Origin of the sequence: Flavobacterium sp. (assembly GCF_050696275.1) — a bacterium.
Lineage (GTDB): Bacteria > Bacteroidota > Bacteroidia > Flavobacteriales > Flavobacteriaceae > Flavobacterium.
This window is the reverse complement of record NZ_JBOGUT010000003.1, coordinates 173,015-213,450: the sequence shown is the minus strand read 5'-3', so window position 1 is coordinate 213,450 and position 40,436 is coordinate 173,015. Positions and strand designations below refer to the sequence as shown.

At 36.2% G+C, this 40,436-nt stretch carries 38 protein-coding genes and 1 pseudogene (1 of these 39 cut by a window edge); 26 read left to right on the top strand and 13 right to left on the bottom strand.

Annotated elements, in window-relative coordinates; all coding sequences use genetic code 11:
* A pseudogene (locus tag ACRDEC_RS03385) lies at positions 1–499 on the bottom strand (IS1 family transposase); the annotation flags it as partial.
* A gap of 365 nt (positions 500–864) precedes the next feature.
* Between ACRDEC_RS03385 and murQ the strand changes: the two are divergent.
* From murQ to ACRDEC_RS03360, 5 genes are all read left to right on the top strand, one after another.
* Complete coding sequence (murQ, locus tag ACRDEC_RS03380; protein WP_431496922.1) at positions 865–1,677, top strand: N-acetylmuramic acid 6-phosphate etherase; 813 nt, start codon at positions 865–867, stop codon at positions 1,675–1,677.
* Positions 1,677–1,904 (top strand): DUF6095 family protein, encoded by a 228-nt coding sequence (locus ACRDEC_RS03375; RefSeq protein WP_431496921.1) that lies wholly within the window; start codon positions 1,677–1,679, stop codon positions 1,902–1,904. Before murQ ends, ACRDEC_RS03375 begins: the two co-directional genes overlap by 1 nt.
* Entirely contained in the window at positions 1,891–2,466 is a 576-nt protein-coding gene (locus ACRDEC_RS03370; protein ID WP_431496920.1) for a DUF1572 family protein, read from the top strand. Before ACRDEC_RS03375 ends, ACRDEC_RS03370 begins: the two co-directional genes overlap by 14 nt.
* A 112-nt stretch (positions 2,467–2,578) precedes the next feature.
* On the top strand, positions 2,579–2,950 hold the full coding sequence (locus ACRDEC_RS03365) for a DNA topoisomerase IV (RefSeq protein WP_431496919.1): 372 nt from the start codon (positions 2,579–2,581) through the stop codon (positions 2,948–2,950).
* Between the two features lie 37 nt (positions 2,951–2,987).
* Positions 2,988–3,848: a TerC family protein gene (locus tag ACRDEC_RS03360; RefSeq protein WP_431496918.1), complete on the top strand. Its 861-nt coding sequence runs from the start codon at positions 2,988–2,990 to the stop codon at positions 3,846–3,848.
* A 146-nt stretch (positions 3,849–3,994) separates the two neighbouring features.
* On the opposite strand, the gene ACRDEC_RS03355 is transcribed toward ACRDEC_RS03360, so the two are convergent.
* Together ACRDEC_RS03355 and ACRDEC_RS03350 are read right to left on the bottom strand one after the other, a co-directional pair.
* A complete protein-coding gene (locus tag ACRDEC_RS03355; protein ID WP_431496917.1) occupies positions 3,995–6,712 on the bottom strand; it encodes a DNA gyrase/topoisomerase IV subunit A in 2,718 nt (905 codons plus the stop codon).
* 74 nt (positions 6,713–6,786) lie between these two features.
* Positions 6,787–8,643, bottom strand: coding sequence for a DNA topoisomerase IV subunit B (locus ACRDEC_RS03350; protein WP_431496916.1), 1,857 nt, complete (start codon positions 8,641–8,643; stop codon positions 6,787–6,789).
* Between the two features lie 351 nt (positions 8,644–8,994).
* Here ACRDEC_RS03350 and ACRDEC_RS03345 point away from each other — a divergent pair, with 351 nt between their 5' ends.
* Complete coding sequence (locus ACRDEC_RS03345) at positions 8,995–11,616, top strand: TonB-dependent receptor (RefSeq protein WP_431496915.1); 2,622 nt, start codon at positions 8,995–8,997, stop codon at positions 11,614–11,616.
* Positions 11,617–11,673: 57 nt separating this feature from the next.
* On the opposite strand, the gene ACRDEC_RS03340 is transcribed toward ACRDEC_RS03345, so the two are convergent.
* From ACRDEC_RS03340 to ychF, 4 genes are all read right to left on the bottom strand, one after another.
* Positions 11,674–12,357: a TIGR02117 family protein gene (locus ACRDEC_RS03340; protein WP_431496914.1), complete on the bottom strand. Its 684-nt coding sequence runs from the start codon at positions 12,355–12,357 to the stop codon at positions 11,674–11,676.
* Positions 12,354–13,019 carry a hypothetical protein gene (locus ACRDEC_RS03335; RefSeq protein ID WP_431496913.1) on the bottom strand — a complete coding sequence of 222 codons (666 nt, stop codon included), beginning with the start codon at positions 13,017–13,019 and terminating at the stop codon, positions 12,354–12,356. Before ACRDEC_RS03335 ends, ACRDEC_RS03340 begins: the two co-directional genes overlap by 4 nt.
* 49 nt (positions 13,020–13,068) lie before the next feature.
* Positions 13,069–13,596, bottom strand: a complete 528-nt coding sequence (locus ACRDEC_RS03330; protein WP_431496912.1) for an NADPH-dependent FMN reductase — start codon at positions 13,594–13,596, stop codon at positions 13,069–13,071.
* A gap of 81 nt (positions 13,597–13,677) precedes the next feature.
* Entirely contained in the window at positions 13,678–14,772 is a 1,095-nt protein-coding gene (ychF, locus tag ACRDEC_RS03325; RefSeq protein ID WP_431496911.1) for a redox-regulated ATPase YchF, read from the bottom strand.
* Positions 14,773–14,977: 205 nt separating this feature from the next.
* On the opposite strand from ychF, the gene ACRDEC_RS03320 reads away from it, so the two are divergent.
* The gene (locus ACRDEC_RS03320) at positions 14,978–15,514 is read left to right on the top strand and encodes a hypothetical protein (RefSeq protein WP_431496910.1); all 537 of its coding nucleotides are present in this window, start codon (positions 14,978–14,980) and stop codon (positions 15,512–15,514) included.
* A gap of 64 nt (positions 15,515–15,578) precedes the next feature.
* Here ACRDEC_RS03320 and ACRDEC_RS03315 read toward each other — a convergent pair whose 3' ends face one another.
* Positions 15,579–16,757, bottom strand: coding sequence for a hypothetical protein (locus tag ACRDEC_RS03315; RefSeq protein WP_431496909.1), 1,179 nt, complete (start codon positions 16,755–16,757; stop codon positions 15,579–15,581).
* Between the two features lie 62 nt (positions 16,758–16,819).
* Positions 16,820–17,170, bottom strand: a complete 351-nt coding sequence (locus ACRDEC_RS03310; protein WP_431496908.1) for a 4Fe-4S dicluster domain-containing protein — start codon at positions 17,168–17,170, stop codon at positions 16,820–16,822.
* A 125-nt stretch (positions 17,171–17,295) separates the two neighbouring features.
* Here ACRDEC_RS03310 and ACRDEC_RS03305 point away from each other — a divergent pair, with 125 nt between their 5' ends.
* The 6 genes from ACRDEC_RS03305 (at position 17,296) to ACRDEC_RS03280 (ending at position 22,131) form a co-directional block, all read left to right on the top strand.
* Complete coding sequence (locus ACRDEC_RS03305; RefSeq protein ID WP_431496907.1) at positions 17,296–18,354, top strand: acyl-CoA reductase; 1,059 nt, start codon at positions 17,296–17,298, stop codon at positions 18,352–18,354.
* 116 nt (positions 18,355–18,470) lie between these two features.
* Positions 18,471–19,544 carry a 3-phosphoserine/phosphohydroxythreonine transaminase gene (serC, locus tag ACRDEC_RS03300; protein ID WP_431496906.1) on the top strand — a complete coding sequence of 358 codons (1,074 nt, stop codon included), beginning with the start codon at positions 18,471–18,473 and terminating at the stop codon, positions 19,542–19,544.
* Between the two features lie 108 nt (positions 19,545–19,652).
* Positions 19,653–20,612, top strand: a complete 960-nt coding sequence (locus tag ACRDEC_RS03295; protein ID WP_431496905.1) for a D-2-hydroxyacid dehydrogenase — start codon at positions 19,653–19,655, stop codon at positions 20,610–20,612.
* Between the two features lie 45 nt (positions 20,613–20,657).
* A complete protein-coding gene (locus tag ACRDEC_RS03290) occupies positions 20,658–21,314 on the top strand; it encodes a DUF937 domain-containing protein (protein WP_431496904.1) in 657 nt (218 codons plus the stop codon).
* A 47-nt stretch (positions 21,315–21,361) separates the two neighbouring features.
* Positions 21,362–21,787, top strand: coding sequence for a DUF6146 family protein (locus tag ACRDEC_RS03285; RefSeq protein WP_431496903.1), 426 nt, complete (start codon positions 21,362–21,364; stop codon positions 21,785–21,787).
* Positions 21,788–21,816: 29 nt separating this feature from the next.
* Positions 21,817–22,131 carry a DUF6787 family protein gene (locus ACRDEC_RS03280; protein WP_431496902.1) on the top strand — a complete coding sequence of 105 codons (315 nt, stop codon included), beginning with the start codon at positions 21,817–21,819 and terminating at the stop codon, positions 22,129–22,131.
* A 31-nt stretch (positions 22,132–22,162) separates the two neighbouring features.
* Here ACRDEC_RS03280 and ACRDEC_RS03275 read toward each other — a convergent pair whose 3' ends face one another.
* Positions 22,163–22,471, bottom strand: coding sequence for a hypothetical protein (locus ACRDEC_RS03275; protein WP_431496901.1), 309 nt, complete (start codon positions 22,469–22,471; stop codon positions 22,163–22,165).
* A 51-nt stretch (positions 22,472–22,522) separates the two neighbouring features.
* Positions 22,523–23,170, bottom strand: coding sequence for a peptide-methionine (S)-S-oxide reductase MsrA (gene msrA / locus ACRDEC_RS03270; protein WP_431496900.1), 648 nt, complete (start codon positions 23,168–23,170; stop codon positions 22,523–22,525).
* 139 nt (positions 23,171–23,309) lie between these two features.
* Between msrA and ACRDEC_RS03265 the strand changes: the two genes are divergently transcribed.
* The 4 genes from ACRDEC_RS03265 (at position 23,310) to mnmE (ending at position 27,325) form a co-directional block, all read left to right on the top strand.
* Entirely contained in the window at positions 23,310–24,023 is a 714-nt protein-coding gene (locus tag ACRDEC_RS03265) for an ABC transporter ATP-binding protein (RefSeq protein ID WP_431496899.1), read from the top strand.
* Positions 24,024–24,025: 2 nt separating this feature from the next.
* Positions 24,026–24,790 carry a TIGR02757 family protein gene (locus ACRDEC_RS03260; protein WP_431496898.1) on the top strand — a complete coding sequence of 255 codons (765 nt, stop codon included), beginning with the start codon at positions 24,026–24,028 and terminating at the stop codon, positions 24,788–24,790.
* Between the two features lie 151 nt (positions 24,791–24,941).
* Positions 24,942–25,739 (top strand): hypothetical protein, encoded by a 798-nt coding sequence (locus ACRDEC_RS03255; RefSeq protein ID WP_431496897.1) that lies wholly within the window; start codon positions 24,942–24,944, stop codon positions 25,737–25,739.
* 188 nt (positions 25,740–25,927) lie between these two features.
* Entirely contained in the window at positions 25,928–27,325 is a 1,398-nt protein-coding gene (mnmE, locus tag ACRDEC_RS03250; RefSeq protein ID WP_431496896.1) for a tRNA uridine-5-carboxymethylaminomethyl(34) synthesis GTPase MnmE, read from the top strand.
* Positions 27,326–27,902: 577 nt separating this feature from the next.
* On the opposite strand, the gene ACRDEC_RS03245 is transcribed toward mnmE, so the two are convergent.
* Together ACRDEC_RS03245 and ACRDEC_RS03240 are read right to left on the bottom strand one after the other, a co-directional pair.
* Positions 27,903–31,544, bottom strand: coding sequence for a collagen-like protein (locus ACRDEC_RS03245; RefSeq protein ID WP_431496895.1), 3,642 nt, complete (start codon positions 31,542–31,544; stop codon positions 27,903–27,905).
* A complete protein-coding gene (locus ACRDEC_RS03240; protein WP_431496894.1) occupies positions 31,541–32,017 on the bottom strand; it encodes a T9SS type A sorting domain-containing protein in 477 nt (158 codons plus the stop codon). Before ACRDEC_RS03240 ends, ACRDEC_RS03245 begins: the two co-directional genes overlap by 4 nt.
* Before the next feature lie 607 nt (positions 32,018–32,624).
* Here ACRDEC_RS03240 and ACRDEC_RS03235 point away from each other — a divergent pair.
* The 9 genes from ACRDEC_RS03235 to vgrG form a co-directional block, all read left to right on the top strand.
* Positions 32,625–33,494, top strand: a complete 870-nt coding sequence (locus tag ACRDEC_RS03235; RefSeq protein ID WP_431496893.1) for a helix-turn-helix transcriptional regulator — start codon at positions 32,625–32,627, stop codon at positions 33,492–33,494.
* Positions 33,495–33,835: 341 nt separating this feature from the next.
* A complete protein-coding gene (locus ACRDEC_RS03230) occupies positions 33,836–34,405 on the top strand; it encodes a Pvc16 family protein (protein WP_431496892.1) in 570 nt (189 codons plus the stop codon).
* Between the two features lie 131 nt (positions 34,406–34,536).
* A complete protein-coding gene (locus ACRDEC_RS03225) occupies positions 34,537–35,235 on the top strand; it encodes a hypothetical protein (RefSeq protein WP_431496891.1) in 699 nt (232 codons plus the stop codon).
* A gap of 34 nt (positions 35,236–35,269) precedes the next feature.
* Entirely contained in the window at positions 35,270–36,847 is a 1,578-nt protein-coding gene (locus ACRDEC_RS03220; protein WP_431496890.1) for a phage tail sheath family protein, read from the top strand.
* 50 nt (positions 36,848–36,897) lie between these two features.
* On the top strand, positions 36,898–37,368 hold the full coding sequence (locus ACRDEC_RS03215) for a phage tail protein (protein WP_431496889.1): 471 nt from the start codon (positions 36,898–36,900) through the stop codon (positions 37,366–37,368).
* Complete coding sequence (locus tag ACRDEC_RS03210; protein ID WP_431496888.1) at positions 37,358–37,828, top strand: phage tail protein; 471 nt, start codon at positions 37,358–37,360, stop codon at positions 37,826–37,828. Before ACRDEC_RS03215 ends, ACRDEC_RS03210 begins: the two co-directional genes overlap by 11 nt.
* A gap of 2 nt (positions 37,829–37,830) precedes the next feature.
* Positions 37,831–38,001: a DUF5908 family protein gene (locus ACRDEC_RS03205; protein WP_431496887.1), complete on the top strand. Its 171-nt coding sequence runs from the start codon at positions 37,831–37,833 to the stop codon at positions 37,999–38,001.
* A 12-nt stretch (positions 38,002–38,013) separates the two neighbouring features.
* Positions 38,014–38,691 carry a hypothetical protein gene (locus ACRDEC_RS03200; protein WP_431496886.1) on the top strand — a complete coding sequence of 226 codons (678 nt, stop codon included), beginning with the start codon at positions 38,014–38,016 and terminating at the stop codon, positions 38,689–38,691.
* Positions 38,688–40,436, top strand: partial view of a type VI secretion system tip protein VgrG gene (vgrG, locus tag ACRDEC_RS03195; protein WP_431496885.1) — the 5' portion only. Its footprint extends 51 nt past the window's final position; 1,749 of the gene's 1,800 nt are visible here — the first part of the coding sequence; it begins with the start codon at positions 38,688–38,690; its stop codon lies off the right edge, out of view. Before ACRDEC_RS03200 ends, vgrG begins: the two co-directional genes overlap by 4 nt.

Genomic DNA, 40,436 nt, shown 5'->3' with positions numbered 1-40,436 from the left:
GAAGTATAAATAGTTTATCATATACAATAAATCACTATGCTTTTGTTTAAGCATTGCACAAAGTCGGGAGACTTTGCAGCAGCGGGGCTTAGATAACTTCACTGTTTTCAAAACTACATTTAAAGTAGTATTAGTTCTTCGACCAACACTTAAGCTGATTACTTTTCTTATTTCCCTTTCCAATGCATACACTATCCATATCAGTTTATCTTTTCTCTTTATATAAGTTCTCATTTCGTCCACTTCATAAATTTTGTTTATTGAAATGATGGGAGATTTTATGCTTTGAGCAGTCAAGACAATTCTTTTCAACAATGTATTAGTGGATATTCAATACTCTTGCGGTACTTCTAATGCCTAGTCCTTCTTTGGTAAACAGAATGATATTGTTGTCTATTTCTGGTTGATACGCATTATAAATATAATTTTCTACTATTGTTTTATGGCAACTTTTGCAAATATATCTTTGATTTCCTGACTTTGTTTTGCCATATTTTATTCTTCTGACACAACCACCAACACATCTGACCCGAGCTCAAAGAGCGAACAGAGCGTAGCTATACACGAACTCGATTCCAAAGCCATTTTATTCGATTTAAGAGTATATATAATAAAAAAACAACCTTCGGGTTGTTTTAATTTTCTCGTTGTAAAATTATAAATATCTGATTATTAGTAACGAAATTACTTAAAAATGTTCCTCCAACACATCTGATACATTACCCCGTAACCCCTATTAAATTTGACATTACTTCTCTTTTCTTTTCCTACTCACACCCGCGTATTTTTTGTTGCGATTGGCTCATCACTTCTGACTAATAATTCATAACTTTGAAACTTCGTCACTTTTCAACGTTACAAACAATGACTTTTACCAAAACTACAGAGCAATCCTCTAAATATGAACATCTGGAAAAGATGTCGGTGCAGGATTTACTGTCCAATATCAATAACGAAGATAAATCCGTACCACTGGCTGTCGAAAAAGCCTTACCGCAAATAGCAACCGTGGTTTCAAAAGTAGTAGCCCAAATGAAAAAAGGCGGACGCTTATTCTACATCGGAGCAGGAACCTCCGGCAGACTGGGCATCGTTGATGCTTCCGAATGCCCTCCTACTTTTGGCGTTCCTTTTGATTTGGTCATCGGTATAATTGCCGGTGGCGACACAGCCATCCGTAAAGCGGTTGAGTTTGCAGAAGATGACGCTGAACAAGCCTGGAAAGACTTATCGGAATGGGGCATCAATCAAAATGATATCGTCGTTGGAATTGCCGCTTCAGGAACAACTCCTTATGTTATCGGAGGATTACAGCAATGCAATGAAAACAATATCCCAACTGCCTGTATTACCTGCAATGAAGGCAGTCCGTTGTCACAAACGGCCCAATTCCCTATTGAAGTGGTCGTAGGACCGGAATTCGTTACCGGAAGTTCCCGTATGAAAGCCGGAACCGCACAAAAACTGGTACTGAATATGATTTCAACCGCATCCATGATTCAGCTGGGAAAGGTAAAAGGAAATAAAATGGTCGACATGCAATTGAGTAACGTAAAACTGATTGACCGTGGGGTAAAAATGATTATGAGCGAGATTAATGTAAGTTACGAAGAAGCAAAAGAATTATTGGAAAAATACGGTAACGTAAGAAACGCTATCGAAAATTATACTTCATAATGCATACCAACAAAGACATTTTAATGAAAGGAATCCGGTATGTTGCCTGGGCTTTACCTTTCTATTTTATTGGGCCTTCCGTAGTGTATAATGCCTTTATAAACAAACAGAACACCTGGCATTATCTGGTTCTGGCCATAGGAATAATTCTTTGTTTTCTAGCTATATTTCTCACCTTAAAAGGATTAAAAACCATCTTAAACAGTATGTTTCATGGAACTAAATAACACGTTTTTAGAAAGCATAAAAAGGCTTTTCCTCTACTATAAAACATTAGGAGAAAAAGCCATCGAACAATTGGAGCCGGAACAACTGTTTGTTTCAGTAAATGAAGACACAAATTCTATCGCAATTATTGTAAAACACCTTTCAGGGAACATGCTCTCACGATGGACTGATTTCTTGACCACGGATGGTGAGAAAGAATGGCGCAACCGTGATGGTGAATTTGAAGATACGATCAAAACTAAAGAAGAACTGATGGCAATCTGGAACAAAGGCTGGGATTGCTTGTTCAATACGATCAATGCATTGACTCCTGAACAGCTTTCACAGATTATTTATATCCGTAACGAAGGCCATACCGTTATGGACGCTATTAACAGACAGCTAGCGCATTATCCCTATCATATAGGACAAATTGTGTTTTACGCCAAAATGCTCAAGAAAAACGATTGGGACAGCCTTTCCATTCCCAAAAACAAATCCGGTGATTACAACGCCGATAAGTTTTCCAAAGAGAAGACAACCAAACATTTCACTGACGACGAACTAAACAAACTTAAATAGCCCTGATTGAGCCGATATCCTTTTAAATGAACACCACAGTCTCATGACTAAAAACGAAAGTTGTTTCATTTAAAAGATAAAGGCGAAAGCGGGAATAGCTCCTAAAAAGAAAATGAAAAAAATAATTATTCTTCTCCTGTTACCATTAATTTCTTCCTGTTATGATCAGGAGAGAAACTGTAAGGATTTCAAAACCGGAAAATTCGAGTTCATCCAGGAAATTAACGGAAAAAAGCTGGTTTCCACTTTCGAAAGGAATGATTCCATCCAAATTGAAACTTTTAACGGTAAAAAGGACTCTGCATCCGTACGCTGGGTAAGCGATTGTGAGTTTGTTCTGGAAAAACTGCACCCGAAGAACATGCAGGAAAAAAAAGCCATCAGCATGAAGATACTGACAACCAGCAAGAAAGGTTACACTTTTGAATATTCTTTTGTTGGTGATGGAAAAAAAGAGCGGGGAACTGTAACAAAAATCGATTAATTACGTAAAATCACTTTAATATAAACTTTTAAATCCTATGATGGAATTAATTTCAAATCCAAATGCTTGGGTAGCGCTTTTAACCTTAACTTTTTTAGAAATAATTTTAGGAATCGACAATATTGTCTTTCTTTCTATAGTTTCCGGCAAACTAGAAGAAAAAGACCAGCCGAAAGCCCGCAGAATAGGCTTATTGCTAGCCATGGCGTTCAGGATTATTTTATTGTTCGGGATCACATGGGTATTAAGTTTACAAGAGGTTCTTCTGCCTATTGATTTGGGCTTTTTTGAAGCACATATTACCGGACAGAGTTTGATTATTTTTGGTGGAGGGTTATTCCTTTTATATAAATCGGTTTCTGAAATTCACCACAAAATGGAAGGTGAAGAAGAAGGGACTTCAGGAAAAGCCGCTTCAAGCTTGTCAAAAGCAGTAATACAGATTGCATTGCTGAACATTGTTTTCTCATTCGACAGTATTTTAACAGCTATTGGGATGGTGAGTATGAAATCTCCAGCTGAAGGGGGCTTTGGAGCAGAAGGAGCTATCATTATCATGATTCTTTCTGTTATTATTTCAATTATAATCATGATGATTTTTGCAGGACCGGTTTCAAAATTCGTAAACGAGCATCCTACCATTCAAATTCTTGGCCTTTCCTTTTTAATACTAATTGGTGTTATGCTGTTAGCTGAAGGTTCTCATTTGGCGCATTTTAAATTCGGAGACGATACAGAGGTGGGCGTTATACCAAAAGGCTATTTGTACTTCGCTATTTTCTTCTCTCTTTTTGTAGAGTTCTTGAATATCAAAATGCGAAAAAACAGCAAACCGGTACAATTGCACAACAATACAATTGAAGATAATAAACTGGAAGATTCCGATATCACAAATTAATTTTAATTGAAATTCATTATAAATGACAAAGGCCCCGCTTCACGGGGCCTTTCTTTTATTCTAAATCACACTAGGCGAATTTAGTTTCTTAATTGCCTCTATACCTTGAAAAAAAAGTGCCTTTCAAATTCGAAAGGCACTTTTTTTTATTCTAAAGTCAGAGTGATCTGACCGTCTTCATCCAATTCGATATTAAAATCAGTGATTTCAGCCTCTTGGTTTACCTCGAGTTCTTCGGGAATAACTTCCACAGGCTCTTCAAAAGGTAATGATTCCAGTAGATTAACCTGCTTCAATTTATCTGTTGTCAGCTGGTTTCCTAATGCTTTGATTCCTTTTAAAACAATAAACTGTTCCATATCGATGGTCTGGTTTTCTTTTTGAACTCCTTTGGACTTGGCAAAAACAATCTCCGCCACAGGACGCCAATCCGTAGAAACAATTTCCAATTGTGATTTTTCATGCTCCGTAATAAAGATTTCTTCTTTATTTTCATTTTCAATCAGGAAGCGCTTAATAAAATAACGTTCCTTTTCTCCATCATAATAAATCGCGGAAACCGGTTTTTTAGGATGCCATTTCTCCAAAACAACCATATCTTCATCAAAATGCGTGGTCAGTTCCGGAATAATGGTTTTCAGTTTTCCGGATTGACTGATGATCAGCAAACGGTCATTAGGACGGAATTCGCCCAATAATTCCCCTCTTCCATCCACATTCAAACGCTGTACTGTATCGTCAAACCATATTTTTCTCGGTCTAAGAGTAGAAATCCCTTTTTCCTTCAGTTCGATTTTCTTAATAGGATATTTAGAAACCGTATTTCCTTTACTGGCACGGCCTTTGATGGCAATATCAGCAAAATCCAGATCCCACTTCAGTTTCTTCACACTTCCCACCTGGCGCAGTAAAATGGTAACCACCTCTGCTTCTCCATTTGGATTATGTGAAAAATACAATACTTGCGAACCTGCTTTCTCCTGAGTCAGATCGTATGCTTTATCACGAGTAACTCCCGAAACATTGAACCGTTTTATAAAGGAAGAACCTGATTTTCCATCGCGATAAATCATGTTGTATATGGTACGCTTGTCGTTTTTATCGAAGACTGCAATATGGATGATGTCTTTTCCTATAAATTTCTTATCATCAACCTTAGAAATCATCATTCTACCATCGCGAAGGAATACAATCACATCGTCAATATCTGAGCAATCAGCAACATATTCGTCTTTCTTTAAGCCCGTTCCAAAAAAACCTTCTTCTTTATTAACATACAGTTTTGTGTTACGTAAAACTACTTTTGTAGCTTCAATCGTATCAAAAGAACGCAATTCGGTTTGACGTTCGCGCCCTTTTCCGTACTTCTCTTTTAGTTTGGTGAAATAATCAATGGCAAAATCAATCAGGTTGTCCAGATGATGCTGTACTTCTTTCATTTCTTCTTCCAACTTAGCGATAAAATCATCCGCTTTATCAGAATCAAATCGGGTGATACGAATCATTGGAATTTGAGTCAATCTTTGCAAATCATCATCGATAATATCTCGTACAAATGACTTCTTAAAAGGCTCAAATCGCTTGTACATATAACCATAAAGTGATTCTCTGTCAGAATACAATTTAAAGTCGATGTACATTTCTTCCCGAATAAAAATCTTCTCCAGTGTAGAAAAGTGCCATTTCGCTTTTAATTCTTCCAATTGGATTTCCAATTCGGACTTCAGTAATTGAACCGTTCTGTTCGTTGAGATTTTCAACATATCAGAAACCCCGATAAACAATGGTTTGTTGTCCTGAATTACACAACCTAATGGTGCCACTGAAGTTTCACAGGCTGTGAAGGCATACAAGGCATCGATTGATTTATCTGGAGAAACACCAGGGAAAAGATGAATTAAGATTTCAACTTCAGCAGCGGTATTGTCTTCAATTTTCTTGATTTTGATTTTCCCTTTCTCATTGGCCTTCAAAATACTGTCAATTAACGTTGAAGTATTCGTTGAAAATGGAATTTGAGTAATCACTAAAGTTTGTTTGTCAAGCTGTGAAATTTTGGCACGCACACGCACACGACCACCACGCATTCCATCATTATAATTGGAAACGTCGGCAATTCCGGCAGTTTGGAAATCAGGAAAAATCGTGAAAGGTTTTCCTTTTAATATTTTTATCGAAGCATCGATTAATTCATTGAAATTATGAGGCAGCACTTTCGTGGAAAGTCCTACTGCAATACCTTCGGCACCAGAAGCCAATAATAAAGGAAACTTCACCGGAAGGTTATTCGGTTCTGCACGCCTTCCATCATAAGAGACACCCCAATCGGTGATTTTTGGAGAATATAAAACCTCCAAAGCAAACTTAGACAAACGAGCCTCAATATAACGGGAAGCTGCAGCACTATCACCTGTTAAGATATTTCCCCAGTTCCCCTGACAATCGATTAATAATTCTCTTTGACCAATTTGTACCATGGCATCACCAATACTCGCATCTCCGTGAGGGTGATACTGCATCGTGTGACCAACGACGTTGGCAACCTTATTGTAACGACCGTCATCCAATTCTTTTAATGAATGCATGATACGACGTTGTACCGGCTTAAAACCGTCTTCTATCGCAGGAACAGCTCTTTCCAGAATTACATAAGAAGCATAGTCCAAAAACCAGTCCTTGTACATTCCGGTAACTTTCGTAATGGTGTCTTCAGGGTTTTCGTCATGCTCATAAAAATGATCGCCTTCAAAGGATTTAGCATCAACATGGGTTATTTCTTCAGCATTTTCATCTGAATCATTTTCCTGTTGGTTATCGTCTGATTGGTCTTCCGGTAGTATGTTATCTTCTTCTTCGTCTTTCATTTATGCTGAATTTAATTTCTCTGAATTCATTTCAGAGTCTCAGTATCTTTTCAGTTAACAGCTTGTATTATTTTTTATGCTTCCTCCACTACGTCTAATTCCACCTTCAAGTTATTGATAATGAATTCTTGTCTGTCAGGCGTATTTTTACCCATATAGAATTCCAATAAAGTTTCAATCGAAGTAGCTTTGTCGAGCATCACAGGATCCAATCGAATGGTTTCTCCGATAAAGTTTTTAAACTCATCAGGAGAAATTTCTCCCAATCCTTTAAATCGAGTGATTTCCGGTTTTGGTTTTAATTTTTCCATCGCTGCTTTTCGCTCTTCTTCGGAATAACAATAAATGGTTTCTTTTTTATTTCGAATTCTAAAAAGAGGCGTTTGCAGAATATACAGATGCCCTTCTTTAATCATTTCAGGGAAAAACTGCAGAAAAAAAGTAATTAGCAATAAGCGAATGTGCATTCCGTCGACATCGGCATCAGTAGCAATTACGATATTATTATAACGTAGGTCTTCTATGCTCTCTTCAATGTCCAAAGCGGCTTGAAGCAAGTTGAATTCTTCGTTTTCGTATACGATTTTCTTCGACATTCCATAAGAATTCAAAGGCTTACCACGTAAACTGAAAACGGCTTGGGTATTCACATCACGCGACTTCGTGATGGAACCCGAAGCTGAATCTCCCTCAGTAATGAAAAGGGTGCTTTCTAAACTTCTTGGGTTTTTGGCATCGGTTAAATGCACACGGCAATCGCGCAGTTTTTTATTGTGAAGACTGGCTTTTTTAGCCCGGTCTTTAGCTAGCTTACGAATACCTGATAATTCCTTACGTTCGCGTTCGGCCTGAAGGATTTTTCGCAAAAGCGCATCGGCCACTTCAGGGTTTTTGTGCAGGAAATTATCTAATTTGGTTTTAATAAAATCATTAACAAACGTTCTCACTGATGGGGAATTCGGGCCCATATCAGTTGAACCTAATTTGGTTTTGGTCTGTGATTCAAATACCGGTTCTTCCACCTTTACGGAAATTGCAGAAACAATTGATTTACGGATATCCGAAGCTTCGAAAGGCTTGTTATAAAATTCCTTGATTGTTTTTACGATAGACTCGCGGAAAGCTCCTAAATGCGTTCCTCCCTGTGTTGTATTTTGTCCGTTTACGAAGGAATAATATTCTTCAGAATACTGTGTTTTACTGTGTGTTATGGCTACTTCGATATCATCACCTAAAAGATGGATGATTGGATATACCATGTCTTCATCCGAAATCGTTTCTTCCAATAAATCCTTTAAACCATTGTCAGAATAATACTTTTCACCATTGTAAATAATGGTTAGTCCCGTATTCAGGTAACAATAATTTTTGAGCATTTTTATAATATACTCATTCCGGTATTTGTAATTTTTGAAAATAGCTTCATCGGCAATAAAAGAAACTTTGGTACCTTTTCGCTTGGTACTTTCCACAACATCTTCTTCCAGCGTTAGGTTACCGGCTGAAAATTCCGCTGCTTTTAACTGGTTATCCCGCACGGATTCCACTCGGAAATAGTTGGAAAGTGCATTTACCGCTTTGGTTCCGACACCATTTAAACCTACTGACTTTTTAAAGGCTTTGGAATCGTATTTTCCACCCGTATTCATTTTCGAAACCACATCGACTACTTTTCCTAAAGGAATTCCACGACCGTAATCACGAACAGTAACCATTTTCTCTTTAAGGGTAACTTCAATTGTTTTTCCTGCACCCATAACGAATTCATCGATACAGTTGTCAAGTACCTCTTTAAGAAGAATATAGATACCATCATCAGGCGATGAACCATCACCTAATTTTCCGATGTACATTCCGGGACGCATACGAATATGCTCTTTCCAGTCGAGGGAACGGATGTTATCTTCTGTATATTGATCTTGCTCTTGCATAAAGAATTTTTGGAATTTCTGCTAATGTAATATTTCTATCTAAAAGATGAAACAGGACGTCAAGAAAGTTATCAAGAAGATTTTGTAACTTATTGATTATCTAAATTGTTAACTAATATAAAAATAAAGAGGAAGAATACAATACTCATTTTATTAAAAACGAAAACAAATTTACTGGATAGTTGTCTGTTGTCAACCATTCGATTTTAGAAGAACACAAACTTAAAATCACTCATTTAACTTAAAAAATTAAACATGTTAACAATTTTTAACAAATTTTACGAAAAAAGTAACAACCTATTTGTAGGAATTTATAATTTTAGCCTCAATTAAAACAAATTAAACTTGACTATGAAAAAACAATTATTATTTATTTTATTTCTTCTGGGCATATCAGTTATTGGATATTCTCAAAAGAATGTTTCCGGAATTGTAAATAATCAGATGGGCCAGCCAATTTCAGGTGCTTCAATTCTTGAAAAAGGAACATCAAATGGCACCGTAACTGATTATGACGGAAAGTTTACAATCAAAGTAGCCAATGACAATTCAAAATTGGTAATAACTTCTCTTGGATATAAAAAAATTGAATTAAGCGCTAAACAGGATAACATAACGCTGATACTTGAAGAAGAAGGTGTTGCTTTAGACGAAGTTACTGTTCAGGCTGTAGGTTCCAGAAATACGAAAAGAACAGTGATTGACTCTCCTGTAGCTGTGGATGTCATTAATATGGCAGATGTGGTAAGTAAAAGCGGAATGGTCGAGGTTAATGCTCTTTTGCAATATCTCGCTCCTTCTTTTAATGCCAGTAAGCAATCAGGTTCAGACGGAGCCGATCATATTGATCCGGCCACTTTAAGAGGATTAGGACCGGATCAGACTTTGGTTTTGATTAATGGAAAAAGACGTCATCAGTCTTCTTTAGTTAATTTATTCGGTTCGAGAGGACGTGGAAATACAGGTACTGACATGAATGCTATACCGGCAGCATCAATTAAAAGGATTGAGATTCTTCGTGACGGGGCTTCTGCTCAATATGGTTCAGATGCCATTGCAGGAGTTATCAACATTGTATTGAAAGATAATGTTGATGAATTTACCGGAAATGTTTCTTACGGAACGTATAAAGCATCTACTCCATACGGTAATGATATTACTTCAAGCGGATTAGATGGAGGGACAGTACAGGTTAATGGAAATTACGGCTTTAAATTAAACGAAAAGGGATTTTTGAATGTTACCGCTGATGTTTCTAAAAAAGACAACACCAACAGACCGGCAAATCCTGATAAATACAGCATCTACAGAAGACAATTTGGAGATGCAGAGGCTAAAAATGCCAGTGTCTTTTTAAATAGTTCTTATGATTTGAGTGAAGCTTCGAGTATTTATGTATTTGGAGGAGCCAGCTTCAGGGATTCTGATGCTTATGCTTTTACAAGAACAGCAGACAGCCCAAGAAATATCCCGTCTATTTATCCTGACGGTTTTGACCCGATTATCGGAACAAAAATTATGGACTACTCTGGTTCAGGAGGTTTGAAGACCAAATTAGGCAAATGGGAGATGGATTTTAATAATACTTTTGGGTTAAATGATTTCAAATACGATATCCACAACACTTTAAATGCTTCATTAAGTGCTACTGATCCTAATGCTCCAACTGCATTTAAAGCTGGTGGTCACCAATTATCGCAAAATACAACCGGAGTACATTTTACAAGAAATTTTGAAAATGTAATGAAAGGATTAAATATTGCTTTCGGTACTGAATACAGAGTAGAAAGATTTAAAATATTTGCCGGAGAACAAGCTTCTTATTCTCTTTACGATATCAACGGAAATGTTGTAACCGCAGCGACTGATCCTGCCGATTATGTTTACGATCCGAATGGTGATCCTCGTCCTGGAGGTTCACAAGGTTTTCCGGGTTATTCTCCAGACAATGAAGTAAATAAATCAAGATCTAATTTTGCTGCTTATGTTGATACCGAATTAGATTATTCGGATGATATCAATCTTGCTGTGGCAGTTCGTTACGAAAACTACAATGATTTTGGAAGTACTTTCAATGCAAAAATTGCTCAAAGAATTAAATTCTCACCTTCTTTCGCTTTCCGCTATTCGATGAGTACAGGATTTAGAGCGCCATCGTTAGCTCAGAAATATTACAATTTGAAATTTACTGATTATGTTAGCGGTGTAGGTTCTGAAACGTTATTGGCTTCAAATGACAGTCCAATTACAAAAGCATTTGGTATTGATCAGTTAAAAGAAGAAAAAGCATTCAATGCCAGTTTAGGTTTCACTTATAAAAAAGGGAAATTTACAGGAACTGTGGATGGCTATTTCGTTGACATTGAAGACAGAATTGTATTATCAGGCCAATTTGACGGAAGCAGCGTCTTAGGGATAAATGTCGCTAATGTTCAGTTCTTTGCCAATGCCATTGGAACACAAACAACAGGAGTTGACTTTGTATTTTCTTATGATGACAAATTTGACAAACATGGAATCAGCGCTTCTCTTGTTGGAAATATCAATAAAATGACTGTTGGACGTGTTGCTACCAATGCCGTTATTGATACACCGGAAGAGCAGGAAACTTTATTCGGAAAACGTGAAAAATACTTTTTATTGGCATCTGCTCCTGAAAACAAGTTCGGTTTGAATTTGAACTATAACTACAATAAAAATTTCAATGCAAGCTTACGATTCACTCGTTTTGGAGAAGTTGAATTAATTGACTGGCTGGATACTGTAGATCATTATGGTGCAAAAATCGTTACAGATTTATCGTTAAGCCAACAAATAACTAAACACATCAATCTGACTATTGGAGCTAACAATTTATTAAATGTTTATCCTGATATTCAAGATACGGAAACGGAAACAGGAGGTAATTTTGATTCTGTTCAAATGGGTTCAAACGGGACTTTTGGTTTCGTCAGACTTGGTTTCAAATTCTAACCAATATATAATCCATACAAAAAAGCCGGCTCGTTCTAAAATGAGCCGGCTTTTTATTTATTGATAATGACACAAAATGCCTTTGTCATAAACCGTCCATAAACTGGCCTTTTGATTTCCCGATTTTAAAGCATTGTTTGTCCAGGTATTGCAGGTATAAAACAAATTGTAGCTTCCTTTGGCTTCATAGAAAGCATCGTTTTTGCCATAACTATGTCCGGAAATCCATTGCACATTATTATTTGCATCCCGCTGAAAGCTTTCGGAAATAAAAATCACTAATTTTTGATATTCTTCTATTGAAATCCTGATTTTTTTACACGTTTCATCTTCTTTCAGGCTTTTGTAAAAAGTGGTATGCATGGCCGATGTACTCAAATTGAATGCCGCTTTCAAAGCTGTACTGGTCTTTAAATCCGCCCAAGTAGGCGTATTGAGATAAAAACCTTTGTCTCCCCAACCAAAAGCAATATAATTAACCAAGCTGTCTTTGGATTTTGTCTGTTGAAAAAGGATTTCTTCGGACCAATCCTTAATTTCCGTTTTTACAGGAACAACAATATCAGTATGAACCCCATTAGACAAAATAAATAGTTCAATTTCTTTACCTTCTTGAGATACCTCTGAATTGACCGAAATTTTAGAAATAAAAAAAACCAAAATAGCATATAACAACAGAAAACCGATGATTCCTAAAACAAGCTTTGCTATGGTTTTAAAGATTCTTTTTACTAATTTCATTTCGATACTTTTTTAAATTGCTGCTCGTCTCCTAAATTCTTTACTTTCATGATATTTTTGAATTCCCTTCTTGTTGGTTTAAAAATATAAGAAAAGGAATCTATTTTTACCGCTTTTACTTTTGTGATGGAACCGATTTTTCTCAAATCTTCCTCTGAATACAGGTATTGGATTTTTAGCGTGTCCTTTTCAAGACGGAGTGTTTTTATTTTCCAGAAAATAGAATCTTTTTTATTCAGTATTAAATTTCCATGGATTCTTTTGACTTTATTATATGCTGAAATACAAAACAATGTGTCAGTCCATTTATTGAAAATCTTCAATGAATCTCCAATAAATCTGCTTTCGACTGGCTTATTAGTTTCCTTATCAATCAGTTTTCCATTATTGAATTCAAAAATATCCTTTATAGAATCCAGGTCTTTTTTGTGGATTTTAAATCCGTAATCGTGTTCCGACAAAATACATTTATCATCAATTATAATCGATGTCGAGTCAGAATTTAAATACCTTCCCTGAAATCGATCTGGAAATTTGGACAATTCCGAGTCATTTACTGGTTGTGGATTTTCGAAATAAAAATTCAGCCCTAAAGGTTCTTTAATTGCTTCTTTACAGGATACAAGATGCAGAAGCAGGATAAATAAAATGGTTTTTTTCATACTTTTTTAGCTTTGTTAACCAGTAACAATTTTCAAGCCAAAAATGCTATTATGAATTAAAATTTCTTACAATTTCTTTTATCTGATTGTCCAATTCAATGTTAGAGATTTTATTATTCACAACATCAAAATTATCATTAAAACTTGGCAATGAAAAAGTAGCCTGAATATCAGCTCCATAACGAGGAAAGGCAGTTTTAGCGATTTCGAGTACCGTTGCTCCTCCTCTTCCGCCTGGAGAAGTAGCCATAAGCAACATTGGTTTTTTCTGGAAAACTTCTTTATTTTGGCGCGAAGCCCAATCAAATGCATTCTTGAAGGCAGCAGAATAGTTTCCGTTATTTTCAGCCATAGAAACAACAAGTCTGTCTGCAGAACTAATCTTATCGAGAAAATCTTTAGCCAGTTGCGGCTGACCGATTTCTTTTTCCAAATCGACACTAAAAAGCGGTAGCGCAAAATCATTTAGATCCAACACTTCCACCTCATGATTTTCAAACAAATGCGAAACATAAGTCGCTAGTTTTTTATTGATGGAATTTTTACTGTTACTTCCTGCAAAGGCGATGATTTTCATAAATTGTTTTAAGTTTCATTTAAAAGTAATAAAAAAAGCGAAACATCTCTGCTTCGCTTTCTTCTTAATTTATATATTGAATTATACGTTAAAACGGAAATGCATTACATCACCATCCTTTACGATATATTCTTTTCCTTCCACACGAAGTTTTCCGGCTTCTTTTACTTTGGACTCTGAACCGAAGCTAGAGAAGTCTTCAAAAGCTATTACTTCAGCACGGATAAATCCTTTTTCGAAATCAGTATGGATAACACCTGCTGCTTTCGGAGCAGTATCACCAATATTGATTGTCCAGGCTCGAACCTCCTTTACACCAGCAGTAAAGTACGTTTGTAATTTCAATAATTTGTAAGCTGCACGAATCAAAACTGCTGAACCCGGCTCAGTTAAGCCCATATCTTCAAGGAACACCTGACGCTCTTCGTAGCTTTCCAATTCAGTGATATCAGCCTCTGCTCCTACAGAAAGAACGATTACTTCTGCTTGCTCATCTTTTACTAACTCACGAACCTGATCAACATATTTGTTTCCGTTAACCGCAGAAGCTTCATCAACATTACAAACATATAAAACCGGTTTAATTGTTATTAATTGGAAATCTTCCATCAAATCAATTTCATCCTGATTTTGAGGAATCACTGTACGAGCCGATTTTGCCTGCAATAAAGCTTCGCGGATTCTGTCCAACAAGGCTTTTTCAACTTGGGCTTCTTTGTTTCCTGTTTTGGCAGCGCGATTTACTTTTTCCAAACGTTTTTCAACTGTTTCCAAATCTTTCAGCTGTAATTCGATATCAATAGTTTCTTTATCACGGATCGGATTTACATTTCCGTCAACGTGAACGATGTTATCATTGTCGAAACAACGCAAAACGTGAATGATAGCATTACATTCTCTGATATTTCCAAGGAATTGATTACCCAAACCTTCTCCTTTGCTTGCTCCTTTTACTAAACCTGCAATATCAACAATATCAACCGTTGCCATTTGAACACGTTCCGGTTTTACCAATTCTTCCAATCTGTTAATTCTTGGATCAGGTACATTAACAACCCCGATATTCGGTTCGATAGTACAAAACGGAAAGTTGGCACTCTGCGCTTTAGCATTAGATAAACAATTGAATAAAGTTGATTTTCCTACGTTTGGTAAGCCTACAATTCCTGCTTTCATTTATATATTTTTTGTTTACAGTTAACGATTTTGAGCTAACAGATTTTAAGTTCGTTTTAAAAGTTTGCAAATATAAGATTTATAAACATATTTAATTTAGTTTTTTTTCATCATAATTCAGTAACTTTATCTTTTTAGCACAGGTTATTTATTTGATTTTTAACATTATACACTATAATCATTATTAATTAAAAATTTAAGTATTATGAGAAATTTATTTTTAAGCTTTGCAATCACAATAGTGTCGACGGCATTTGTCAATGCGCAGAACACTAATGTCCAATCTGAAGTCACAACAACTGTAAGAACTGTTAAAGATTCAGAAGGAGAGAAAAAAACGGTTAAAAACGAGGTTAGTAAAGAAGTACAGAACGTTCAGCTTGGTGAAGAAAAACCAAACACAAAAAACATCGAGATGAAAGATTCTCCGGTTGCTATCAGTAAATCAACCGAGGTCATCAATCCTGATGGTTCTACAAGAACAGTAAACGTGGACCGATCTGCAACATATGAATCAAATAGTCAAAAAATTCAATTGATACTGGATGCAGCCGGATATAAATTAGTGGATTTGAACACTAAAAAAACTTCTTTGCTTCGAAAAACGTCTACTAACAGTTATTTCTTTATCACAAAAAGCAAAACAGCCATTGCCTATTTTGACACTAACAACAACCTGATATTAGAATATTATGACGTTGCCAGCGACAGTGTTAAAATTGAAACTTATATGAAGATTTAAGATTTTGTTGGAAATAAAAAAACCTGAACAGAAATTCAGGTTTTTTTATTTTACTAAGACTAGTTTATTGTGTTGCAAGACGTTCAATAATTTCTTTTTCTTCTTTTGTTGAAACAAATCCGGATTCAATATCCCAATAATTGTTGAAAAATTTTGTTTTCTTATTGATTAAAGATTTGTCTTTGAAGACATTACCATCATTGTATTTAAAAATTTGTTTATTAAAACTTGTAACAACCATGTGATTGTTAACTTCGATTCTTCTCTTTTGTTTCTTATATTTCTTTTCAAAACCAATTACTTCTTTAGAATTTGCTAAATAATAAAGATTATTATCTACTCTGAATGTGTTCTTATACTCTAGTTTATAAACCTTGTCGCTGCTTAAAAAAGACCTTCTTAAGTCCTCCATTCGAGATTCTGCAACCACAGAACCAACTTCCATAATAATCATTTTATTTCTATCATAAACAATTGTAAAGTCAGATAAAACCCCTTTTACATCAACTAATGGCGTAACTTTAATCACCAAATAATCTTCGTTATTTTGATATGATCTTACCTGAAATTCATATTTATGTTTCGCATTTGATTTTAGAATTTCATCCAGATACACAAATTGATAATAATTCTCAATTATATTATTTAAATCATAACCTAAAAGCTCCGCATTTATATCCAGATCAAGTAAACCAATTGCTCTGTTCTGCTCTACAAGAATATCTGTTTTAACTCTTTTTGAATTCCCTAATATCTGAAAATTGATTAATCCGTCATTAAAAAAGACAATCTGATCATTTTTTTTATAAAATTCCCTTAAATAAACTTTCAAATTTACAGGAACTGTTATTTTACTAAGTGAATTTTTAATCAGTCTTTTCAATATATCCTGAGGATGATCGCTGGTTAAAATAATTTCTTCCAATTGTTGCGCATTGCTCTCCAAATAAACTTCATTTATTTTCTTGCCTAACTCACTAAACTTCACAGTATAGCTTTTGTAAAGAGAATGTTCAAATCTTAAATCGGATTCTTTTGTAAGACTGATAATTGCTTCACCACTTTTATTAGATAAAAAGCCCTGATTGCTTTTTAGAGCTGTTATGGTTACTTCTTCTATTGGCAGGCCAGTTTGGATGTCCTTAACAATTACAGTAAATTCTAAATTTTGAGTAAAAACACAACTGCTGGCAAAAAATAATATAAAACATAGTATTCTTTTCATTCGACCTTTTTTTATCAAATTTTTAAAAAAATGAGGATTTTCATTTTAAAAATCCTCACTTACTAGTAAACTCATTTCTGTTATTCGTTATGTAAAAAAGATTGCCTGTTTAATAAGGTTTCATCATCTTCTACATGATTATCATCAGGAACACAACAGTCAACAGGGCAAACTGCAGCACATTGCGGCTCTTCATGAAAACCCTTACATTCTGTACATTTTCCTGGTACAATATAATAAATATCATCAGAAATAGGAGTTTGAGCAGCTTCTGCATCAATTTCTGTTCCGTCAGGAAGTATTATTTTCCCGCTTAATTTCGTTCCGTCTTTGTATCTCCAGTCATCGGCACCTTCGTAAATTGCAGTATTTGGACACTCTGGCTCACAAGCTCCGCAATTTATACACTCGTCTGTTATAATGATTGCCATTTTATTTGCTTTATGCTATAAGCTATAAGCTATAAGCTGTTTTAAAATTTCTATTGACTAATGCTAATAAAAGCTTAATTTTGCACAAAAATACAATCAAAACCATTCATAAACAAATATTACGAATGACATTAGAAGAAAGAAAATCGGCGTTTATTGAATTAGGAACTTTTTTAAGTCAGTTTTTACTAGAAAAAAGCTACAAGCTTCCGGAAGTCAAGCAAAACGATCTGTTTTATGATGACTTTATTTCTTTAATCACATTATCGCAATCGCATAACGGATGGTATACACCTGAGCAGGTTTATTTTTCAGTTAGTTCATGGGCTGATACATTGAAAATAAACAACTTAGACCAATGGATTTCAAATTATACGTTCCCTTCTCAAAGTCCGAAAAACATCGGACTGATATTAGCCGGGAATATTCCGCTGGTTGGCTTTCATGATTTTTTATCGGTTTTAATTTCAGGTCATAACGTTTTGGTCAAAACATCATCAAATGACCAGTATTTATTGCCTTTTTTAGCTAAATATCTTATTTCTGTTGAACCAAGATTTGAGAACAAGATAACTTTCGTTGAAGGAAAACTGGAAAATTTTGATGCCGTAATTGCTACAGGAAGCAACAATACGGCACGTTATTTTGAATATTACTTTAAAGATAAACCGAGCATCATCCGCAAAAGCAGAAATTCAGTAGCGATTTTGAACGGAAAAGAAACAACAGAAGATTTAATCTGTCTTGGTGAAGATATTTTCAGGTATTTTGGGTTAGGCTGCCGAAATGTTTCCAAGTTATTTGTTCCGAAAGGATATGATTTCACGCATTTCTTCGAATCTGTTTTTGTGTATCAGGACATTATCAAATACGAAAAATACGCCAACAACTATGATTACAACAAAGCCGTTTTCTTAATGAGTCTTTACAAATTGCTTGACAACGGATTTTTGACCATTAAGGAAGATAAAAGCCACGCTTCTCCAATTTCGTCAGTATTTTACGAGTTTTATGATGATTTAGAAGAAGTCAAAGCCAGACTGCAAAGTGAAACAGGTCAAATTCAATGCATTGTTTCCAATAAATTGACGGAAAACAGTATTGCTTTCGGGCAAACTCAAAAACCAAATCTTTGGGATTACGCAGACAATGTCGATACTATTGCTTTTTTGACTGCTTTATAAGTAAAAACACCACTTTTTGTTAATAATCTTGCCCAATTGTTTAAAACAATTGGGCCTTTTTTTGTTATGTTTTCACGAAATTTGTGTTTTTATTTTTCTTACACAACTACAACACAATGAAAAAACACAATTACAGCGCCGGACCTTGCATATTACCGCAGGAAGTTTTCGACAAATCAGCACAGGCTATTTTAAATTTTAACAACCTCGATTTATCTATTCTGGAGATTTCGCACCGCAGCAAAGATTTTGTTGCTGTTATGGAAGAAGCCAGAGCTTTAGTTCTTGAACTTTTAGGTTTGGAAGGCAAAGGCTATCAAGCGTTATTTTTACACGGAGGAGCAAGTTTGGAATTTTTGATGGTTCCATACAATCTGATGAAAGAAAACGGTAAAGCAGCTTATCTGGATACTGGAACCTGGGCCAGCGGAGCGATTAAAGAAGCAAAACATTTCGGAGAAACAACGATAGCAGCTTCTTCAAAATCAGATAACTACACGCATATCCCAAAAGATTTTTCGATTCCATCCGATGCTAATTATTTTCATTGTACCAGCAACAATACTATTTTTGGCACACAAATGAAATCATTTCCTGAACTGAATATTCCAATAGTATGTGATATGAGTTCGGATATATTTTCAAGAAAATTGGATTTTTCTAAATTTGATTTGATTTATGCCGGAGCTCAAAAAAATATGGGACCAGCCGGAACAACTTTAGTAGTTGTAAAAGAAGAAATCTTAGGTAAAACAGGCAGACACATTCCTTCCATGCTGGATTATCAACAGCACATTACAAAAGAAAGCATGTATAATACACCTCCTGTTTTTCCAATTTATGCATCGTTGTTAACGCTCCAGTGGCTAAAAAAATTAGGAGGAATTCCGGCAATAGAAAAAATAAATGAAGCCAAAGCCTCTTTATTATATGCTGAAATTGACCGAAACTCATTATTTAAAGGAACTGCTGCGAAAGAAGACCGAAGCAGTATGAATGCTACTTTTATTCTAAATGATGAAAATCACACGGAAACTTTTGACAAATTGTGGAAAGCTGCCGGGATTTCAGGATTGACTGGTCACAGAAGCGTGGGCGGATACCGGGCTTCCATGTATAATGCATTGCCGCTCGAAAGCGTTCAGGTATTAGTGGATGTGATGAAAGAACTGGAAAACACTATATCCTAGCCCTGATAGAGCCGATATCCTCGTGAAGTGCAACGGAACGAGATAAAGGCGAAAGCAGGAAACAGCTTCAAAATAAAAAAATAAACAATAACAGATTAAACAATACAAATGAAAATATTAGCGAATGACGGTATCTCAAAAACCGGGGTAACACTTCTTGAAAAAGCCGGATTTGAAGTCATCACTACCAAAGTAGCTCAGGAACAGGTAATTAATTATATCAATACGCATCAGGTAGCTGTACTTTTGGTTCGAAGTGCGACCAAAGTAAGAAAAGACATTATCGACGCTTGCCCATCTCTAAAAATCATAGGTCGCGGTGGTGTTGGCATGGATAATATTGATGTTGATTATGCCATTTCCAAAGACATACAAGTTATAAATACTCCGGCCTCTTCATCAAACTCAGTAGCAGAGCTGGTTTTTGCGCATTTGTTTTCGGGCGTTCGGTTTTTACAAGATTCTAATCGAAATATGCCTCTTGAAGGAGACACTCGTTTTAATGATTTGAAAAAAGCGTACGCAAACGGAATTGAGTTGCGTGGCAAAACAATTGGAATTATCGGTTTTGGAAGAATTGGGCAATCTGTAGCTAAAATGGCTTTGGGTTTAGGAATGAAAGTAATCGCTTCCGATAATTACGTTGGAAAAGCCGAAATTAAAGTAGATTTCTACAACGATCAATTCATCAATGTGGAAATTTTTACCGAACCTATAGAAGATTTATTGAAACATTCTGACTTTGTAACGCTTCATGTTCCAGCACAGAAAGACTACATTATTGGTGCCAAAGAATTTAAAATAATGAAGGATGGTGTAGGAATAATAAATTGTTCACGTGGTGGAATTATCAACGAAGTGGAACTGGTAGAAGCTCTGGATAATAAGAAAGTGCTCTTTGCCGGTTTAGATGTTTTTGAAGACGAACCTACACCTGCCGTACAAATTTTAATGCATCCGCAAATATCTATGACTCCGCACATTGGCGCTGCAACTGTTGAAGCTCAGGAACGCATAAGTAGTGAATTAGCTGAGCAAATTATAACATTATTAAAACACGAAATTTAAAAATATTTCTTACATTTATGTCATACTAATTTAAATGATATTAAAATGGCTGGATTAATGGATTTATTAGATAGTGATTTAGGCAAACAAATCATTTCAGGAGTTGGACAACAGGTTGGAACCAGTGAAGGAGAGACTTCTTCTGTGTTATCTTCTGCTCTGCCGGCATTGGTTGGTGCTATGCAGAATAATGCTGCTACACCTGATGGCCAAAGCGGATTGTTAGGCGCACTTTTAGGCGGAAAGCATGATGGCAGTATTCTTGATAATTTATCTGGATTTATTACTGGTGGAGATCATTCAGATGGCGGGAGTATTTTGGGACATGTATTGGGTAACAATCAGGGAAATGTTGAAAATGAAGTCAGCCAGAATACCGGTGTCAGTTCCGATAAAGTAGCCATGATTATGAAAATAGCTGCCCCAATCCTTATGGGATATTTGGCAAAACGCGCCATGAACAATGGCTTAAGCAAAGATGGTTCCACATCAGACGGAGGTGGATTAACCGATATATTAGGTGGATTATTAGGTGGTCAAAGCCAGCAAAATCAACAGGCACCTTCTATGGGTGGCTCAATATTAACTTCGGTTTTAGATCAGGACGGAGACGGACAATTAGGATTAGGTGACGCCGTTACGGCAGCAACCAAAAAAGGAGGTCTCGGAGGATTACTAAGCAGCATTTTTGGAAAAAAATAATAACACAAACCACGCCTAAAAACGTGGTTTTTTAAAATTTATAAATCATGAAACGGCTTATTTTATTTTTAGCGGTCATTAGTCTTATTTCATGCAAAACACAAAATATAAGTTCTAATGACAATGCATCTACTGCAATAAAAGGCAATACAGTCACAATTGCAAATAAAGAACTTGAATACGAGGTAACCATTATAGATTCGGGATTCAGTTCATGGCTGGCTTCCCGCTCTTATCCGAGAGGTTATCATTCCGAATTGTATCTGGAAGATAAAAACAGATTGTACGTTTCCGAATGGAATAACAGGGCTTTGCAGCCTTCTCGTTACAATCCTAATTTATATGAAATGCAGATCAATTATGACTACAACATCCATTATGGCTATGAAGTAAATTATTTGATTTACAACTATATGGTTTATTTTCAAAACAAATACAATCAGCGACTTTTTGGCATTGTTCCACCAAGGTAAATTTATATATTTGCTAAAACTCATTTTTGATGAAAAAGCTCAAAGAGCGTTGGGGAATAACGTCAAATTTTCAACTTACGGTTATATTTATAGTTTTTGCCATCACGGGTTCAACCAGTGTTATGGTTTCAAAGCCTATCCTTGAATTTTTAGGAATAACCAAAGACAGTATGCCTTATTTTCTTTATTTAATTCTGAAGATAGTAATCGTTTTACCTGTCTATCAGGTCTTATTGGTTGGGTTTGGTTTTCTTTCAGGCCAATTCACTTTCTTTTGGAATTTTGAAAAGAAAATGCTTCGCGGTATGGGACTTGGTTTCTTATTTAAATCTGATGAAAAATAAAAATCTCCGCTGTATAGGCGGAGATTTTAGTTTATTTAGTCTCTTTTTTTGAAAAATAATATTCATAAAACCACACTAATGTAAAGGTTGGGATAAAATCTATTCCCGGAACGGCTTCTTCCATAAATTGTATGATACCTCCAATTTTACCAACCGATCCTCTATACATCAGTCCAAGTACAACAGCACCTATGGGCGCCCAGATAATATCGGTAATTTCTCCAATCCATGGAACCAAATATGAGGCCATTCCTATCAGATCCAAAAAAATCCCAATAATAAGTTTCGCTGTTTTATAATCGGATTGGGGTTTTGCTTCCATTTGTATTTCTTGTGCCATTGCTATCAAATTAAAAATTACAGGATTCACATACACAAAACTAATGCCAAACTATTTTTTAAGCTTGTCTTTAAACATTTCCCTTACCTTAGCTACTTTAGGCGTTATAACAAAGGAACAATATGATTTTTCTTTATTCTGACTGTAATAGTTCTGATGATAATCTTCTGCAATGTAAAATGTAGGTGCGTCAGAAACTTTGGTTACAACCAGTTTTCCATAGGTATTTTCAGCGTTTAATAACCGAATATAAGACTGAGCTAATTCTTTCTGCTTCTCATTTGTTGCAAATACTTCGCTTCGGTATTGGGTCCCTACATCGGCTCCCTGACGATTTATGGTTGTCGGATCATGTGTTGCAAAAAATACCTCCAGCAATTCGCCATAGGTTATTTTAGTGGGATCAAAAACAATCTGAATAGCTTCGGCATGACCGGAATAGCCAGAACAGACTTCATCATAAGAAGGATTTTCGGTCGTTCCGCCAATATAACCGGGTTTCACACTTTCAACTCCATTAAGCTCCAGAAATACTGCTTCAGTACACCAAAAACATCCACCGGCAAAAACAGCCACTTCATTTCCTTTTTCTAAATTCATAGTAATTCGTTCACGATTAATTTTATTTGCATTCTTTTGTTTATCCGATTGACAGCCAAAGAATAAAAATGCAATAAGCGAAATAAAAATTGTTTTCATCTGTCACTTTTTATCAAAATTAAAGAAATGCAAAGCAAAAAATCCCTTATTAACGAAATTTTATAACTATATACCACTATGTGTTGATTTAGATTTTATTATACACAAAATTCTTCGTTACTTTGTGAAAATTGATTTCATGATTAAGGCTACCAACATTCAAAAATACTATGACCAGCTTCAGGTTTTAAAAGGAGTTGATTTGCATATACAAAAAGGAGAAATTGTTTCTATTGTTGGGGCTTCCGGAGCGGGAAAAACAACGCTTCTGCAAATACTCGGCACATTGGATAAGCCCTCTGAAGTTAATGGAACAGTTTTAGAGATTAACGGTGAAGACATTCTGAAAATGAACGATAGTGCGCTGTCAAAATTCAGAAATTTGAATTTAGGCTTTATCTTCCAGTTCCACCAGTTATTACCTGAATTTACCGCACTCGAAAATGTTTGCCTTCCGGCATTTATTGCCAACAAACCGAAACACGAAACCGAAGTCGAAGCCGAAAAACTGCTGACTTATTTAGGATTAGCAGAGCGCATCCACCACAGACCTAATGAGTTGTCAGGTGGTGAACAGCAACGTGTTGCTGTAGCCAGAGCTATGATAAACAAACCGGCGATTATCTTTGCTGATGAGCCTTCAGGAAATCTGGATTCCAATACAGCGCAAAACTTACACCAGCTGTTTTTTAAACTCCGTGACGAATTAGGACAGACTTTTGTCATCGTAACCCATAATGATGAATTGGCCGATATGGCTGATCGAAAGCTTATTATGAAAAACGGTTCCATCAAACGAGAAGTCAAAAACATTAAAATTTTCACTTACGACACCATTAAGGGTTCAATTTAAATATGAATTTACAGGATCTAAAATCATTTTTAGATGAAAAAACGGATTTATACAACCATCCTGATTTTATCGAAAGTGATCCTATTCAGATACCCCACCAATATACTTTAAAAGAAGACATCGAAATTGCTGGTTTCCTTGCCGCTACCATTGCTTGGGGCAACCGGAAAATGATTATCAATAATGCTCAGAAAATGATGGCCTTGATGGGTAATTCTCCTTATGACTTTGTCATGTCGCACAATCAAAACCAGTTGGATTCACTGGGAAATTTCGTACATCGAACTTTCAACGGACAAGATTTCATTGGGTTTATAAAAAGTCTGCAGAATATCTATCATAACCATAACGGACTCGAAGCGGTCTTTACTCTTAATCCAGGAAACAATTCCACTCAAAAAAGTATTTCAGAATTCAAGAAGGTATTTTTTGAAATTTCACATTTATCCCGGACAGAAAAGCATATTTCCGATCCTCTAAATAATTCTGCTGCCAAAAGACTCAACATGATGCTTCGCTGGTTCTGCCGTCAAGACAACAAAGGGGTTGATTTGGGCATTTGGAAAAGCATTCCCTCTTCTGCCCTATCCTGCCCTCTTGATGTGCATTCAGGCAATGTCGCCCGAAAACTGAAGCTGCTTTCGCGAAAGCAAAACGATGCTAAAGCACTGGCAGAATTAGATGCTTCTTTACGATTATTGGACCCGAATGATCCTTCAAAATATGACTTTGCCTTATTCGGATTGGGTGTTTTTGAGGGTTTTTAAATTAAAGCAAAACATTCCATTAATTCTGAATCATCTGATTTAAAGCCAAAAACGATTCTCAATCTTTAACATTATACATCGCGTCTATTCTGAAAACATACAAATCCAACCTTTTTAACAATTATCCCATCTTAATAAATAAATGAAGTTTATGAAAAATGTATTGATATTATTTTTATTTCTATCGAATAGCAGCTTTGGGCAAAAACAAATAAATTATACTGGCTTTAACTTAACTTCTCACAATCCTAAAATAACTGATTTACAAGGAAAATGGGGAATCGATTTATTGATAACTGACAAGAAAACAAAAGAGTACAAGCTCAATTATACAAGTGCAGACCAAGGTATCTATTATGGAAATAGCATTACTTTAAAACCTGATAGGACATTTGTAAGTGCTTACTCTGCTCCTTGTGGAAACGATTGTTTTACAAGATCTATTGGCAAATACAAAATAATAGATGAGAATTATATCTGCTTATTCTTAGAAAAAATTAACCGTAGCGGATATTGTACAGGAAATAGTATAACTAATGAGGTTAATGAAACTAATGAAGATTTAGGTTTGTTTCGTATTTATAAGGATGGAAAAAAAATGACGCTTATAAAAAGTGATGGAAATCTGCAGAATGATGAGAAAAACCTTCAGTATATTGATTTGTTGGTTTCAAGACATCAGAAGATTTTCGAATACTATGACACGCATAACTTCCCGGACTGGACAACTTCAAAATCTCAATCTGAAGAAGAAATAACAGCTTTATTTATGGCTCAAAATCAAATCGAAAACTATAAAATTCTTTATTCCAAAACCTTCATTCTCTCAGCAACTACTATAATTCTGGTAAAAGCAAAAAACGAATATCTTTTTTTGTTATGTCAATCTGTAAGTGCTAATGACATAAGTGTGGTCTTGCTTGAAGATTCTTTTTTTTCAAAAAACTAATCATAATAAATCCCTGAAAGAAGAAACTTTTAATTAATCATACGATTACAGTAAAAACTCATTGAAAAAGAATACGTTAACTCTATGCGAAAAAGAATTTTATGCTAAACTTGGAGGAGACCAAAGCGCCCTTCAGTAACTGATTTTTCTTTGTACCTTTGAAGCGCTGAAACTTTGAAACCTATTACATGAATCACCACGATACAATTGTAGCCTTAGCTACGCCTTCGGGCGCAGGTGCGATTGCCATTATAAGAATTTCCGGAAAGGATGCTATCAATGTGGCTTCCGGTGTATTTCAATCGATACATCAAAAAGATATTACCAAGCAAAAATCACACACGCTGCATTTAGGTCATATTGTAGATGAGGCCAAAATCCTAGACCAGGTGTTGCTTTCTATTTTTAAAGGAACTAATTCCTATACTGGCGAAAATACTATCGAAATTTCGTGCCACGGTTCTACTTATATTCAGCAGCAAATTATTCAGTTATTGCTTCGTAAGGGCTGCCGGATGGCGCAACCAGGTGAATTTACACTACGTTCTTTTTTGAATGGAAAAATGGATTTATCTCAAGCCGAAGCTGTAGCTGATTTGATTTCTTCCGATAACGAAGCGAGTCATCAGATTGCCATGCAGCAAATGCGAGGTGGTTTCAGTAATGAGATCGCAAAATTGAGAGAAGAACTCTTGAACTTTGCTTCTTTAATTGAATTGGAACTGGATTTTGCAGAAGAAGATGTGGAATTTGCAGATCGGACGCAATTTCATGATTTATTAAACCGAATTGAATTTGTTTTAAAACGACTTATAGATTCCTTTGCCGTTGGAAATGTCATTAAAAACGGTATTCCTGTAGCCATTGTAGGAGAACCTAATGTTGGGAAATCAACCTTATTGAATGCATTGCTGAATGAAGAGCGTGCTATTGTTTCGGATATTGCCGGTACAACCCGTGATACGATTGAAGACGAATTGGTTATTGGCGGTATTGGTTTCCGTTTTATAGACACAGCCGGTATTCGTGAAACCAAAGATGTGGTTGAAAGCATCGGTATTAAGAAAACCTTCGAAAAAATTGAGCAATCCCAAGTGGTTGTTTACTTAATGGATAGTTCCCAATTGACTGTTGACAATGAAAATCTAAAAAAGGTTCATATCGAATTGGAGAAAATAAAAAATCAATTTCCTTTGAAACCCCTAATTATTATTGGTAACAAAGCCGATAAATTAGATGTAAATCAGAAGGAAATTATTAAGAGTGAAATTGCTTCTATTCTATTATTGTCTGCCAAAGAAAATCTGGGAGTTGATGATCTTAAAAACCAACTGCTCTCATTTGTCAATACAGGAGCATTGCGAAACAACGAGACAATCGTCACTAATACAAGACATTATGATTCCCTTATCAAAGCTTTGGAAGAAATCCAAAAAGTACAATGGGGCTTGCAAAGTAACCTTTCCTCAGATTTAATGGCAATAGACATCCGTCAGGCTTTGTATTATTTTGGTGAAATTACCGGACAGGTTACCAATGATGAGTTATTGGGTAATATTTTTGCTAATTTTTGTATCGGGAAATAATATGTGTCAACAACTTAAACCCAAGAGAAAGAATAGGAAAATAAAACCCTTATAGTACAACACTTTCCGTATGATTTCATTTTCCGATTGAGATCCGTTATATTATTTTGTTCCATTTGTGTTAATTTTTTTAAAATTATTTTTTTACCACAAAAGTTGTGGTAAAATCTGTGGAATTATTTTTTTGCCACAGATTAAAAACAATTTAACATTTTCTATTTAGAAAAAATTATAAAAGAAATAAAAAAAGCCCTAATTTATCGTTAGAACTTTTCTTTAAAACAGTTTTTATATTGTATCTGAAGCATCTTTTTTATGCTCATACCTCTATTTATACGTCAGAAAAAAAATTCACGTTTGTGGTATTTTTTTCAATACTATTTTTTTACCACAGAAGTTGTGGTATTTTTTTTAAAACAAAAATTTTACCACACATTTTGTGGTAAAATTTTCTGTTTGTTTTTTTTAACACAGATTTCCCTCAGCTTCGCAAGTCTCCAGACTTTGAGTTATAATTAAAAGCAAAAGCTACAACCTATAGAGTTGTAGCTTTTCTAAAAGAATTTTACTTATTATATTAGAAAGGCAATAGCATAACATTGATTCGTAAATCTTGTGTTGTACCATTGGTTTCGTTCAAGAAGACCTCGATAGAGTTTGAAGTTACGTTCAAGATTACCGGTGTTTCAACATCATTGTCATCATCGGCAGTACCAAGGCTTATAAGGCTAATCATTGGTACAAAATTCGTACTGCCCTGATCTGCAAAATAAATTGTGATAGTTGAAGAGCTTCCACTGTTTGATTTACTGGCGAAACTTATTTGTCCTCCCACAGCAGTACTGATACCAGAAGCAACATCACCAATTAAGACATAACCGGCTACTGCTGATGGGCCTGCCGGACCTTGTGGACCTGTCGCTCCTGTTGGACCTTGTGGGCCCATCGGACCTGTTGCTCCATCCAAACCATTGGCACCATCGATACCGTTCAATCCTGCTGGCCCTTGTGGACCCATTGGGCCTGTAGCGCCGTCTAAACCATTGGCACCATCGATACCGTTCAATCCTGCCGGACCTTGAGGACCCATAGGACCAGTTGCTCCGTCTAAACCGTTGATTCCATCGATACCATTTAATCCTGCTGGACCTTGTGGACCCATAGGACCTGTTGCTCCATCTAAACCATTGGCACCATCGATACCGTTCAATCCTGCCGGGCCTTGTGGGCCCATCGGACCTGTTGCGCCGTCTAAACCGTTGATTCCATCGATACCGTTCAATCCTGCTGGACCTTGAGGACCCATAGGACCTGTTGCTCCGTCTAAACCGTTGATTCCATCAATACCGTTCAATCCTGCTGGACCTTGAGGACCCATAGGACCTGTTGCTCCATCTAATCCATTGGCACCATCGATACCATTTAATCCGGCTGGACCTTGAGGACCCATAGGACCTGTTGCGCCGTCTAAACCGTTGATTCCATCAATACCGTTTAATCCTGCTGGACCTTGAGGACCCATAGGACCTGTAGCACCATCTAATCCGTTGACACCATCAATACCGTTTAATCCGGCTGGACCTTGAGGACCCATAGGACCTGTTGCTCCATCTAAACCATTGGCACCATCGATACCGTTCAATCCGGCCGGGCCTTGAGGACCCATTGGACCTGTTGCTCCGTCTAAACCATTGGCACCATCGATACCGTTTAATCCTGCTGGGCCTTGTGGGCCCATCGGACCTGTTGCGCCGTCTAAACCGTTGATTCCATCGATACCGTTTAATCCTGCTGGACCTTGAGGACCCATTGGACCTGTTGCTCCATCTAAACCGTTGATTCCATCAATACCGTTCAATCCGGCTGGACCTTGAGGACCCATAGGACCTGTTGCGCCGTCTAAACCGTTGATTCCATCAATACCGTTTAATCCTGCTGGCCCTTGTGGACCCATAGGACCTGTTGCTCCATCTAAACCATTGGCACCATCGATACCGTTCAATCCTGCTGGACCTTGGGGACCCATAGGACCTGTTGCGCCGTCTAAACCGTTGATTCCATCAATACCGTTTAATCCTGCTGGACCTTGGGGACCCATTGGACCTGTTGCTCCGTCTAAACCGTTGATTCCATCAATACCGTTTAATCCTGCTGGACCTTGTGGACCCATAGGACCAGTTGCTCCGTCTAAACCGTTCAAACCATCGATACCGTTTAATCCTGCTGAACCTTGTGGACCCATTGGACCAGTTGCTCCGTCTAAACCGTTGATTCCATCGATACCATTCAATCCGGCTGGACCTTGAGGACCCATTGGACCTGTAGCACCGTCTAATCCGTTAAGACCATCGATACCGTTTAATCCTGCTGGACCTTGTGGACCCATAGGACCTGTTGCTCCGTCTAAACCATTGGCACCATCGATACCATTCAATCCTGCTGGACCTTGAGGACCCATAGGACCTGTTGCTCCGTCTAAACCGTTGATTCCATCGATACCATTCAATCCGGCTGGACCTTGTGGACCCATAGGACCTGTTGCTCCGTCTAAACCATTGGCACCATCGATACCATTCAATCCGGCTGGACCTTGTGGACCCATAGGACCTGTTGCTCCGTCTAAACCATTGGCACCATCGATACCGTTTAATCCTGCCGGGCCTTGTGGGCCCATCGGACCTGTTGCGCCGTCTAAACCGTTGATTCCATCAATACCGTTCAATCCTGCTGGACCTTGTGGACCCATTGGACCTGTTGCGCCGTCTAAACCGTTGATTCCATCGATACCATTTAATCCTGCTGGACCTTGTGGACCCATAGGACCTGTTGCTCCATCTAAGCCGTTGATTCCATCGATACCGTTTAGTCCTGCTGGACCTTGTGGACCCATAGGACCTGTAGCTCCGTCTAAACCGTTGATTCCATCAATACCGTTTAATCCTGCTGGACCTTGAGGACCCATAGGACCTGTAGCTCCGTCTAAACCATTCAATCCATCTATACCGTTCAATCCTGCTGGACCTTGTGGACCCATTGGACCTGTAGCACCGTCTAATCCGTTAAGACCATCGATACCGTTTAATCCTGCTGGACCTTGTGGACCCATAGGACCTGTAGCGCCGTCTAAACCGTTAGTACCATCATTTCCTTCTGGACCTTGAGAACCTTCAATACCTTGTGGCCCTTGTGGACCCATAGGACCTGTAGCTCCGTCTAAACCATTCAATCCATCTATACCGTTCAATCCAGCTGGACCTTGAGGACCCATTGGGCCTGTAGCGCCGTCTAAACCGTTGATTCCATCGATACCATTCAATCCGGCTGGACCTTGAGGACCCATTGGACCTGTAGCACCGTCTAATCCGTTAAGACCATCGATACCGTTCAATCCTGCTGGACCTTGAGGACCCATTGGACCTGTAGCGCCGTCTAAACCGTTAGTACCATCATTTCCTTCCGGACCTTGAGAACCTTCAATACCTTGTGGCCCTTGCGGACCCATAGGACCTGTTGCTCCATCTAAACCGTTCAATCCAGCTGGACCTTGTGGACCCATAGGGCCTGTGGCACCGTCTAAGCCGTTAGCTCCATCTATTCCATTCAATCCGTTAGTACCATCGATACCGTTCAATCCTGCTGGACCTTGAGGACCCATAGGACCTGTTGCTCCGTCTAAACCGTTCAAACCATCAATACCATTTAATCCTGCCGGACCTTGTGGACCCATCGGACCTGTAGCTCCATCTAATCCGTTGAGACCATCGATACCATTTAGTCCTGCTGGGCCTTGGGGACCTTGGGGACCGGCAACAGAACTGCCTGAATTAACTGCATAAAGTGCATAAGGAACACTTAATAATTGGCTTACACCTACAATTGTATAATTTGTTCCCCCTGTAGGATCTGTTTCTGTTTTAATAAAATAAGGGCCATTTCCCCAGTCTATTGTGTTATAAGAACCTGTAACAGGACTTCCGCTACCAATAGCCAGCGTAATTAGTCCATTTACATTTGAAGTAGGTGTTTGTGTTTCGGCATAAATAGCCGGACCTGCTGCTGTACCTTGCAAAATACTAATTTTCATACCAACGGGTTGGCTTACTATTAAGTTGCTGGCAGCATTTCTGATTACCGCTTGGTAACTCATGGAATTTTGACCTTGGGCAAATCCCGTAATGGAAACAAATAATAAAAACGTTAAATAGTATATTTTTCTCATGATCTGATAATTTTAAATGTTTTAACTTCTTTATGGTTATCGAATACTTTTAATATGTAAAGATTCATTGGGTATTTCTCCATTTGAATGGTAGTAGATGCTTTTGTTATTCTGTTATTTTCGAGCAATTTCCCATTGAGATCAAATAATTGATATCGCATCGCTTCAAAATCAGAATTTTTTATTTCTAAATAGAGTAAATTGGTAGTTGGATTGGGATAAACCGATAATTCAAGGCTGATATTAAAGTTATCAACTCCTAATACTATCTGAATTTCAAAAGGCTGCTCTACGCCGTGCAGTAACGATCCCGTTGTTCCGTAATCGGTAGCGTAAACTACCTGTCCTACTGAATAATTTGTACTTCCATTGCTTCCTGAGGCATTTCCTCCTGAAGTTGTTATGGTTTCCTGAGCATTTATCTGAGTACAACTCAAATAAGCTGCAATGAGGAGTAATTTTTTTGTCTTCATATGTGTTATTTTAATTAGTTACAGTTTAATTAATTTTAAAAATTTCCTGTTTTATGCTTCAATTAAAGTGAGAAAATATATAAAGAGAAGCAGCTAAGCTTATTATCAGAAGTAAAAAATATGGAGGAATTATTATTGTAATTTTTTTACTCATACTAAAGGTATTGGTATTGCAAAAAAAATTTGTAAGGTTTTTATGTATAATTTGTTAAAACAATTTATGCAGGAAAGACCATCAAATCTGATTTATCCTTTGGATAGTTTGGAGCAAAAACAGGTATATGTACGTGGTTTTTTTTCGAAACCGTTTATGTAACTTGGCAAGATTATTCCGACATAAACATTTAATCGATTACTATTTTATAAAAAATTAAACAGCACTGATAATCAGAATATTAATTCTCTTAAATTTTCAAAATAGTAAACAAAAGATAACATTATAGAACACAATTACAATTCATAATGAAAATGACAATTACTACATAAAATACCATCTTTATGACATTTTAATTATAAAATTCATTTTAAAATATGTAAGTTTACTACTACAATTATTAACGCTAACCTTTTAATACTATCATAGCATTTATAAACAATATCATTTAAAATGAGTGAAAAAAAATCAATATTGATTGGATGTGATGATACTATAGTTTTAACTCAAGTATTAAATATCTTATCTGTAATATCTGATTTTACCTTTTCAACCGTTTCTGTTTCAAGAGCTGTCGATTTATACAGTACTGCAAAATCATTAAGTCCTGATCTAATGATTTTATGTTTTAAAAGAAATCAACCTGTCATAAATGACACAAATTTTAGTCTAAATAAAATAGATATTCCCATTCTATGCTTAACTCAAAATCATGAATGCGAATCAAAATGCTGGTCAAAAAACTCTATTGTTTTTACCCATCCATATAAACATATTAATAATGCTGATTTTTTGATTTATAGGATTAAATCTATTTTTCTTTTAAAAAAAACAGAAACAAAAGACAAAACCGCTGTAAGTTTTGCAGAAGCGGCATTACAAAGAAACATTTTCAATAACAATAGAGAACTAAGCCATTATGTAATGGAACTTGATCAGAAAGTTGAAGTATTGCAAAAAGTAAAAACACGCATCTCTTACCTTTATCCGAGCGTAGATGATACCATCCGAAAAGAATTAATGTCGATTGTAAATTCCATAAAAACAGTTGCAAATGACACTAAACTCTGGGAAGATTTTAAAATTTATTTTGAACAATCCAATCCGGATTTTTTGTTGGCTCTTGCTAAAAAACACCCTTCTTTAAGTTCCAAAGACTTAAAATATTGTTGCTATATCAAAATGAATATGAGCAATAATGATATCACGAATCTTCTTGGTATAAATCAGGAAAGTGTCCGAACTCACAAATACCGTTTAAAAAAGAAATTAACACTTGAAAAAGAGCAAGACATCATTTCGTATTTAAGAACAGTATCCTAACCTAATTAATGCTCCAAATTTATAATCCGGTATACTTCGTATAATCGGGTTTTTTATTTATAACAAATTTATTTTAATGGATTATAGCGCTAATTAATCTTAAAGTACTTTCTAAAAAAAAATCTAAAAACCATAATATATACGAATAAAATTATTGCTTTTTATTCAAAAAAAGGGTTTGTCTACATTTTGTCTATAAAATGCAAATAATATAGCATCTGATGTATATGAAAAGTACATTCTTAAAATCTTATTCAGGCAAATTTCTAAAGTATTTTTACAAGTATAATCTGATAACCCGTTTTTTGAATAATTCAGACAAACTTTAGAATTAATTAACCATGATAAATCAATCTCTTCAATTTACGAATAAATTGCTTGGACAGTTTTTAAAAAACAGTTTCGGATTGGATGATGAAAAAATTGTTCTGAATTATCTAATTGATACAAACGGTGCATTTCCGAAAACAAATCAGAACAAAGTAGTTTTATCATTGATTAATGTAGAAAAAGAAACCAATCAGCCTTTTTATATTAAAAACAGAAAACTCGAAAACGGAAATTACTCCAGTTTTAATCCCGTCGAAAAATACAATCTGGATATCTTAATCAGCAGCAATTTTGATGATTATACCGAGTCCTTAAAATTTCTGGATGCCATTATTTATTTTTTCCAAATTAATAATTATTTAGACGCTTCTTCCTCCTCAAATATACCTGAAGGCCTTACAAGACTGGAATTTGAATATGAAAAAATCTCTTATCATCAAATGCACAGTTTATGGACAGCAATGGGAGCAAAATACCAGCCTTCTATAATTTATAAAATGAAATTGATAAAAGTTCAGGCCAATGAAACGATAGGAATTATACCTGCTGTAACAAATACAAACAGTAATATACTATCATGAATCAGGGTAATTTCATAAAGGCATTTGATGTTATGGTTTATCATACTTTTTTTGATAACAACAAATGCAATTGCCTGCACTTTATTCCCGATAGTAATACTGAAAGAGTATTCAAAAAATTTGGTTTCAGAATGAGTAAAATTTCAAATGGATTTGAACTTTTTTTAAACACAACCTCATCAATTGCCGGCACATTAGATTACATAACGAAAACAACTTCAATGGATTATTTTGAATTCAATATCAAGTCAAGCAATCCATATTTTACTCTTTTTACAGCATTACCAATCAACTTTCCCGGACAAATTACGTTCACAAGTCAGGATAAGAACCAAAACAATAATGGCATCATACAGCTTAACGAAACTTTAGATCCAAAAGAATCAGCCTTCTTTTTTGGCAGTCTAAAAGTTTATTTTGAAGATATCAAAAAGAGTCAAAATAACAATCCGCTTCATTTTGAAGTAAATTTCAAAGCCAGAGCAACACAGTGGCAATACTATGTAATCAATAAAAATGCAGTTCCTTTAAACAATCCTGTGATTGCCGAAAAAGGAAAAACACAGTTTGACGGACCAAAACAAGTACTGCTTCAAACAGGAGAAAAGGCGCTTCTTTTTACATCAAATGATGTCAATATTCCGCTTAGCGAAAAACCTAAATATAAATTTGACTTACTTAATAAAAATGCAGAAAATGAATCCGGTCAAAAGAATACAAATGGCAAAATAATAATTAAAGGATTGCCTGTCCCAGATGTTACCCGGATAGGAATAATAGAGAATAGCGATCATAATCAGATTGCATCTCCCATGTATGTCTATATATAAAAACAATAAAAATGAACATTAAAAACTAAAATCAATGAATTTATCTACCATCCAAACCCCTGGTGTTTACATTCAAGAATTAAATGCTTTTCCAAATTCAGTTGTAGCAGTTGCTACGGCTGTACCAGCATTTATTGGGTACACACCTCAGGCCTCTTACGAAGGAAAATCGTACACGAATGTACCGGTCAGAATCACTTCGTTTGCTGACTTTCAAGCCTTTTTTTGTTTACCGGATCCTCCGCTTCCTGCGAGTCCTGCTAAACAATATAGTCCTGAATACTACTTGGTACAGCAAAAAAGTCAACCTGTAAAAGGAGATTATATGTTAATCGCCGGATCCTACTATTCTCTAGTTCCGGATCCTAGTACTATCTATTATTTGTACAATAGTGTAAAACTTTTTTATGAAAATGGTGGTGGTGATGCTTATATCGTATCTGTTGGTACGTATGGTCCGTCATCTAAAAAACCAATGATTCCGGGCACTCCGCTTGTAAATCCGAACGTACAATTAAATGACTTAACCGCAGGTCTTGCTTTATTGTTAAACGAGCAGGAACCAACCATGTACATCTGTCCTGAAGCCACATTGCTAAGTGTAGAAAACAATGGTACTCTTATGCAGGAAATGCTTCTGCAGTGCGTAAATATGCAAACGGCAATGTGTTTGTTTGATATTATCGGAGGAGATGATCCGGATCCGATTTTATACACACAGGATATTACAAATTTCCGAATGAACACAGGTTCTCTTGGATTGAATTATGGAATGGCGTATTATCCTTTTATCGGAACAACCGTCATGCAAAATCAAGATATCGACTATACAAATTTATTTGGTGGAGATATAAAACAATTGGAGCCAATTATTAATCCGCCAAGCGCCCCTAATGCAAGTGTTGCTACAATTATTGCCGGTATTCAAAATCCTGATAGCAGCTTAACAGTTACTCAAAACAACAATGCACTGTTGATTGCAAGTCCAATGTATGCCTTAATTATAAAACATATATTAAGTGATGCCAACATTCTTCCTCCTAGTGGAGCTATGGCTGGAGTTATTACGACAACTGACAATCAAACTGGGCCTTGGCAGGCACCTGCAAATACATCTATTATTGGGGCATCTTCGCTACCAATTTACATTTCAGAAAGCCAACAGGGGAACTTAAATGTAGATGCCGTTTCCGGTAAATCTATAAATGCTATTCGATTATTTAACGGACTTGGTATTTTAATCTGGGGAGCAAGGACTCTGGACGGAAACAGTCAGGACTGGAGATATATCCCGGTAAGAAGAACAATGATTTTTCTTGAACAATCTTGTAAACTGGCAGCTCATCATTATGTTTTCCAACCAAATGACAAAAATACCTGGGAAGCCGTAATAGCTATGATTACAAGTTTCTTAACTTCAATATGGAAGCAAGGCGGTTTACAAGGTGCTAGTGCATCTGATGCTTTTTCTGTAGCCTGCGGATTGGGTGTGACAATGAGCGGAGATGATCTTCTGAACGGTTATATGAGGGTTACTGTAAAAGTAGCTCCTATTCGTCCGGCGGAATTCATCGTTCTTACATTCCAACAGCAAATGGCAGTCTCCAGTTAATCAATAATCAACTCAATTTAAGTGAATTTTTAATTTAAAAATAAAATATTATGCCAACAGATGATGGAAGCGTACAAGGCGCAACGTGGCCGATGCCTAAGTTTAGGTTTGAAGTAGACCTAGGAACTGAACTAACAAAAGTAGCTTTTCAGGAAGTTACAGGAATGGATGTAGAAAATCAAATCATAGAATATCGTAAAAGTAACAGTCCGCTCTTTTCTGTAGAGAAAATGCCGGGAATTACCAAATATGGAAATATTACTATGAAACGAGGCATCTTCGTTAATGACAATACTTTTTGGGACTGGCATCAGCAAGTCGTTATGAATACGATTAAAAGAAGAACAGTTCTGATAAAATTATTAGACGAAAAAGGAGATGTAACCATGCAATGGACTCTTAATAATGCCTGGCCAACTAAAATTACCAGTACTGATTTGAAATCTGATGGAAATGAAGTTGCAGTAGACACTATAGAAATTGCACATGAGCAACTAATCATCAAAAACGGTGGCAAGTGATGATTATCCGGTTAGCTTTTATTTTACACTTTCATTTTCCGGTGTAGATGCGGCTTTCAAGGAAGTATCAGGTATTTCTAAAGAGTTAAGTATAGAAGAAATTGTTTGTGGAGGCGAAAATCGTTTTAAATACCGCCTCCCAACTGTTTCTAATAGTCAGAACTTAGTTCTTAAAAGAGCCATTGTTCCTGTTGGATCTCAATTGCTGAATTGGTGTGCGAACTGCATTGATCAGGGATTATCGAATCCGATTCAGCCTCATAACGTGATATTGAGTTTGCTTAATGCAAGTGGTATTGTATGTATGCAATGGACTTTTAATAATGCTTATCCGATCAAATACGCAGTTTCTGACTTAAACTCTCAGGAAAGTGGAATCGCTATAGAAACTATTGAACTTGCATACAGTTATTTTGATATTTCTTCTAAAACAACTTTTGATAAACTTTTTGCTAAATAATTATGCCAATCGAAATAAGGGAACTCATTATCAAAACAGAAATCGTAAGCACAAATACGAAGAATTCATCTTTGGCTAAAGAGAAAGAATTATCCCTCTTAAAGAAACAATTACTTGAAGAATGCAAACGATTAATCGCTGAAAAAAACCAAACAAATAGCTATAAACGCTAAAAAAACAAATCAATGGCGAGTTTAGAATTAATGAAAATAACAGGATATACCGACGAAGAATTTCAAAATAAATTCTCCGGAAATCCTTATGCTTTCATGATTAACCCTGAATCGATTAAGATACAGAAAAGCATTGAATATAATGACCAGCAGGCACCCGCAACAAGCTCTGCTTCACAAAAATATAAAAGCACTCCCAGTAATAAACTAAGTTTTGAGATGGTTATAGACTGTACTGGTGTTGTAGATGCGAAACGTGTTGATATGGCTAAAGAAATAACAGCTCTGGAAACAATTATTTATACATACAACGGTAAAATTCATCGTCCGAATTTTGTAAAAGTGCAATGGGGTCAGAATATTACTTTTAATGGAGTTCTTGATTCTATTGATGTTTCGTATACACTGTTTAAACCCGATGGAAGCCCTTTGAGAGCAAAACTATCTTTGTCATTCAGTCAATATATATCTCCCAAAACAGTAACAATGACAGATGCACCACAGTCCCCTGACTTAACGCACATCGTCAATGTATCTGAAGGAATGTCTTTACCTCAATTGTGTTTACAAACCTGGGATGATGACTCGCTCTATATACAAGTTGCCACATACAACAATCTAAATAAATTCAGGAACCTAAATGGGGTTAATAAATTAATATTTCCTCCTATAAATCCGTCAAGTCAATGAGTGCATCAAGCGAAATAAAAAGCGGAGGAATTGCAACATTCTCAATTAAAATTAACGGTAGTACTATACCTGATGAATTGAGTGTGCTTTCTGTTCATATTGAAAAAAAAGTAAACCGAATCTCCCTTGCTAAAATTGTGATTTTGGATGGAGAAGCCAATACTGGTACGTTTGAAGCTAGTTCATCGGCTACTTTTGTTCCAGGTGCAGCAATTAGTATTGAAGCCGGTTATGATGCTAAAAACCAAGTCGTTTTTACTGGTTTAATCATGACCCAGTCAATCCGTGTTGACAGTTTGGTTGGATCTGCTTTGGAAATTGAGTGCCGTGATACAGCAGTGAAAATGATTGTGGGCCGAAAAAGCCTTACGTATTCTAATAAAAAAGACAGCGATATTATTTCATCAATTATAGGAACTTATTCGGGATTAACCGCAGATGTTAAAGCTACCACAACAACATGGCCTGAACAAGTTCAATATTACGTAACTGATTGGGATTATATTTTAGCCCTAGCTGAAACAAACGGACTAATTGTAACCACAATAAACGGCAAAGTTTCTGTAAATCCTCCTGACAGTAATACAACATCAGTACTTACTGTGACTTATGGAGATAGTTTACTTGAATTTAATGCCAAGCTGAATGCTACTAATCAATTAGGTAATGTAACTTCCAATACTTGGGACTATAAAAATCAGGCAGTCATAAACAGTGAAGCAACACCAAACATAACAGGGTCTGGAAATTTATCTTCAAAAAAACTATCTGAAGTTATTGGTCTTTCTGCCTTTCAACTGCAAACATCGGCACCTTTAGAAACAGCCGATTTAAACAATTGGTCAAAAGCCCAAATCATTAAAAGTGAATATTCTAAAATAACTGGCGAAGCAAAATTTCAAGGTACAAATTTAATTGATCCGGGAAAATACATGACTTTTGATGGTCTTGGAGATCGCTTTAACGGTGACTATCTTATTGCTGGCGTTATTCATGACCTCTCTCAAGGAAACTGGGTTTCTGAAGTTCATCTGGGAATTTCGCCGCTTTGGTTTACCGAAGAACCTGATGTAATGTCGCCACCAGCTTCTGGGCTTATCCCTGGAGCCAGAGGTTTATTTAACGGGACTGTGAAACAAATGTATGAAGATCCCGATGCCCAATTCAGAATTCTTGTAAATGTTCCTTTGTTTGATGCAAATGGAGCTGGAATTTGGGCAAGACTTTCCAATTTTTATTCTACCAGTGGTGCCGGAGCCTTTTTTTTACCCGAAGTTGGAGATGAAGTTATTCTTGGTTTTTTAAATGAAGACCCACGCTATCCGGTGATATTGGGAAGTTTGTACAGCGGTACCAAAATAAAACCATTTACAGGTTTATCTCCCAATGAGAAAAATTCAACAAAGGCTATTGTTTCCAAATCCGGAATTTCAGTGCAGTTTGATGATGAAAATAAAATCTGGATCGTTGCTACACCTAATAAAAACACAATAATTATAAGCGACAAAGACAAAAAAATAACGATTCAAGACGAAAATCAAAATAGTGTTGTAATGTCAAGCAGCGGAATTGATATGTCAAGCCAAAAAAGTATTACTATTTCGGCTCAGGAAAATGTGAATATTAAAGGCACACAAGGTGTCACAATTCAGTCAAGCGCTGGTGATGTTACAACAAAAGGATTGAATATTAAAGATACGGCAGATATGGAATATTCCGCTAAAGGAGGACAAATGGCGGAAGTA

Bases quoted from the DNA above. Each gene is read 5' to 3' on its own strand.
- ACRDEC_RS03350 (WP_431496916.1), bottom strand. From the start codon at position 8,643: ATGCAAGAGCAAGATCAATATACAGAAGATAACATCCGTTCCCTCGAC.
- ACRDEC_RS03240 (WP_431496894.1), bottom strand. From the start codon at position 32,017: ATGAAGACAAAAAAATTACTCCTCATTGCAGCTTATTTGAGTTGTACT.
- ACRDEC_RS03375 (WP_431496921.1), top strand. From the start codon at position 1,677: ATGCATACCAACAAAGACATTTTAATGAAAGGAATCCGGTATGTTGCC.
- ACRDEC_RS03355 (WP_431496917.1), bottom strand. From the start codon at position 6,712: ATGAAAGACGAAGAAGAAGATAACATACTACCGGAAGACCAATCAGAC.
- ACRDEC_RS03215 (WP_431496889.1), top strand. From the start codon at position 36,898: ATGCCAACAGATGATGGAAGCGTACAAGGCGCAACGTGGCCGATGCCT.
- ACRDEC_RS03255 (WP_431496897.1), top strand. From the start codon at position 24,942: ATGAAAAATGTATTGATATTATTTTTATTTCTATCGAATAGCAGCTTT.
- ACRDEC_RS03260 (WP_431496898.1), top strand. From the start codon at position 24,026: ATGAATTTACAGGATCTAAAATCATTTTTAGATGAAAAAACGGATTTA.
- mnmE (WP_431496896.1), top strand. From the start codon at position 25,928: ATGAATCACCACGATACAATTGTAGCCTTAGCTACGCCTTCGGGCGCA.
- ychF (WP_431496911.1), bottom strand. From the start codon at position 14,772: ATGAAAGCAGGAATTGTAGGCTTACCAAACGTAGGAAAATCAACTTTA.
- ACRDEC_RS03290 (WP_431496904.1), top strand. From the start codon at position 20,658: ATGGCTGGATTAATGGATTTATTAGATAGTGATTTAGGCAAACAAATC.
- ACRDEC_RS03365 (WP_431496919.1), top strand. From the start codon at position 2,579: ATGAAAAAAATAATTATTCTTCTCCTGTTACCATTAATTTCTTCCTGT.
- ACRDEC_RS03335 (WP_431496913.1), bottom strand. From the start codon at position 13,019: ATGAAAAAAACCATTTTATTTATCCTGCTTCTGCATCTTGTATCCTGT.
- ACRDEC_RS03370 (WP_431496920.1), top strand. From the start codon at position 1,891: ATGGAACTAAATAACACGTTTTTAGAAAGCATAAAAAGGCTTTTCCTC.
- serC (WP_431496906.1), top strand. From the start codon at position 18,471: ATGAAAAAACACAATTACAGCGCCGGACCTTGCATATTACCGCAGGAA.
- ACRDEC_RS03205 (WP_431496887.1), top strand. From the start codon at position 37,831: ATGCCAATCGAAATAAGGGAACTCATTATCAAAACAGAAATCGTAAGC.
- ACRDEC_RS03200 (WP_431496886.1), top strand. From the start codon at position 38,014: ATGGCGAGTTTAGAATTAATGAAAATAACAGGATATACCGACGAAGAA.
- ACRDEC_RS03280 (WP_431496902.1), top strand. From the start codon at position 21,817: ATGAAAAAGCTCAAAGAGCGTTGGGGAATAACGTCAAATTTTCAACTT.
- ACRDEC_RS03245 (WP_431496895.1), bottom strand. From the start codon at position 31,544: ATGAGAAAAATATACTATTTAACGTTTTTATTATTTGTTTCCATTACG.
- ACRDEC_RS03305 (WP_431496907.1), top strand. From the start codon at position 17,296: ATGACATTAGAAGAAAGAAAATCGGCGTTTATTGAATTAGGAACTTTT.
- ACRDEC_RS03220 (WP_431496890.1), top strand. From the start codon at position 35,270: ATGAATTTATCTACCATCCAAACCCCTGGTGTTTACATTCAAGAATTA.
- ACRDEC_RS03285 (WP_431496903.1), top strand. From the start codon at position 21,362: ATGAAACGGCTTATTTTATTTTTAGCGGTCATTAGTCTTATTTCATGC.
- ACRDEC_RS03235 (WP_431496893.1), top strand. From the start codon at position 32,625: ATGAGTGAAAAAAAATCAATATTGATTGGATGTGATGATACTATAGTT.
- ACRDEC_RS03295 (WP_431496905.1), top strand. From the start codon at position 19,653: ATGAAAATATTAGCGAATGACGGTATCTCAAAAACCGGGGTAACACTT.
- ACRDEC_RS03275 (WP_431496901.1), bottom strand. From the start codon at position 22,471: ATGGCACAAGAAATACAAATGGAAGCAAAACCCCAATCCGATTATAAA.
- ACRDEC_RS03320 (WP_431496910.1), top strand. From the start codon at position 14,978: ATGAGAAATTTATTTTTAAGCTTTGCAATCACAATAGTGTCGACGGCA.
- ACRDEC_RS03310 (WP_431496908.1), bottom strand. From the start codon at position 17,170: ATGGCAATCATTATAACAGACGAGTGTATAAATTGCGGAGCTTGTGAG.
- ACRDEC_RS03265 (WP_431496899.1), top strand. From the start codon at position 23,310: ATGATTAAGGCTACCAACATTCAAAAATACTATGACCAGCTTCAGGTT.
- ACRDEC_RS03230 (WP_431496892.1), top strand. From the start codon at position 33,836: ATGATAAATCAATCTCTTCAATTTACGAATAAATTGCTTGGACAGTTT.
- msrA (WP_431496900.1), bottom strand. From the start codon at position 23,170: ATGAAAACAATTTTTATTTCGCTTATTGCATTTTTATTCTTTGGCTGT.
- murQ (WP_431496922.1), top strand. From the start codon at position 865: ATGACTTTTACCAAAACTACAGAGCAATCCTCTAAATATGAACATCTG.
- ACRDEC_RS03360 (WP_431496918.1), top strand. From the start codon at position 2,988: ATGATGGAATTAATTTCAAATCCAAATGCTTGGGTAGCGCTTTTAACC.
- ACRDEC_RS03330 (WP_431496912.1), bottom strand. From the start codon at position 13,596: ATGAAAATCATCGCCTTTGCAGGAAGTAACAGTAAAAATTCCATCAAT.
- ACRDEC_RS03345 (WP_431496915.1), top strand. From the start codon at position 8,995: ATGAAAAAACAATTATTATTTATTTTATTTCTTCTGGGCATATCAGTT.
- ACRDEC_RS03225 (WP_431496891.1), top strand. From the start codon at position 34,537: ATGAGTAAAATTTCAAATGGATTTGAACTTTTTTTAAACACAACCTCA.
- ACRDEC_RS03340 (WP_431496914.1), bottom strand. From the start codon at position 12,357: ATGAAATTAGTAAAAAGAATCTTTAAAACCATAGCAAAGCTTGTTTTA.